The organism is Streptomyces sp. NPDC005483 (assembly GCF_040606035.1).
Classification (GTDB): domain Bacteria; phylum Actinomycetota; class Actinomycetes; order Streptomycetales; family Streptomycetaceae; genus Streptomyces.
Genome location: NZ_JBEXEA010000052.1, coordinates 1 through 44,793 on the forward strand (window position 1 = coordinate 1; position 44,793 = coordinate 44,793).

Below are 44,793 nucleotides of genomic sequence, written 5' to 3' on the forward strand. Positions count from 1 at the left end.
GCGCTACCGCAAGGGCGAACGCAAGCACCCGCCCAAGGCGATCGCCGAACGGATCGACGCGGCCGTACGGCAGCGGTGGCAGCCCCAGGTCCGCAAGCGCCGCCAGAAGCAGGCCGCCACCACTGGTGGGATCACGGTGGAGACACGGGCCCGGTTCGGGTACACCGCACCCGTCGGGACGACCGACGACGCACGCTTCCGCCGCCTGACCGTCCACCTTCCCCCCGCCTACGCACAGCGCCTGTTCAACGCCCGCGACACCGGTGCCAGCGACCAGGAGATGCGCCAGATCATCGCCGAAGGACTCAAAGAGACCTACTTCCAAGACGGCGGAAACCGCGCCATGGGACTCACCGACGTCACCCTCAACGACATCGACTACCTCGACCTCGACTACTGAACTTCCTGTCCTGCCACGAGCCGGTATTGCCGCGCACTATTGCTCTCTATGCCCAGGCGGCATTGTGCGGGTCCCAGGTTCCCTGGGCGGTCTGGTCGAGCATGGGGTTGATGAATGTGGTGGCGGCTTGCGCTGCTTCGGCGTAGGTGCCACAGCCCTGTAGGCCGACGACGAGCGCGGCCTGCTGGGGGTAGCCGTCGGGCCAGTCGGCGCCCGGCGCCTCGAAGGCAGCGGGAAGCACGAGGGAGATGCCGTTCTTGCGTCGGCGTTCGGCTTCGCGGTGCAGGGCCTGGGTGACAGCCGGACCGCGGACGGTTTCCTGCTGGCTGATCAGCAGCAGGTCGGCCAGGTCGCGGTAGCGGTTGGAACCTGACTCCCCGTCTGTGCCGTGGCGTTCGTACATGGCACAGATCTTGTCGGCGATGTGGTCGATGACGGGGTACAGGCGGACGTCGGGCCAGTCGACGGGCCACTCAAGGTCGACAGCGGACTTCAGGGTGCGGGTCTCGGGAATGCCGGAGAGAGTACGGCCGACGACGAGGTCGACCTTGACGGTGTCGACCAAAGTCGTGCCGAGGAAAACTTTGAAGTGCTGGGCACCGCCGCGGCCTTCGTCACTGTGGTTGTCGTACCTGGTCGGGGTGTAGCGCAGGTAGTCGTCTAGCTCCAGTGAGGCGGCCTCGATGACCAGCTGCCGTGCTTCCTCAGCGCTGCGCTCGGGGTGGGTGCTTTGCAGGTCGATGTCCTGGCTGAGGCGGGCGGCACCGCGGTAGCGGACCAGCAGGGCCTGACCGCCCTTGATGAGCCAGCCGTCTGGTTCCCTGGTGAAGACCCGGGCCGCGAGCCGGTTGAAGTAGAAGATCTTCATGAGGTCGGAGACACTCATGCCGGTCTGCTTGGACATGTTCTTCGCGGCCTGCTTCAAGGCCGCCCGAAATGCGGACGGACTCGCGTAGGTCTTGCCCATGGATCGCCCCCCCCTGGCGTGCTGGTTCAAGTCTGCTGACTCTACGCCCAGGTTGATCACGCTTCTGCTCTTCAGACCAGGTCAGTCGCTCTCCTGCCCGTCTGAAGAGCTGGCGTCAGGATCGTCGGCCTTCTGTCTTCTCTTTGAGGCAGGAGGCGGGGTCGGCTGCTGGTGCGTGGCAGGATCGGCTGAGCTTTCCAGTGCTTTGCGGGTGACCGACGGCAGGACAATGGCGTTGCGGATGGCCTGCTTGAGGGCTGGGTTGGGTGGGGTCAACTTACCCAGGTTCTCAGTAAGGGTCGGGGTCGGCTGGGACAGCTTGCGGTTGATCTCCTGGAGCGTCTTGGACAACCCTGAGGGCGCGAGCCTGCGGTTGACGTCGCGGATGGCCTGCATGAGTGCCGGGTTGGGCTGGGAGAGCTTGCGGATGGCCTCCGTCAATGCCGGATTGGGCTGGGACAGCTTGCGGTTGATCTCCTGGAACGTCTTGTTGAGGCCGGGCTGCGCGACTGCTTGGTTCATCTCCCAGATGGTCTTGGCCAGACCCGTGAGTTCCGCGGCGTGCGGGTAGTTGGCCAGGGTGGCGGAGAGGCGAGACGGCGAAGGGGAGAACAGGTGCGCGACGAAGGCCAGCTGTTCTTCCTGTTTCGCACGCTCTTCTTCGCGCAGATGGCTGACGAGGTAGGGGGCCATGTCGGGGTGTTCGGCCAGGAGGCGGACAGCTGCCTCGAAGCCCTCCTTGCTGGCACGCGCGACTTCCTGTCGCTGCAGGCGCTCGCCTGCCTGCTCGACAAGGTGGTTAATCAGGGCGTGTCCGGTGGCGGTGGCTTTGAGGCCGTACTTGCTGGCGTAGGGCTGCAGGCGGTCGGCGAGCTCGTCGAGGTCGATCAGGTCGCGGCGGTGGGCTTCCGCGATGACGCCACCGATGTGGCCGCCGTCGGCCTTGGCCCGGAGCAGATCCGTAATGGTGCGGGAGGTGGTGGTCACGGGCAGGCCGTCGACAACCGTGATCTCTTCCCGGTCCAGCAGGGCGGTACGCAGGCGGACAAACGGTTCCGTGGTCGTCCGTCTGCGCGGCACGGTGATCTCCACGTCGGGGGCGGGGATGTCGCCCAGTTCGTGGAGCTGGCAGGCCGAGGCGTGGGAGATGACGCCGGAGTCCGGGTGGCCTGCGGGACGGTCCCAGGCGAACGTCTTGGGCTGCAGGCGCAGCCAGGCCGCCTTGATCTCCACGTGGCGGGGCATGCCGCCGGCAGTCAGGAGGTAGACGCCGCGGCTGACGTTCTCCAGCAGGCCGGCCTCGGTCAGGCGCAGCAACTGCACGGCGTTCAGGCCGAGCTCTTTGGCCTGTGCGGTGGTGACCAGGCCCCACTGGTCCGCCGCGGCCCCGGAGAGCGCAGCCAGCTGTTCAGCACGGTCCATACAGAGATAGTTGCATAGTTTGGCAGAGATAGTTACTCCTAAGCGTAACTATCTCTGCGTCGATCTAGGAATTTAGTGTAATTAAATCTGTCTGGCCGCTTCGAGAGAGCTTCTGCAGGTGCGGTGTGGGCACCTGCTGGGCCGCCGCGGGCGGAAGCGGGCCGGGCAGCAGCGACGTCATAACCAGTAATCCACGAGGCCCTGCGGGGGTTCGGCCAGGCAGCATTCACCGAGCACTGCGCACCGGGGCGGTACCGGGCACCGGTGACGCTCGTTCGCCGGGTACCGGTGTCAGCGGGCCGGCGCCCCTGTGCGTGCTGCGGGGCACCGTCCGGTCGGGGGCGAGCGGGAGGCGGGTTCGGTGGAGGCAGTCCTGCGTGTGGTGCCGGTGGTGGGCGAGACGACGTGGTCGTTCCTCCATCGGGTGGCGGCCGCGTACGGGCTGGAGGCGGCAGATCTGGCCGGAGGGTGGCGGTCGGCGAGCCAGATACATCGCAAAGACCGGGGACGGGCGGACGGTGAGGTGCTGCTCGACACGGTGGCGCAGGAGCAGTTGGCCCACTGGTGCCGTGTGCCGGCGGGGCATCTGGCGCGGGCGCTGCCGTCGTGGGCGGCCGGGCCGCCGGCGCTGGCCGGCAGGGACAGGGATGGGCGGGGGTGGGTGCGGTGGCGTACGGGAGTGCTGGAGTGGGGGCCGGTGGTGTTCGGGTGCGGGCTGTGTGCGGCCCGGCGCGGGGATGGCGGGGGGCGGGTGTGGGTGTACGGGCCGCAGTGGCGGCGGGTGTGTGTGCGCCATGGCCGGTGGCTGCTGGAGCCGGGTGGGGGTCATCCCCTGCGGTGGGTCGAGGTCGCCTCTGTGGCTGGGGAGTTGGGGCGGGCGCAGCGTCGGTGGGCTCGGGTGGCGCGGGCCGCGCGGGAGGGCGGTGCGGCGCCGCGGGAGGTGTTCGCGCTGGCGCGGGCGGTGGTGTGCTGGTGGTGGGAGCGGGAGGAGTTGTGGGCCCGGGAGGCGGTGTGGGGGCCGCGTCTTGAACGGGTGAGGGCGGCTACCGTCCGGCGGGCTGGAGAGGTGGCGGGCTGGGGTCTTGAGCAGTGGCGGCTGCTGGTGCGGGACGCGGTCATCTTCCCGGAGGTCGTCGCGGCGGCCCGGGCCCTGGTCGACCCGCGGCTGCAGGAACGGGCCGGGGGTGGGGCGGGGCTGTTGCGCGATGGGGCGGGCGGGGGGCCGTTCGCGGCCGCGCTGGGCGTGCCGTTGGGGCGGCCCTGGCTGGCCGAGGTGGAAGAGGCCGGTCCCGGAGGGCCGTTGACGCTGTGGGTGTCGGCGATGGTCCGCCGGCGGCGCGGGGCGCCGCTGCGGGGGCGGGGGGTGTGGTGGGTGCATGGTCCGCACCGGCCGGTGGAGGCCGGAGCGGGCCTGCGTCTTCTCGTCGGCGCATCGGACACCGGCACGGGCAGGGCGGCAGGGGTGCAGGCGGCGGAGCTGGCGGTGCGGGCCGGGCACGGCGCGGGGCTGGCGCGGTGGCGTACGCAGTTGTTCGAGGAGGGCCTGGAGCATGCCCGCCGTCATGTGGAGCGGTTCGGGCATCTGGCCGTTCCGCACACCACCGCCGGGGTCAGGGAGGGGTTCGATCTGGGGCGGTGGCTGGCTTACCGGCGCGCCGGAGCCGCGCTGCTGAGCGCGGAGCAGGCGGCGCGGCTGGTGCAGTTGGATGCGTGGTGGAATCCGCCGTGGCCCGTGGACTGGCAGCGTGCCTGGTATCGGGCCCGTGACTTCGTGCACGAGCACGGGCCGGTTCACTGCGGGGACAACCTGGACGGGCTGCCGCGCTGGCTCGGCCTCTGGCTGCGCCAGCAGATCAGCAACTACCGGCAGCTGCACGAGGGCCAGCAGCGTCTGCTGGCCGAACTCGGCCTGGGTGAGAGCGAGATCAAGCGTTTTTACGCCTGGCCCGGTCGGCGCCATCCCCTCGGTGAGGCCCTGGCCGTCGCAGGCGCCTTCGCCGCCCGGCACGCTCACCTGGCGGTGTCCCGGCCCACCACCGTCGACGGGTTCGCGCTGGGCTCCTGGCTGGCCGCTGCCCGCCTGCGTCAGCGCCAGGCGGGCCGGCCCACCCGCCTGGGAGTGCGCCTGGCTGACCTGGATGCCTGGTGGAACCCGCCCTGGCCGATCGCCTGGCAGCGCATGTGGTGGGCCGCCCGCCACCACCTGAGCGGACTGCCTGACGGCGTGCAGTGGTGGCCCGACGCTCCCACCGCCGATCATGCCGCCGCCTGGCTGGGCCAGCAGGCCGCCCGCCGGCACCTGCTCCAGCCCGCCCAGCAGAACCTCGTGGACGAGCTCATCGTTCTGGCCGGCCAGGTGCCCCAGTGGCGGCCGCGGATCTCCGACGATGCCTGGCAGATCCTGTCCGCCCTGCTGCCGCCGCTCCCCCACCACGGCGGCCGCCGCCGCAGCCAACGCCAACTCCTCGAGGCCATCGTCCACATCGCCTGCACCGGCCAGCCCTGGACACAGCTCCCCCAGGCCCTGGGCCCCTTCCAGACCTGCCTGCGCCGCCATCAGCAGTGGCTGAGCGACGGCACCCTGGCCCGGATCGCCGGGGTGCGGCTACCCGGTCCCGACACCGCCTGGCAGCAACGCCTGGCCGCCCACATCACCTTGACCGCCGACCGAAGGTGATGGCCCGTCCCCGGGCCGGCACGTCACCCGCTCACTGTGGCTGCCGCACCCAGCTGCCTCACCGACACCTCGGAGGGACATGATCAACACTGCCGACACTGCCCCTTCCGACGGTGGTCGCCACTTTGGGGTGTTCCGCATCGCTCCACTGGGCGGGGAAACGACCTCCTCGCTGATCTGCCGCATCGCGAGCCGCTACGGGCTGGAACCCAGGGCATTGCGGTCGTGCTGGCAGTGGCGCAACACCCCGCCCCCGCTCAAGCGCGGCGGGGTGCGGGCCGATGCCGAGGTGCTGCTGAACAGGGCCGGACAAGAGCTCCTGGCCACGCTGTGCGGGGTCGGGCAGGACGTGCTGGCACGGGCGTTGCCGTCCTGGGGTTGCAGGGACGCCAAGCTGGCCGGGCAGCGGCAGACGCCGGCGGCGGTCTGGCGGATCGCCGGCGCGGTGGTCGGCCCGGTGGCGTTCGGCTGCCGCCTGTGCACCGCCCGGCGCACTGGAACGGCGGTGCGGATGGTGCGCTACGCGGCGCGGTCATCCCGGGTGTGCGCACGGCACGGGCGGTGGCTCCTGGACGCGGACGCCGACCAGGAGCTGGAGCACCTCGATCTGCGCGGTGTGCCGGAAGCGGTCGCGGCGCAGCAGCGGTGGACGGCGGTGGCGCGGCGCGCGGTGCAGGCCGGGGCCGAGCCGGAGCGGGTGTTCGCGCTGGCGCAGGCGGTGGTGGCCCGGTGGTGGGAGCAGGCCCTTGTCTGGGAGCGGGAGACGATCTGGCCACGGCGCCTGGATCAGGTGGCAGGCGGCAACGCTGGGGCGGACCTTGCGCGTTGGCGGATCGTGGGGCGCGACACGGTCGTCCTGCCCGAGGTGGTGGCCGTCGCCGAGATGCTGCTGGATCCGGCCGTGGCTGAGCTGGTGTGGCGAGAGAGCGTCGGGCAGCCGCCGCCGCTGCCCGATGCGATGCTCTGGCGCCGGCTCGGCGAGCGGGTCGGGCGCCCGTGGCTGGGGCGCCTGGCCGCGAGCGACTACAACAGCCCGTTGACCTCCTGGATGACCGCCGTCATCCGGCGGCGCCGCGGCCAGAGCGGACCCTACGGCAACGACCCCTGGCGGGTGCACCATGACCACCGGCCCGCAACCCTGGCCACCCGACTGCAGGATGTGGGCAAGGAGACCAAGGCGCCCAGCCCGGGCAGAATGTGGCGGGCCGTGGTGCATCCCGAGCAGCGGGCACGGATCTCGAGCGCCATCGACCATGCCGCGGAACAACTGCTGCAGCTACGCGGCCTGCAGGACGGGCCGGCCGCCGACGTCGCCCAGCAACTGGTGCACACCCTGCGCCACAGCACCACCCTGATCGACGACGCCGTAACGCGGACCACCCTGGCAGCTGCGAACGCCGGCATGCCCCTGGACGAGATCGCCCCATGGACAGGCATGCCCGCCGACGCTTTGCAGACCATGGGCAACGGCGGCCAGGCGGCCGTCCGCCTCGGCGAGACGGCGAGCAGCGAGGCGTCGCCGGGAAGGACGGCTGGCTGATGAGGCTCGGTGCTGGGGCGGAACCCCAGCACCCTCCAACGCAAACCATCCAATGAGCGCTCTTTCTCTACCTCAAAAATGGCAAAAAAAGAAACCGAGCGAGGCTCGGCATAGCATGACGGGAAAATCTTAATTACTTCTTGAATTCCTCCTTCGCGTGCGCAGTGAACACATTTGATTGCACCATATTGTAGTAATAGTTGTTAACGACCACCCTGGGTGCTTCTCGGCCAGTCTTCACATCGCCAGGGGAAGTGAAACCGAAAGCAGGAAGAGCACAAATAATTCCGGATATAATTGCCGCAACGAGTCTCATTCGTGCTTCCATCAAACTGGTTCGGGCGGTGCGCTCTTCGAGTGTATCGACCGTCGTATACGCCGACCGTGGCCAACCGACGCCTCTTCTCGCCTCAGAAAACCGCAGCTCATCACTGATACTTGGGCTGCCCTCCTCTCTGCCTCCCTGAGGCTTGCACTTCTTCTTGTACATGCTGACATTCTTCATCAATTTCTCCTTAATTTGGGTAAACTAAAGCCTGGGTCGAGTCTCTGCTCGCCCAGGCGGATACATGCCGGACTATGGGCGCCATATGCGCCGTCACTGCTTGCTTGTTACTCTCTTAGTGTAGCAGAAAGGCCCGCCCCACAGCAAGATAGCGGGGCGCTGTAAGGTGCGCCACTTGGTGGTGGATCCATGGGCTCAATTGATGCCATGCGTCATAGCGACATTCTACCGCGCTTTCGCAGAACGTCAAGCCTTCCGTCTGGCCGTCCGGGCCGGTCGGAGAAAATCCGAGACATTGAAATTAGCTCCTCTCGAATTCCCCCAGGACATTACCGGTAGGCGGCCTGCATACCCGCTAGGCGCGGATGCGGCACCGCGCCTGCCGACCATGGCGCCCGCTGCCGGCCGACGGTGCGAGCTCTGGACGACGTCGACGCGGGGCAGAGCAGCTCGGTGGCTCGCTGGACGCCCCCCCCCTCCCGACGTACTGCCGACGGGAAGGGGGCCGGCGTCATCCGACCGGGCGTGGCGTCCCAGCCTCTTGAAGACCGGCCTGCCGTCTCCGGCGCATGAGTCGACGTTCTTCAACGGTGTGCACGATGCGTGCATCCTTCGGTTATGCGTCACCTTCGTCAGCGCTGCGCCGCTTGGGAACTCGCACCACCAGACGGCGGGGGATGATGGCCGCGGTCTCCGACAGCCGCTCCATCCGCAAGAAGTGCACATTGCGCATGTAGAGGGCTTCCGCCTGGAAGTCGGTCTCGTTGACCGGGCGCCGCTTGGTGGTGACGAGTCCTGCGTCTGCCAGCTCCCGTAGTCCCTTGCTTCGGGTGTCCTCGCTCAGTGCGAAACGGCCCTCGGCCTCGCGGGGGCTGAACCACAGGGGGAGATCTTCCCCGAGCCCGCCGTTCTCGCACAGGAGCGCCAGGAACATGGCCACGGCGGCACCAGAAAGCACGGCGATGTGCCCGCAGGTCCAGAAGGTCTTGGGGATCTGGATGTAACGGTGCAGCAGAACGCCGAGGTCGGCGGGGTCGCTGGTCTCCTTCTCCTTCTTCGCCGCGGCGCCCGGGGCGACCCAGGGCTCTCCGCGGCCGTTCTCGTCCAGGACGGTGACGAGGTTGAGCCGGCCGGTCCGCCGCACTTCGATGAAGCGGTGCTCCTCCAGCCAGGCCTGGGCGTCGCTGATGCGGCGGGCCCCGGCCTTCTCCGGGTCGGGCAGGTCCAGCAGCGTGGCCCAGGCGCTGTGCCGGATGGCCAGTTCACGGGCGGCGTCCTCCTTCTGCAGCCACAGGTAGCTGAGGTAGAGCTTGAGCCGGACCTGTCCGCCTCGGCCGCCCCGGAGCATGCGCGCCATCGGCGGCGGCTCCTCGGTGTGGGTGAACCGTTCGACGAACGTGTACCGGACCTGGGCTCTGCGCCGTCCGAGCCGGCTGGCGCTCTCGGACATCCTCAGTGCGCGTACCGAGGGAGCCCTCGCCACTTCTGCCGTCCGATCCGCTTGCACCGGGTCACCGCCGTAATCCTAGTAGGAGAAGTCTCATTGAGTACTTTAGTGCCGGGTCGTAGGAACAAACCACCCCTAAGCAAGGGTTGTTATCCACCCATCGAACACGTCACTGGCACGGCACAAGGGTAGGCTGGTGAACTGGCGCCCCGCAGAAGTTTCTTGACGCCGTGTGAGACAGGTCTGTACCGTCGAAGACGCAGCAGGCCGGAAACGGGTCGCCGGAGGGGTTGTGCCCCCCAATCTCCGTGTGACCGACAAAGTCTGATGCAGGGTCACTCGGCAGTCTCCCAGCCAGTCGTCCGCATGGAGAAGCGGTTTCGGGCAGAGGCGCAGGACCAGGAGCAAGTGGGGTTGTGCCTCCCCACCCTGATCCGCCGAAGAGCCCCCGAGCGGCCCCGGGACCCGTCCCGGGGCCGCTCGCCGCGCCCGCTCACGCCGGAGGACGTCGGCAGAGGCCACGGCCTCACAGCTCCCGAGCCGCCCTCACCCCCACCGACAGGCCCGAGGCTCATGGTCACCGTTCTCGGCCCGGCCCCCCTCAACGACCCCGGCGACGCCGGTGTGTTCCGCCTCCCGCCGGTGTCCGGGGAGACCACCGCATCGTTGGTCTGCCGTCTGGCTGCGCGCTACGGGCTGGAGGCGAAGACGCTCCGTTCCAACTGGCAGTGGCGCAACTCCCCGCCTCGCCACGAAAGCGGTGACGCGCGCGCCGATGCCGAGGTGCTGCTGAACGCGGCGGGGCGACGACTCCTGGCCCTGCTGTGTGGCGTCGAACAGGACGTGCTGGCACGGGCGTTGCCGTCCTGGGGGCAACAGGACGCCAAGCTACCGGCCGCACCGGACGCGGAACCGGCGGCCGCGTGGCGGATCGGCGGCGCACTCGCCGGGCCGGTGGCGTTCGGCTGCCGCCTGTGCACCGCCCGGCGCACCGGGACGGCGGCGCGGGTGGTGCGGTATGCGGCGCGCTGGCAGCGGGTGTGTGTCCGGCACGGGCGGTGGCTGCTGGACGCGGACGCCGACCAGCCTTTGGAACATCTTGATCTGCGCGGGCTGGCGGAGGTGACCGCGGCGCAGCGGCGGTGGACGCGGGTGGCGCGGCGGGCGGTGCGGGCCGGGGGCGAGCCGGAGCGGGTGTTCGCGCTGGCGCACGCGGTGGTGGCCCGGTGGTGGGAACAGGCCCTGCACTGGGAGAGCGAGACCATCTGGCCGCGGCGGCTGCACCAGGTCACGGGCGGCAACGCCGGGACGGAGCTGGAGCGGTGGCGGATCGTGGGCCGGGACGCGGTCGTCTTCCCCGAGGTGGTGGCCGTCGCGGACGCGTTGCTGGACCCGGCCATGGCCGAGCTTGCCTGGCGCGACAGCGGTGCCGGGCGGCCGCGGCCGCTGCCCGCCGACGGGGCGTTCTGCCGCCGGCTCGGCGAGCGGGTCGGGCGGGGGTGGCTGGGGCCGCTGGCCGCGACCGACTACGGCGGACCGCTGACCTCCTGGATGGGCAGCGTCATCCGTATCCGCCGCGGGGCCAGCGGCCCGCCCGGATACGACAACGACCCCTGGTGGCTGCGCCAGGAGCACCAGCCGACGACGATGGCCGGGCAACTGCGCGTGCTGGGCAAGGAGAAGAAGACGCCGGGCTCGGGCCGGACGTGGCGGGCGGCGGTGCCTCCCGAGCAGCGCATGCTGATCACCCGGGCGGTCGAGGACGCCGAGGAGCAGCTGATTCAGCTGCGCGGTGCGCAGTACGGCAAGACCGCCGAGGTTGCCCAGCAGTTGCTGAGCACGCTCGGCCATGCCGCCACGCTGATCGACCAGGCCGTGCGGGAGAGCGCCGCGGCAGCCCTCACTGCCGGGATGGCACTGGAGGATGTGGCGCGCTGGGCCCGCCTGCCCGCCGATGTCCTGGCGGATGTGCTCGTGGACGATGACGGCGAGCGGCCGGCAGCACAGTGGTGGGTGTGACCGGGAGGGTGGCGGGTGCGCGCCGCGCAATCGCATGAGCTCGATACCCGGCGCTGTGTGATCAATATGGGTGAAGCCGCCCGCGCCCCGGGCAGGACGGACTTGACTGGGCGGGTGGACAGCAAGGACGCAGCGGCCGCGGGTGGCCTTACACCGCACGGGCAGACAGATACCGATACCGGGTTCGGGTGGGAGGCGGTCTTCCTCGACCCGCTCGGGCAAGTGGTGCAGCAGCGGTGGGCGGACGCGGTCCTCACGGTGGCCTTCGAGGAGTTGGAGCCGACCTCGGCGTTCCCGGTGGTGCCCGGGCGGCGGTGGGGGCCGGGTCTGTGGTGGTCGGCCACCACCGGCCGGCACGTGGCATGCGGGTCGGCCGCGATGCGGGCGCAGCTGATGGTGCTGGACCGCGACCCCGACGTGGTCGGCCTGGCCGGGCGGCCGGTGCAGGTGCTGTGGCGCACCGGTCGCGGCCAGGTGCGCTCGTGGACGCCGCAGCTCTTCGCCCGCTACCGCGACGGCACCGCCCTGCTGGCCGACTGCCCCAGCCGCCCGGAGGCCGGCGGACAGCGGGCCTGGAAGGCCGCCACCGTTCTCCAGGCGGCGTGCGCGCAGGCCGCCTGGACCTACCGGCGCCTTAAGCCGCTGGAGGACATCCTGGCCGCCAACCTGAAATGGCTGGCCGGCTACCGCCACCCCCGCAACGCCGGCCGCCTGGGCCTCATGCCCGCTGTCCTCGAAGCGTTCACGCGGCCGCGGCCGCTGATCGAGGGCGCCGAAACCGTCGGCGACCCGATCGAGGTCCTGCCCGCCGTCTTCCATGCCCTGTGGCACGGGCAGTTGACCACCCCCTTGGACGTGCCGCTGCAGGAGCGGGCCCTCGTCAGCCTCACCACCCGCAGGGCGCAACATCCACCCAGCCCCAGCCCCAGCCCCAGCGGCAGCGGCAGCGGCGGCAGCCTCGCCTCGAGCAGCGTGTCGGCGGGTGAGCGCACCGCGGCGAAGGGCGCCGGTGGCGCGGCGCGCGCAAACGGCCGCCGCCGCGGGGGCGGCCAGTGAGCGGGCCGCGCCCCGGCAGGCCAGTGCTCGAGGTCGGCGCGCACGTCCGCTTCCGGGAGTCCCCCTGGCAGGTCGTCGCTGTGGCCGGGCAGCTCATCCACCTGGCGGGTGAGAGCGCGGACGAGAGCGTGCTGGCCGGGCACCTGTTCGCCGACGCGTCCTTCTGCATCGTCGGCGCCCAGACGCCGCAGGCGGTGACGCAGTGGGGTCTGTTCGAGACCGCGCCCCAGGACGCGCGGCGCCGGGCGCTGGCCTGGCAGCGGCACATCCGCGAGGTGGAGTCCGGCCTGCCCGAAGGGCCAGGCACCGGCCAGGTGCCGCGGGCCGCATACGACCCCGGCCGATTCACGCTCGCCCAGCGCGAGCAGGCCAAGGCGGCGGAGCTGACCGCAAGCGGCTTCGGGACCATCTCCCGTACGACGGTGCAGCGGATGCGGCTGGCCTACCGCAAACAGGGCCTGTGGGGGCTGGTCGACCACCGCACCACCCGCCGGCCCAGCCCCGCCGGACGCGCCGACGCACGCGTCATCGCCGCGATCGAGGAAGCCCTGCGCCGCCAGCGCGGACGCTCCAAGGGCACCGTCAAAGGCCTGATGCCCCTGGTCGCGCAGATCCTTGCCGACCGGCACGGCAACGGCACGGTGCCGCTGCCCTCCCAGGCCACCTTCTACCGCCTCGTTCACCAGCTCGCCGACCCCGCCGACCACCCCCACCGGCCCACCCCCACGGGCAACTCCCCGGCCGGCCGGCGGGCGTTCACCCCGACCGTGGCGCTGCGGCCAGGCGAACAAGTACAGGTCGACACCACCCGGCTGGACGTGATGGCCGTCTTCGATGACGCCACCACCGGCCGGCCCGAACTCACCATCGCCGTCGACGTCGCCACCCGCGCCATCCTCGCCGCCGTCCTGCGCCCGGCCGCCACCCAGGCCGTCGACGCCGCCCTGCTGCTCGCCGAGATGGCCGTCCCGCACCCCGCCCGCCCCACCTGGCCCGACGCCCTGCGCCTGGCCCACAGCCCGCTCCCCCAGCTGAAGCGGCTGCTCAGCCTGGACGAACGCCTTCACGGCGCGGCGGCCCGGCCGGTCGTGGTGCCCGAGACGATCGTCGTCGACCGGGGCAAGATCTACCTGTCCGCGGCGTTCACCGCCGCCTGCGAAACCCTCGGCATCAGCGTCCAGCCCACCCCGCCGCATGCCCCCGCCGCCAAAGGCATCGTCGAACGCACCTTCGGCACCATCAACGCACTCCTGTGCCAGCACCTGCCCGGCTACACCGGATCCGACGTCACCCGCCGCGGACCCGACGCCGAAACCGAGGCCCGCTACAGCGTCGCCCAACTGCAGGACCTCCTCGACGAATGGCTCATCCACTACCACCACCGCCCCCACGAAGGGCTGCGCCACCCCACCCTGCCGAAAAAAGCCCTCACCCCCAACCAGATGTGGGCCGCCCTCATCGCCGTCACCGGCCACGTCCCCCTCCCCCTGACCGGCACCGACTACCTCGAACTGCTCCCGGTGCGCTGGCAGGCCATCACCGCCCGCGGCATCCGCCTCGACCACCGCACCTACGACCACGACTGCCTGACCCCCTACCGAGGCCAGCCCTCACCTCTTGCCTCCCGCGGCGGCAAATGGGAGATCCACACCAACCCCCACGACGCCCGCCAGATCTACCTCCGCCTGCCCGACGGCCACCTCACCGAAATCCCCTGGATCCACCGCGACCACATCCATGCCCCCTTCAACAACGCCACCTGGCAGCACATCAAAACCACCACCACCCGCAGGAGCGGCGACCGCGACACCCACGAAGCCGACCTCGCCGACGCCCTCGACCAGCTCATGCGCCGCGCCCACACCCACACCGCCACGCCCGGCGAACAACGCCTGATCACCCGCACCGCCCCCCTGAAAACACCCCCCACCACCACCGGCACCCCACCCGCCCACACCCCCCAGCCCGAGCAGACCGACGGCCCCCGCCCGCTCACCGACGGCCGGCACAACGACGGCCGCCACGACCCGCCCGATGACACCGAGCAGGCCCACGGCGAGGACGAACCAGGCGACGACGCCGACGCCCCCGTCCCCTACACCGGACTCGGCCTCTACGACCCCGCCCAGGAAGCCCTCAACTGGTGACCACCCACCCACACACCACCACCGCCGCCAGCCACACCCCCAGCCCGGCAGGCCCGCCTGCCCGCACCGCCACCGAAGCGCCTTGGCCGCACGCCCACGAGGCCGAACCGCAGTGGCCGATCACCACCTGGCAGGGCTGGCAGCACTTCGCCACCACCCCGCCCCTGACCCCGCCCCAGCCCGGCGACCCACCCCGCAGCCTTGAGGAACGTCTCGCCTACCACTCCCGGTTCGTCACCGTCCGCACCCCCGCCCTCAACACCCTCGCCACCCAGGTCCGCACCCTGATGCTGCTCGGCCACCACCAGCAGACCACCGCCCGGCCCTCACTGATCGTCACCGGCCCCGCCACCGCCGGGAAAACGACCGCGCTCCTCGAAGTCGGGCGCACCTGCCACCTCGCCCACACCCGCAAACACCCGGCCCCGCCCGGGCGCGCCCACCAGCAGGCACCGGTCGCGTACCTGCTGGTGCCGCCCGGCGCCACCGCCAAGACCCTCGCCACCGAATTCGCCCGCTACCTCGGCATCCCCGTCACCACCCGCATGACCCAGACCCAGATCACCGAAGCCGTCTGCCACACCTACACCGCCGCCGGTGTCCGCCTGATCCTCATCGACGAGATCCACCGCCTCAACCCCCGCACCACCACCGGCGCCGAAGCCACCGACCTGCTCAAAGACCTCACCGAGCGCATCAAAGCGACCTTCGTCTACACCGGCATCGACGTCACCTCAACCCCCCTGTTCACCGGCGTCCGCGGCGCCCAACTCGCCGGCCGCGCCAGCCTCATCCCCTGCGGCCCCCTGCCCGCCCGCCACGGAAACACCCACCCCTTCACCGATCTCATCACCGACATGGAAAACGCCCTCGACCTCACCCACCACACCCCCGGCACCCTCCCCCGCCACGCCACCTACCTCCACCAGCGCACCGCCGGCCGCATCGGAAGCCTCGCCCGCCTCATCCGCCAAGCCGCCATCACCGCCATCTGCGACGGCACCGAACGCATCACCAAAAAGACCCTCGACGCCATCCCCCTCGACCACCTCGCCGAAGAAACAAGCCGCCCCCGCACCCGCCCAAGCGCCAGAACAGGAAAACCCCGCACGTGACACACCACCCCGACGGGCCCGCAGCCGAAGAATCAGCCACCCTCTGCAAAAGAGTGTGGGACGTCCTGGTCCCCGCCCGCGCCGACTACCTGGCAGGCGTCTCACCCCACTACGACGAGGTCTTCCACGACATCGCCCAGCGAACCGAACACACCGGCAGCCTCGGCAAGACGGACATCGCCGCCCTGACCGTCTGGAAACGGCTCTCCGCACAAACCCGCTGGGTCACAGCACTGATGTCCCTGCCCGACACCCAGGTACGAGCCGTCACCGAACGGGCCGTCACCGCCGTCCGCGACACCACCCTCACCCGCAGCGAGGCCGCCCGCGCAGGGCGCGGCATCATCTGGGAACTGCCCGGCTTCCGCACCGGCGACGCCCTCGCCTCAGCCGTCCTGACCGCGGCAGCACCCCAGCGGATGGCCATCTACGACCGCCGCGTCCAACACGCCCTCGACACCCTCGGCCTCACCCTCACCCCCACACCCGGCCGCTACGGCCGCTACCTCCAACTCCTCGACCACCTCCTCCACCACCGCCCCCCACACGCCGGCGACTGGACCGCACGCGACCTCGACACCGCCCTGTACTGGACCGGTGCAGGCCCACCCGCACCAGCCCTGACCACCCAACAACACGCTGACCAGCACAAACACACGCCAGCCCTTTAGACACCAGACGCCATCCCTGACAGCACCACACCGTTATCAGAACCCCGACAACCCCAGGTCAGACAACCCGCACCACCACCGAAACCTCAAGAAGAGCGCCCCCTCCCTTCTCATAAAACCCCCAACACCCCAGCTCACACCCACCCACCCACACCAACTACCGCACTCTCAATCACAGAGCCGCTGACCAGTACGGAGTCCGCGTATGGGCCACGAGGAGCCGCCGCAGCACGAGGTCGTCGCCAACGACCTGCGCCGTCGACTCGACAGCGGTGAATGGGGTGTTGGAGAAAGGCTGCCCTCCCGGGCCCGCCTGGCCGAGGAGTACGGAGTCGGCGCCAACGTCATGCAGAAGGCCCAGGAGAGGCTCATCGCCGAGGGCCGACTGCAGGGCCGCGCCGGATCCGGCACCTTCGTCGCCGAGCTCCGCGAACGCCGCCGCATGATCCGCTCCCGGCACCGCGAGCGCCGCCGCGGCAGTCCCTTCCGCGCGGACATGGCCGAACTCGGCCGCGAGGGAACCTGGGAGGCGCACTCCGAGGCCCGCACACCCGCCCCGCACGACATCGCCCAGAGACTGGGCATCGAGCCCGGCGACCCCTGCGTCCGCACCAGCTACGAGTTCCTCGCCGACGCCCAGCCCGCCCAGCTCTCCGTGTCCTGGGAACCGATGGCCATCACAGGCGACACCCCCATCCTGCTGCCCGAAATGGGCCCGCTCGCCGGCAAAGGCGTCGTCGAGCGGATGCACTCCATCGGCGTCCACATCGTCACCGCGCTCGAAGTCCCCCGCCCAGGACGTGCCACCCGAGAGCAGGCCAACCTGCTCGGGATCGGCCGCGGGGACCAGGTCCTCGTCATCGAGCGGACCTACTACGACTGCGACGGCCGCGCCGTGGAGACCGCCGACATCACCGTCCCGGACGCCCGCTGGGAAGTCGCCTACGAGTTCGGAGTGGACGCCGCCCGGTAGCACCGCAGAGGCCGCCCCCATCTCACCACCCCCTGCCACGAGGGGCCCGGTCTCCCCCGGCTGGCGCAGTGCGCGCACGGCACGGAACCCACAACTCGCGCATCGAATCGGCAGGTTGAGCCCGCCCGGGCCATCGCCGCACCGCGTCCCTCACCGTCGCGCGTAGCGCGGCCACGGACGTCAGGCCCTGCGATCGCTCGATCAGCCAGTAGGCACCAGGCGGTTCCTGCGTGCCATCCGCGGGCAACACCGCGTCCGAGCAGGATGCGCGAGCGCCCAGGTGGGACGGCAGCCAGTGGAAGGGGTCAGCGGGGACGAGAAAGGACAAGGTGGCAGCGCCCGGCAACGGATTCACACTGACCGCGCCCGGCGCAGTCAGTTGCTCCAGCGCCTGCAGCGCAAGGCACCGGAAGACCGTGATGACGTTGACCTGGTCGGCCGTAGCCGCGTCACATCCGCTCGCCCAAGCGATCCCGTCGCAGCCCATGCGGTTGCCTCCTCCACCCGCGGATCACGTGACGGTAGAGCCGGGCAGGGGCAGGGTGCTGTGGGCGAACTGGAAGTTCGCAATATCTGGGGCCCCCTCTCCTTCTCTATGGGCATCGGTGATGGCTGGTTGGTTCACTGAGTGACACGGAGCACGGCGATGCCCGCAGCCCGCCCCAAACTGTGTGACTCACACGGTTTAAGGCGTCCATCGTCATGGCCGGTGAGCCGATTAGCAACGGCCCGTCTACTGGGCGCAGTGTCACTGCGAACGCGCGATCCGCATCGAGAATGCGGCGCCTCGAGTCGCAGTCTGGCCTCAGTGGACCGTCTCGCTCTCGGCAGAGCCCGGGCCGAGATGGGCTCAGCCGATGAAAGCGGCGTACGTTCCGACAGTGAGCCCCGAGAACGTCAGCAGCTGGCGCGGCTTCAGGCAGGTGAACGCGACGTGCATCCCGATGCCCATGGCGATGGCGTACGGGGTGGTGGCCGAGATCAGCAGCAGGACGGGTAGGGCGATCTCGGCGGTGATGACGGTGACCGCGACGAGCCGCCACAGGTGGATGTCGCGAGTGGTGAGGTTGCCGGTGCGGCGGTGCACGGCGGCGGGGACTGCGTGCTGGCGGCGGTAGGGGACGCGGTCCTTGAGCTGGGTGTATGCATGCATCCACTGGGCCAGGAAGAGGCCGCTGCGGAACTGGCGGGAGCGCCACTTCTGCACGGCGCTGTTCCAGTAGAGATCGGTGGTGACGAGCACTAGGAGCGCTTGGGCCCAGGTGTTGGCCGTGCTGGGGTGGTGGTCGATGGTCAGGCCGTGGCCCAGGTCTCCGGCGGCCATCAGGCACGCTCCGGTCAGGAGGGTGAACCGTACGGCGCTGGGGCTCTTGAGGTAGAGCAGCTCCATGGCGGCCCCGGCCAGCACCAGCAGCAGAGACAACCGCGGCGTGAGGCCGGCGGCCAGCGCGAGGGCGGCCGCCGTGCGCACGATGAGCAGGGGCCGGTAGGCGTCTGCGAGGAGCCGTCCGCGGCGGGGGCCGAACCGCTGGAGTGCGAGGTGGAGGCTGAGTGATTCGGGGGCGAACCGCCTCCAGCCGCCTTGGCCGAAGGAGAGCGTGAACCGTACGGCCAGGACGGTGCCGTAGACGATGCGGAACATCTGGAGCCGTCCCGGGTCGGTCGGGCTGCGAAAGCCGGAAGTCACGGCGTCATAGAGCCACACGGCTGTCCCTCACCTCGATCGGCTGCTCACCCTTGACAGACAGGCACCTGCCCCGCCCTTCGATCCGGTCGTAGCGGCCGGTGCGGATCAGGTGATCGACGACCGCCTGGAGCTGGGGCGGGGGCAGCAGGAACGTGCCCGGGGAGAGGAAGGCGTAGGGATTGACGGGCTCGGTGTGGCCGTCCTTGGTGCCGGTGAGTTCGATGATCACGAAGGTGGCCCGGGAGAAGACGGGATAGCGCATCCAACGGCCGGGCCTGAGGGTGAAACCGGTGATCATCCATGCCACCAGGGTCGCGGTCACGGTGAGTTGGACAGCAGTCTGTAAGGCTGCGGGCATGACGGAAAACCTCCGGGTGGGGAGGGGCGAAGGTGGTGGGGCCGCTTACTCGGGCTTGGGGGGCCGTTGCATCAGGGCGGTGACGGCTTCGTCGAGGGTGGCCTTGCCGTTCAGCAGGGTGGTGACCACGGTCGTGATCGGCATGTCGACACCGTGGGTGCGGGCGAGGTCGAGGATCGCCTCCGCGCTCTTGACGCCCTCGGTGGTCTGCTTCGTCGCGGCGGCGGCTTCGTCGACGCTCAGGCCCGCGCCGAGGTAGGTGCCGAAGGTGCGGTTGCGCGAGAGCGGGGAGGAGCAGGTGGCGACCAGGTCGCCCATGCCGGACAGTCCGGCGAGGGTGGCGGGCTGGGCGCCCATCGCGGTGGCCAGCCGGATGCTCTCCGCCAGCCCCCTCGTCATGATCAGCGCCGTGGCGTTGTCGCCGAGGCCCAGGCCGGAGGCGATGCCGACGGCCAGGGCGATGACGTTCTTGAGCGCGCCGCCCATCTCGCAGCCGATCACGTCGGTGGAGGTGTAGGGCCGGAAGTACGGGGTGTGGCAGGCGGCCTGGAACCGGCGGGCGGCGTCTTCGTCGGCGCAGGCGATGGTGGCGGCCGCGGGCTGGCGGGCCATGATCTCCCGCGCCAGATTCGGTCCGGACAGCACCGCGACCCGCTCGGCACCGACGCCGGTCACCTCACGGATGATCTCGCTGGCCCGCAGATGACTGTGGGTCTCGATGCCCTTCATCAGGGAGACGATCACCGTCTGGGGCCCGATGTGGGGCGTCCATGCGGTCAGGCACTGGCGCAGGGACTGCGCGGGCACGGACAGGACGAGGTAGTCGGCGCCCTCCAGCGCGGCCGCCGGATTGGTCGTGGCGGTCAGCGAGGCGGGCAGCTCAACGTCCGGGAAGTAGTCCGGGTTGCGGTGGCCGGTGTTGATCGCGTCGGCGATCGTGGCGCGGCGGGCGTGCAGGACGACGCTGGTGCCGGCGTCCGCGAGGATCGTCCCCGCGGCGGTGCCCCAGGAGCCGGCGGAGAACACCGCCGCACGGGCGGGCTGCTGGCTCACTGCTGGGTCCTCTCGTCCAGGCGCCCGCCGTGAGGGTGGCCGGGCCTGGTCATCGTATCGGCCGTGAGGCCTGTCACCGGGCGGCGCAGGGTCAGCAGGACCGCGCGCCGTCCGGGCAAGGTGGGGAGCCGTTGGTTCGCGGTGGCCAGCATGTTCTGCGCCTCCGCCTCACCGAGCTCGCGGGTGAGGGTGTCCGCGTGACGGATCCACAGCCGGAACAACCGCTCCCAGGTGGCGGGTTCCTCGGGGCGCTCGTCGACGTGCTCCAGGACGAACCCGACCGCCCCGGCGTGCGCCTCGAAGTCCGGTTCGGCGTCGCGCCGTACCGCGCGGGTGAGGGCGAGGCGGCCGCCGGGGGCAAGAACGCGGCCGAATTCCCGCAGCGCGGCCGTCCGGTCGGCGGCGAAGGACAGGGCGTCCACGCACACCATGGCGGCCGCGCAGCCGTCGGGCAGGCCGCTGTCCTCCAGGCGGGCGACGCGGAAGAGCGCACGGTCGGCGGCAACGAAGCCAGTGGCGCGGGCGGTTGCCTGGGTGATGGCGGCCTGCGCCTGGTCGATGCCGGTCACGCGGACCGACAGGGCTCGGGCCAGCCACAGGCCAACCCCGCCGGTTCCGCACCCCGCGTCAACCAGGAGCTGGCCGGGCGTCATCTGCAGGCGGGCGACCAGCAGCCCCAGCAGCGGCCAGTCCAGCGAGCTGTTCGCGGCGACCTCGTGCGGGTAGCGCTCCCCCATTGCCTCGGCGTACAGGCGGGCGACCAGCGATCCACCGCGGGCCCGGACGGAGTGCCAGGCGTCGAACGCGGCCGCCGACGTCGGCGCTGCGGCGGGGGCTTTTTGTGGGAGGGGTTGGTGGGTCATCGCGGCATCGTCCTCGTGATGCGTGAGCGGGTGCCCGGAGCCACGACCTGCACCACGTGAACCGGGGCGGCCGAATCGGACAGGTCCAGGGCGAGCGGTTCGTGACGGGTGACGCGCTGGATGCGGCGGGCGAGCTCGGCGACCTGGTCGGCGAAGCTGCCGCACACCGGGGTGTAGTGCGCGGCGGCGTGCTGCCAGTCGGCCAGGCCGGTGCGCTGAGCGGGGCGGAAGGCGGGGATGTGGTCGGCGCCGGCCGGTTCGCTGGGCAGGTCGTCCCGGGTCCCGGAGATCACGGTGAGACGGGACTGCGCAGCCTCGGTCAGCGCCCTGGTGAGTGCGATGGCGGCACTGGGATGGCAGCCGCCGCCGGCGAACACCATCGGCAGGTCCTCCGACCACACGTAGGCCAGGGCGACGGGCAGCCCGTACGGTCCGTCGACCAGCGCGATCTCCAGCGCCATCTGCGCCGCCGTCAGGCGGCCGATGATCTCGCGAGCGTACGGATCGTCCACCGTGACGGGGTCGATGAGCGTGCGGCGCTGTCCTCCGGACTGGCCGTCGCGGTAGAGGACATCCCTCTCGATGACCTCGCACAAGGCGTGCACGAGCGCCTCGTCGCGACTGTTCCCGCAGGCCAGGCCGGTGCTGGTGGCTCGCACCAGGTCCGGACTCCACTCCGGGCGCTGAACTCGCCGACGCACCACGTCCACGGGCACCAGCACTTTGTCCCCGCTGACCAGGGCGCTGCCCGTCGTCCAGTCCCACACCATCCGAGCCAGCACGCTTGCGGTGTAGGGGACGGTCAGTGGCAGCGCGGTCAGCGGGCAGTGCCCACCGACCTCGTTCGCGGGGCCGTGGGCCGTGACGGGCAGCGGCTGCTCGACGTGCCACAGCTCGATCGCCTCGCACACCGCCGACAGCTTGGCCAGCAGGTCGGTGGCGCCCTTGCCCTGCGAGGTGCTCAGGGTGCGGGAGGCGGGGCGGATCGCCGTCCACACCGGCAGGCCGATGCAGTCGAGGCGGGTCAGGTCGGCGACCCGCGTGATTCCGTACTCCCCAAGCCGCCCCTCCAGCAGCTCCCACGTGTCCTGCGGGCTCCGGGCACGCACCGTGCCCGCCAGTTCCACCAGGCCGTCACTGCCCACCACGGGCCCCCTCTGTCGTCTCGGTTGCTTCTCTCTGCTCGGCGAGGAAGCCGGGCACCAGCCGCTTGACCGCCTCGACGGCGTGGGCGCCGCTGACCAGGCCGCGTGCGGACGCCTCCGCGTCGAGCGCCTTCGGGCGGCAGCGCCACACCAGGAGCAGGACCCGACGGGCAAGGTCGTCAGACACGTCCGTCGCCCCGGCCCGCTCGCGGCGCCAGGCGGCGCGGACATCGGTGTAGCGGGCGATCGCGTCGCGATCCTCGCGGGTCTCGCCCACCAGCAGCAGCGCCAGGGTCGCCTCATCGCGCAGGTCGAGCGCCGGGTGGAAGACCCGGTGCGCGGGCAGCACGCCACCGGTCGCCTGCTGGAGCCGTTCGGACAGCGGGAGGCCCTGGCCACAGGCTGGATGCCGGGAGCGGTGGGCGAGGACGTCAGCCCACCGCTCCCGGAAGTCCTTGTCGAACACCTGCTGGTAGACGACCCGGTCCCGGGCCGACAGCTCGGTGCCGTCCACGGTGTGGCGGGCGAAGTGGTTGGACCAGCCCCGGAAATACACGTTGTCCCACGTCACGGCGTCCGGCACCGGTCCGGCCGGGATCCGGCCGCCCAGGGCGGTGCGGACGGCGGCGAGGGCATCGAGGCGCTTGAGGTCGCCGAAGTACCGGTCGCCCTCGCGTCGTTCGTCCAGCCACCCCGCGAACTCCGCCTCCCCCTGATGCCGGCAGACGGCCCGAACGGCGGCCGTGGTGCGTTGCGGGTAATAGACGGCGCGCAGTGCGGCCAGCAGGCGCTGCGAGCGTGCCTCGTCGAGGATCCCGTCCGCCCGGGCCAGGGCCAAGATGTGCCGCAGGTTCACCAGGGGCCAGGTCAGCGCCTGCCCCTCGCCGTCCGGGGCCTGGCCGACCGCGACCTCATCGTCGCCGCTGATCTCCCGCTGGGCGTAGGCGGTGTAGACGGCGCCGATGCCCAGCATCCCGAACGTGTCGAGCTCGGCGGCCCGCAGGGCGCCGATGCTGGCCGCCCCGATCACTCGCACGCCCCGGCCCATCGCGGCCAGGATCTCCTTGTGCCGCAGCGACGGCGCCTGGTGATACACCCCGTCGATGATCACAACCGTGTCGCCCTGGCGGACGTCGGCGTCGAACAGGTCACCGTGCCTGACCGGCGGCAGCACCCGCACACCGGGCTCCGACAGCACCGGCTCGGTCCGCGCGAGCGTCGGCCCGACATACACGTGGTGCACGAACTCCTCCTCCATCACACGGGAGGGTGTCCCTCCCCGTCCCGTACGGGCGCGAGGAGGAACACCCCGGTGGAATAGCTGCGGATCAGGTCAGGGCACGTACGGGTCGTCGTTCTCGACGTCCTCGGCGACGACCAGGACCTCGACCGGGCACTCTTCCGACGACGTCGTGGTGTTGGCGGCCGCGGCTGCGGACTTGGACATGACCCCTCCTCGGGACCGGAGTTCAGCGGCCGGGAACCCCCGGCACGGCTGCGGACACCCACCAGCAAACCGACCCCGGCCAAGACCCGTAAGACCCACCATGGGGACCCCGTCGTGGGGGTATCGTCGGCGCTGACGCTCCGTCACCCTGCCCGCGCTGAGGGGAATTCGTGGTGGACGACTTACCGCCGTCACCGGCCCAGGTACCGCCCCGCCTGCTGCACGACCCGGCCTTCCTCACAGCCGCCCGCAAGCGGGACTTCGCCACCCTCTTCGCGATGGCCCATCGCCACGGCGTCAGCTACTACCGGATCAGCGAAGCCAGCGGCATCAAGCCCGACCGCATCTCCCGGATCGCGCAAGGCCAAGGGACCGTGACGGCACTGGACACAATCATCCGGGTTGCGGACGCACTTCGGATTCCGGGTGCCCAACTCGGGCTCGCTGCGCGACCCTGGGAGAACAGCACCCCCCAGCCTCGTCTGGAGTCCGACGATGACGGAGACGACCCCATGAACCGCCGCCAGATGCTGCGCGGCGCGCTCGCAGCCGGTCTCACCGGGACCGCCCTCACTGCCTTGGCCGACACCCGCCAGTCCCTCGACCTGGCACTCGCCGCCGACACCGAACCTGCCGACCTCACCGACCTGGAGGCGGCCGCCGAAACCTACGGCTACGGCTACCACGGACAGCCGCCCCGCCAGGTCCTGGCCGACCTCGTCACCGACTTCGCCGAACTCAAGCCCCTGCTGAGCACTCCTCAGCCGGTCGCCACCCGCATCCGGGCGTGCCGCACGGCCGGGCAGATGGCCGGGATGACGGCGATCGTCCTGCACGATCTCGGCGCCCGAAAAGCCTCCCGGGAGTGGTTCACCACCGCCGCAAAGGCGGCCCGGGAATCCGGCGACATGCAACTGCTCGCCTGGATCTGGGGACGCGAGGCCATGGTCCCGCTCAACTACGGTGCCCCCCAGGCCGCATCCATCCTCGCCGAGCGAGCACGGCGGGCCGCCGGCGACCGGCCGACCGCCGCGGCCACCCTCGCGGCCGCCGTCGCCGCCCGCGCCTACGCCCTCAGCCACCAGGACGAACAGGCCCGCGACGCCCTCAAGGCCGCCGACGCCTACATGGAGCGGCTCGACGCCGGCGCCCGGGCCGACACCTGGTTCACCCACGGAGAGCAGAAACACCACGTGCACCTCTCCCACGCGCTCACCGCGCTCGGCGACACCGCCCGGGCCCGCGAGAGCCAGGCCCGCGCGCTGGAACTGTCCGCGCCGACCTCCACCATGACTCGCTCCCTGCTCCTCGTCGACGCGGCCGCCTGCACCCACCACGACGGCGACACCGAAGAAGCGTGCAGGCGGACGACCGCCGTAATAGCTGGCCTCCCCGACGCCTACCGCACCGGCCTCGTCCACCGCCGCGCCCTCGACCTGTACCGCGCCATTCCCGCCCAGCACCACCATGAGGCCGCTGTACGCGAACTCCGCGACGTGCTCACGGCCTGAGTCAGTCGCGGCGAGAGGAATCCATGCCGCCGCCGCGCGACGGGATCTGCGCTCAGGGACCGATGAAGCACGGGCGCGGCTATCGGATCCGGGAACGCGTCCTCCTAGCTGTGCCGTCTCATGAGATTGGTGCCAGGGGACCCTGGTTGGCGAAGTCGTGGTCTCCTTCAGGAAGACCAACAACGAAGACCCCGGATTCAGGAGGGTCCTCCACGGATGCTCTACGGATACGAGCTGTCCACTCAGGGGTGGGCCATTGTGTGTCGGTGTCCCAGCGGACCCCTGCGAGGTTGATCCCAACAAGATTCATAGTGGCTAGGTCGGCGCCACGGAAGCTACTTGCTGCATCAGCCAGGTTGTCATGAGCTTCGAAGAAGTCATCGGCAAGACCACTAACGGTGCCATCTGCGATTTCGATGTTGCGCTTGAGATCGTGGGCGAGGGTTCGGTCGCGAGCGAGTTCGAGGCCGAGTTCGCGGGCGAGACCGAGAGCGCGGTCGAGGCCGTCGCCGCGGTCGAAGTCGCGGGCGTAGGCGAGGACATCGTCGAGTTCGCGGTCAACGGCGAGGGCTTTGCCGAGGCCGAGGCCGAGTTCGCGGGCGAGGGCGAGGGCGCTGGTACGGCACTTGGCGAGTTTGCGGGCGAGGGCACGGCCATTGGCGAGGTTGCGGGCATCGCCGAAGTCGCGGGCGAGGGCGCGGACAAGGTTGCGGGCATCGCCGACGTCGCGGACGAAGTCGAGATGGAGATCGCGGTCAAGGATCTCGAGGAAGTCGAGAGAGCGAAGGATTTCATCGCCGACGTCGCGGACCAAGTTGAGAGCGCGGTCTAGGTCGACGTCGGGGTCGCGGTCTAGGCCGAGAGCGTGGGCATGGTCGAGGCGGTGGGCGAGGCGGTGGGCGAGGCTGCGGGCTCGGTCGAGATCCAACCGTTGGGCAGCAGTCCCCAGGAAATCCGCAGCTGCCAGAAGTTCGTCGCGACGCCGAAGCCGCTTTTGTGGAGACACGAACTTCCAACTAGCTGTTGCGTCAGCCAGGCCCAATCCCCTCTTGCCCTCCTGGGCTGGGCCAGCCTGAGGCGTCTCGCGAGAGCGGGCGGCTTCCCGAACTGAAGGAAGAGATGCGGCCGAACTATCCAACGCAGGCATGAGGCCGGACGGCTTCACCGGAGGCCGGAGGCCAGGTGAGCGACGTGAAAACGCTGCTAGGACACGGCCTGTGAAGGACTCAGCAGCAATGGTCACGCCACACCTCCTTCGCCGGTCGGATCCTGCTGCACGACAACACTCGTGTCCGTCTGTGGATCATTTATTGAAGGATGACCCACCTGGGACCCCAGCAGAGCATCAGTCGACTGTCCAGGGCCAGGCTGTTGTCTGTCTTGTTGGAGGGTCTGCGCTTGCTGCTGAGCCTCGCCCACTACGCCGCTCAGAGCGGCGCGCCCTGCGCTCTTGACCATCAGCGGCACCAGTGTGGTGGCCTCCTGGACAGCCGACAGCGCGCCCAGCCCGATGAAAAACGCCACCGCCGGACTCGTGATCTGCGGGTAGGTGGCTGCCATGGCGCCGGTCAGGGTTCCGCTCACGAACAGCCGCAACACCCCGGCGAGCGAGTACGCCTTCCAGCCAGGGGCGGGCAGGTGCTCCTCGCCAGGCCGCACATCAGCTCTGCGCTTAGGCGGATCAATCGTGTCCGACTGGACGTTCCATGGCATCTGACGGTGCCACCTGATGGCCTTGATGAAGTCGACGGACTCCATGACGGCGCCCCCGGACGCTCCCACCGCCGCCGCCATGAACCAATCCATGGTTCGAGGCTAGAGGGAATCCCTCAGCAGGGAAGTAGTTCTGCGCCACCAACGTGCCGAGCCAATACACGTAGTCCGAAGGGCTGAGGCCGGAAAAGCGGTCAACGGTCAGTTCTCAAGGACGGCCACAACCTCGCCTACCAGGCCGCCTGGCGCCGCAACCACACCACCGCCGCCAACATCCTCCACTACGCCCTGACCCGCGTGCAGAATCCCGCCGCCCGCTGCCTGCTCCAACTGCGCCTGGCCCCCACCCTCGCCGCACGCGGCGACCGCAGTGAACGCGGCGCCGTGCTGCGAGCCCTCGCCGCCGCCGAGCACCACCTCAACGACGCCGGCACTGACCGGCCCGCATGGTGTGCCTGGGTGTCCGAGGCCGACCTCGCCGTCGACTCTGGACAAGCTCTCCTGGACCTCGGTGACACCAGTCGCGCCACCAGCTCATCATGGAAGGCGAACACCTGCTGCCGCCTGTCCGGGACAAGACGAAGGGCGTCTTCCTCGCTTACCGCGCCGCGAGCTACCTCGACTTGCAGGAACCCGAACCGGCCCTGCTCCCCCGCTTTGCGCCCTATGCCCGCGCGCAGGGCGTACCGGAGCTCTTCCACCTCGCCGCCGCGTAGACCGAGATCCAATCCGGGTTCGTACGGTCACAGGGTGCGGGAACCCAAAAGGATCCCGACGAACGCCCCGGCCAGCAGAGACGGGCCGAAAGGGATGGCCGTCTTCCGCCCGGCCCGCCGCGCGAGGATGAGGCCGAGGCCGTGCAGCGCGCCCAACAGGAACCCGGCGAAGGTGCCGATCAGCAAAATTCCCCACCCGTACCAGCCCAGGACGGTCCCGAGCGCAGGTGCGAGTTTCACATCGCCGAAGCCGAAGCCACGGGGGTTGATCAGGAACAGCACGCCGTAGCAGGCGCCGAGCGTGAGAGAGCCGAGTAGCGCGGTGCGCCAACTGCCGCCGGCGCCGGGCAACAGCGAGGCCCCTGCGAGCCCGGCGAGCGCGGCCGCCGTGAGCGGCAGGACCACTACGTCGGGAAGCCGGTGCACCGCGAAGTCGACCGCGGCGAGCAGCACGGCGATCGGGGCGAGCAGCAGCCACACCAGCAACTCGGGACGGCCGCCGGTGGCCACCGCCAGCGCGGCGCAGACCACGGTCATCACCAGGGCGATGACGGGTGTGCTCGGGCCGAACGTATCCCCGTCGGTGCAGCGGGCTCGCCCAAGCCACCCGCTGCTGTCGAGGGAGTGCCCTGCCGGGCAAGCCGTCCGCCACGGTTCTTCCGGCGGTACGGAGAGTCGGTACGCGGCGCGCGGGATGAACAGGCCGGTGCCGGCGCCCCACAGGGCCGCTGCGACGGTGATCCAGAACAACACCCAACGGAGCCTAAAGTCAGCTCGGTTCGGATGACCATCAAACCGAGGTAGCCGCTGACGGGGACGAATGGCTCCAGCTTCTGGGCGAGACGTCAGCCGCCGGTGGACCAGACGCGCAGTTGCGCAGCGACCTCCTGGACGCGGGCGCCCTTGTGTTTGGTGCGCATGACGAGTGCGAGGGCTTCCTCCGGCTGGTAGTCCAGCGTGACACCGTTGGTGTTGAGGAACGTCTCAGCGACCAGCCAGGCGAAGAACTCGTTCTTCGCCTCCAGCGGCTCGTGCAGCGCAATGGTCTCCATCATGGCACCGGCCTTGAGCCAATCACTCGCATACACGTCGCGGCCCATGTAGTGGGCCCGGGCCCGGGCGCAGGCGGCATCCAGCACGCCAAGGTCGAGACAGGCCGGGTCGCCCGGAAGGGTCTGCGCGATCTGCAGGAGCTCTTGTGGGGTGAGGAAGCGGGTCACGCCGCGTGACCGTGCCCGTGGGCCTCGTGCAGGTCACGGCTGCCCATGGGCGCCGGGTCGGGCCAAGCGGCCGAGCTGGTGTCGGCGGCGTGAGTGTCTTGGGCCGCGAAGGCCTCAGCGAGCTGCGGGACGCGGTCCCGGGTCCGGCCGAGGGCCTTGAGAAACGGGTCGTCGGCCGCCTTGAGCGCAGCGTCGCGGACGAAGTCTTCCGGGGACTTGCCGACGATGTCGGCGGCCGCCGCGACGCGCGCGTACTCCTCCGGCTCGAAGGGCGGCACCTGGGATCCGTTCTGGTCCATACGAGCGACGGTACCAGCGGAGCTGGCTCCCACCGAAGGCGTTCGAGTAAGAAGACAGGGGCCGGATTCAGGGCGCCGACCCTGTTGATGCCGCGGCCTGGACAGCGAAGACGTCGATTTCCCCGTTCGCGGCCGTGTACCGGCAGACGTTGTTCTGCGCCCCTGAGATCCGTCTACCGTTTCGCCCCATGACCACTTTGATCATCGGTGGCAGTGGCTTCCTGGGCGCCGAGCTGATTCGGCAGGCGACCGCAGCCGGGCAGGCCACGGCAGCGACGTACGCCACCAGGCCCGGCGACTCCGTCCAGGCCGTCTGGTACCCGCTCGATCTGCGGGACGCCGGCCGCCTGGGCGCCGTCATGAGCGAGGTGAGCCCGCAGGTCATCATCAACGCATCGAGCGGCGGGGCCGATTGGGCCGTGACGGCACAGGCCCCCATCCGGCTCGCCATGACTGCGGCCCGACACGGTGTCCGCCTCGTACACGTTTCCAGTGATGCCGTCTTCTCCGGGGCCCGGGTCCACTACGACGAGTCCAGCCTGCCTGACCCCATTACCCCCTACGGAGCGGCGAAGGCGGCGGCGGAGACGGGGATCCTCGCGGTGTATCCGGAAGCTGTCGTCGCCCGCACGTCGCTGATCATCGGCGACGGTGGATCAGCCCATGAGCGCCTCGTACACGAACTTGCCGTCGGCACCCGAGACGGCGTCCTGTTCACTGACGACATCCGCTGTCCGGTGCACGTCGCTGACCTGGCCGCTGCCCTTCTGGAGCTGGCTTCGGGCGACAGCTCCGGCGTCCACCACGTTGCCGGGCCCGATGCGGTGAGCCGCCACGAACTCGGCGTCCTCATCGCCAGGCGGGACGGCCTCGACGCCTCCAGCCTCCCGACCGGCCGTCGAATCGACAGCCCGCTGCCCGGCGCCTTGGACGTGCGCCTCGACAGCCGGGCCACCCAGCGTAAACTCAGCACGACGCTGCGCGGCGCTCGGGCGGTATTGCACGGCCCCGCTGCATTCGAAGAGGGCGGCTCCGCTTGAGGTGCTCTACAGCGAGTGTCGGCCGCTGTTGAGGGGTAACGGTGGGATCGCTGTCGTGTAGCAGCTGCTGAGTCAGCAGTCGCGTTGCCTGTCACCACCGGGATGGTGCATCATCGCCCGCGAGAGGTGTTCCGGCGCCTGCTCCCTCCCCACGTCAGTGGGGGTGACTTTCCAGGGATCCGACCATCGGGTCTCCTGATGACGCACCCCCTTTTGCGGGAGGAATATCCATGGATCTGAACCAGCTACCCACACCTGTCCGGGCGACGGTGGAACGACTGCTCGAGGCCCGAGTGATATCCGGCTATGGCGAAGAGTCGCCACGGGTATGGGGGGTGGGCTTCACCAACGGCTATCACGCGTGGATCTCTTGCCCTGATCCAGCAGGCGCGTGGTATGACCGGCAGGCGACCGGATGGTGGGTGTCCCAAGGGGCACATGCGCTCTGGGAGAGCTACGTCCCGGCCTTTCCTTCGACCATCGGGATCCCGGCGGGGCACGATACCCCCGACAGCGTTGCGGCAGCCCTGGAGACGGTGGCGGCCTATCGGCCGCACCTGGGCGCAAGAGTCTGGCAACTCTCACCCCTGGAAGGGTGAAACGCCGGTGCCGCCTGCAGAACTTGAGGGATTGGGAACGGCAACCGCGCGGTGTCCCTGCTCCATTGCGGATCGATGAGCGTGGCTCATCCGAGTCCTAGCGCAGCGGGGTGGATGGCGCCGGGTCCTCGCGCTGCTCCCAACTTCCGCCAGGTGGTTCCCAGAAGCCGTTGTTCTCGTCGTAGCGCACGAACAGAACTCGCAGGTCGGTCTTGGGAACGATGGCTGGGCCGCCTCCCGGATGTGCGGAGTGTTCGTTGATTCCCCGGCCGTCTCAGGCCGCGATCGTGGTCGGGCGGGCGGCGGCCAGATCTCGCGCCCGGCTGCGGACGTCCTCCACGGCGGGAAAATCGCACCGGCGGGCGGCGTCCAAGAGGGTGTTGAGGCGGGCGGCAACGAGGGTGGAGTCGACATGGGCGGCGTCATCGAGGGCCTGGTGGGCGGCGGTGACTCCCTTCTCCGGCTCGCCTTCCTCGAACAGTGCTGCCGCCAGACCGATCTGGTCCATCACCTTCACCCGGTCGAATCCCGGCTCACGTAGCCGCAGCGCATCTTGGAAGTGGATGCTGGCCCGGCTGTGCCCGACGCCGGCTTCGGCGAGGTCGCGGGCGGCGACTGCGCGGGCGCCGGCGTGCTCGGCTGGATCGAAGTACGCCACCCACTCGGGCACGTCGTCCAGGCCGTCCGCCAGCAGCTGGTCTGCCTGGACAAGGTGCTGGTCGGCTTTTCGGGCATCACCGAGCGCGGCATGCACCCGTCCGGTCTGGGACGCGACCAGCGCCTTCGTCGCGGGCATGGCCGCCCTCTTCCGGGCGACCTCAAGGAGTCCGAGGGCGTCCTGCGGGTGGCCGAGGTAGATCATCTGGTGGGACATCCGGGTGACGATCTCCACGCCTCTGTCGGGCTGTCCTGCCTCTCCGGCGGCGTACACGCCGTAGCTCCAGTACCGCTGTGCCTGCGGGTACCTTCCGCTGTCGTGGCTGACCCATCCCGCGAGGGCCGCAAGGTCGGCGGTTGCCGCGAAGACCCGGGCTTTCAGAGAGGACGGGACACCGTCTTTGATGCGGTCGGCTACCTCGGCGAGCTGGGCGACGATCGCTTTGCGGTACAGACCGCCGCCCTTGGAGGCGTCCGCGGTGGTGAAGAAGCGGGTGACTTCCTCGAGCGCGGTGACGGTCTCCGGGTCGAAGCCTTTCGTTTCGCGGCTGAGCGCGCGGCTGGTGCCGGCGAGCATCCGCTCGGCGGCAAGGATCAGCGGGGCCCCGAGGGCGAGTTTGAGGGTGTCACGGCGATTCACGAACAGGTCCATCTGTGTCCATCCGGCCAGGGCCTGGGCAGCTGCTTCGGTCAGCAGCGGAAGCTGGATGCCTTCCACTACTACCCCCGTACCCGCCAGGCCGAGGTCACCCGGCGTGAGCGGCTGGCCGGTCGCCGCAGAGAGGACTTCCGCCAGTACGGCGGGTACTGGCGGGCGGGGCCTTTCCCCGTCAACCCAGCGGCGGATGCGGGTGGTATCGGGGGCGACCTGGTTGTGACCTTGGGTCTTGGCTGTTGATGCAACGCGGCGGGCGATCTCGCCGTGGGGCAGACCGGACACGTCGATCCACAGAGCTAAGTGCGGGTTGCCGGATCGGTTAGGCATAGCCGTCTCCCCCAGTCACGCAGAGTGGCATCTTCGCCACCTTTCGCGACCCCTACGGTACTGGTCAGGGCCGGTTCGCTGGGCGGATTCTTCCCAGGCGGCCAGTTCTGGGGCTCGGGGTCCTTGGCGGCCGGTACGGTCTGGGCCCCACGGCCCGGGACCGCACCGGCGTCCGCGTCCCAGAACAGCCCTGCGTAGGGCACCCAACAGGAGGTTTCGTTGCTCAACCAACCGCAGACTCCCGCAGTTGAACTCCCCGGTGTCCGCCGGCTGCTGTTGCTGGAGACAGAGCCGCCCCGGCTGACGGACGAGCAGACCGCAGCCATGACGCGCAGGTGGGACGAGGCTGTCGCCGCCAATCCGGCGCTGTTCGACGGACCGACAGTGGTGTGTGCGGGGGTGGAGTGGAAGGACTCGGACACTCTGCTGCTGACCTGGTACCGGGCGGCGTACCGCCTGTACCTCCTGCGGCTGGACCCGGTCCACGCAGTGTCCGCGCCGTCGGTGTTCGTGACCGTCGCCCAGCCCACGGATGACGGCCGGCTGCTGGTGGGGCGTATGGCCTCGTCCACGGCGGCTCCCGGCCGCTGGCAGCTGCCCGGCGGGACGATCGAGCCCCCTGAGAGCGGCGCTGCCCTGGACATGGGGGCACTGCGCGGGCACGCCGCGCGCGAGCTCGCCGAGGAGGTCGGGCGCGATGTCCCCTCCAGCGAGCTGGAGTTGTGGGCGGTGACCCGAGGCGACAAGGGCAACGTGGGCGTGCACTTCCGTGCACCGGCCTGCCCGGCCGATGCGCTGGCCGAGCACTACTCGCAGCTCGTTGCGGCCGAGAGCGCACAGGGCCGTACCCCGGAGCTGGACCGCATCACGTTCATCCGGTCGGACGCCGACGTCGCGGGCCTCGGCGGCCCCAGCGCCGACTTCCTGCCGGTACTGGCCGCCCGTCATGCCGCGAGCGGGCCAACCGATCAGCCCGACGTGCGGAGGTAGCAGATGACGGCCAGGTCCAGGAGTGCCCACCAGCGTCCGGCCGGACGCATGAGCGGCCCCGGGGTGAACGAGGAGGTTCTCGCAGACCTGGCCCTGGAGCTGGCCGGAGCCGCCCGTACCCGTGTCCCCGTCCGATTACTGTCCGAGCGCTACCCGAGCCTGACCCTGCCGGACGCCTACAGGATCCAGCAGATCAACGTGCAGGAACGGGTGGCGGCGGGGGCCCGGGTCGCCGGTCACAAGATCGGTCTCACCTCGGCGGCCATGCAGGAGCAGATGGGCATTCACGAGCCCGACTCCGGAGTCGTCTTCCACGACGTGGTCGCACCCAGCGGGGCCCGGCTGCGGGCGGCCGACTTCATGAACCCGAGGATCGAAACGGAGATCGCTGTCCGGCTCGGCCGGGACATCGTGCAGCCCTGCGGCCTGGACAGCGTCCGCTCGGCCGTAGCGGAGGTCTTCCTGGCGTTCGAAGTCCTGGACACCCACTTCCCCAGCTGGGACATCACGCTCGTCGACAGCATCGCCGACAACGCCGCCTGCGCGGGCGTCCTCACCGGCCATCCCGTCCCCTTCACCTCATCGTGGGATCTTGCCGGGGAGCAGATCACGCTGGAGGCGCACGGCACTGCGGTCGCAACCGGGGAAGGGCGCGACATCCTCGGCAACCCGCTTGAGGCTCTGGCCTGGCTGACGCACCGCCTGCCCGTCCTGGGCACCACCTTGCGCGCCGGAGACGTCGTCCTGGCCGGCTCCGTACACGCGAGTCTCCCGCTCACCCCTGGCACCACCTTCCGGGCCACATCCACCCGGCTCCCCGCCGTCGATCTGCGGGTCGTCTGACCAACCGCCCACAAGGGGGCACACATGCCATCGCACACGTTGAACGCGGCCGTCCTCGGCTCCGGCTTACTCGGGCTCGACCTGGTCGAGCGCATGCAGCGTTCCCCGCACCTGAACTGCGGGCTCGTCGTCGGCCGCACCAGCGGCAGCCGCGGACTGGAGCAGGCCGCCGAACTGGGCTGCGCCACCGCAGGGGGCGGCGTCGCCGCTCTGCTCGGTGCGGACCAGTCCTTCGACATCGTCTTCGACGCCACCAACGCCTTCGAGCACCCGGAACACTGGGTCCAGCTCGCCAGCACCGGGGCGGTACTGATCGACCTGACCCCCACGCGGGGCAGCACGCTGATCGTGCCGGCCGTGAACGGCGACCAGGCCGCCAAGCACCAGCACATCGGCCTCATCTCCTGCGGCGGGCAGGCCTCGATCCCCGTCCTGCACGCCCTTGCCCAGCACTACCGGCCCAGTTACGTGGAGATGGTGGCCACGGCCGCCAGCGTCAGTGTGGGCCGAGCCAGCCGCCTCAACCTCGACGAGTACGTGGGGACGACCCAGGGCGCCATCCGCCAGTTCACGCGGACCGTCGAGGTCAAGGCGATGCTGAACATTTCCGCAGCCGCGCCACCGCCGCCGTTCCGCATCGCGATGACGATGGTGGCCCCGGGCGTGGAGCAGGGCCCGGTCAGCACCGTCGTGGAAGCGGCCGCGGCCGCCATGCAGGAGGTCGTGCCCGGCTACCGCGTGACCTCGTGCACCGTCACCGGCGACACCGTCCGTGTGATCGCGGAGGTGAGCGCCACCCGCAGCCGTATGCCGGTGCACGCCGGGAACCTCGAAGTGATCAGCGCCGCCGCCATCTACGCGGCCGAGCAGCACGCCCTCGCCACGGCCCCCGCGCTGAAGGAGCTCACCCGATGACCGCCCAGCCCCCCGTGACCGTGCACGACCCCACGCTGCGCGACGGCCAGCACGCAGTTCGGCATCAGCTGGACCGCGAGCAGATCCGCGCCTACGCCGCCGCGGTCGACGCGGCCGGTGTGCCGGTGGTCGAAGTCGGCCACGGCAACGGGATCGGCGCATCCTCCGTGCAGGTCGGCCGCAGCAAGCTCAGCGACGACGAGATGCTCGCCACCGCCCGCGAAGCCCTCACCCGCGCCCGGCTGGCCACCCTCATGCTGCCCGGCTGGGCAACCACCGCCGATCTGCGCAACGCCGTCCACCACGGCGTGGACGTGGTGCGGGTGGCCGCACACTGCACCGAGGCCACCGTCACCGAACGCCACCTGGGCGTCATCCGCGACCTCGGCGCCGAGGCCCAAGGCGTGCTGCTGATGAGCCACATGGCCGACGCCGGCGACCTGGCCGAGCAGTGCGCGCTGATGGTCAGCTACGGCGCGCAGGCGGTGTGCATCTTCGACAGCGCCGGCTACTACCTTCCCGCCGATGTCACCGACCGGATCGCCGCTATCACCGCCGCGGTGGACGTGCCGGTCGCGTTCCACGGGCACAACAACCTTGGGATGGCCGTGGCCAACTCGGTGGCGGCCGTCCAGGCCGGTGCCCGCACGATCGACGCGTGCGCGCGGGGGTTCGGCGCGGGCGCGGGCAACACCCAGCTCGAAGTCCTCGTGGCGGTGCTGGAGCGCTACGGCCACCAGACCGGGATCGACCTGCGGCGCCTGGCCGAGGCCGCTGATCTCGCCGAGAAGACGCTGATGCCCGCACCGCCGACGATCGACTCCACCAGCCTGGTCTCCGGACTGGCCGGGGTGTTCTCCGGCTTCAAAAAACCCGTTTTGGCCGCCGCCGAGCAGGAGGGCGTGCGCCCCTGGGACCTCTTCGTCGAGCTCGGCCGACGCCGGGCCATCGCCGGTCAGGAGGACCTGATCCCCGACGCGGCCCGCGGCCTGGCCGCGCAAGGGGCGAGCCGATGACGCAGCCACCTGCCCTGGCCGGGGCGTGGTTCATCACGCCCGGCCACAGCCCCGCCCGCTTCCCCGCCGCGCTCGGCAGCGGCGCGGACGTCGCCCTGGTCGACCTGGAGGACTCCGTGCCTGCCGCGGTCAAGGCGCAGGCCCGCCAGGACGCCACCGCGTTCTTCACTTCCGCCGCGGGCACTCGCCCCGTGCGCGGGGTCCGGATCAGCTCTCCCACCACCCGCGACGGCATCCTCGACCTGGCGGCCATCGCCGACTACCCGGTCCGGCCAGACCTGGTGCTGATCCCCAAGGCCGAGTCGGCCCGGGACTTCGAGATCACTGCCGGGGCCCTCGATGCGCCCGGCTACACGCCGCACCTGTACGCGCTGATCGAGACCCCGCGCGCAGTGGAGGAACTGCCGTCGATCGTGCGGGCCGACCGCATCGCCGGCGTGGCGTTCGGAACGGCCGACTACGCGACCGCCACCGGCTGCTCCAAGGATTGGGAGGCCCTGCTGCACGCCCGGTCCGCGCTCGTCACCAGCGCCGCCGCCGCAGGCATCCACGCCATCGACGCGCCGTTCTTCGACCTGGACGATCTCGTGGCGCTGCGGCACGAATCCGAACGAGCCAGGGACCTGGGCTTCGCCGGGAAGTGCTGCGTGCACCCCCGCCAGCTCCCCATCGTCACCGACGTGTTCACCCCGACGAGCGAGCAGATCGCCGCCGCCCGCGCCATCGTGGCGGCCGCCGACGAAGCCGGGGGCCGCATCGTGCGCGTAGGGGAACAGATGGTCGGCCCGCCCATGGTCAAAGCCGCTCAAGCTCTGCTGGCCCGTGTGGCGGCCCGCACACCGAGCGGGGTGAGCGCGTGACCGGCGGCGTCCCCGCGCCCGCGGGGTACCGGCAGATCGCCGAGGGCCGCTACCGGGAAGTGGTCGGCCTCGGCTACCACGAGCTGCACGAAGGCCTCGTCATCGAGCACCGGCCCGGGCGCACCCTCACCGACGCCGACAACGTCCTGATGACCACGCTCGGCGGCAACGCCGCCCCGATCCACACCGACGCCCACTACAGCAGCCTCACCGAGTGGGGCCGACCCGTGGTGTGCAGCAGCATCACGCTCCACATCGTCGGCGGGATGACCGTACGCAGCACCAGTGGCCTGACCACCGCCAACCTCGGCTTGGGCGACATTCGCTTCACCCACCCGGTGTTCGTGGGCGACACCCTCTACGCGGAGTCGGAAATCACCGGCCGTCGTCTGTCCCACAGCCGCCCGGACACCGGCATCGTCACCTGTCGCACCACCGGCCACAACCAGAACGGCACGGCCATCATGACCTTCAGCCGCACGTTCTTCGTCCCGGTCGACGCCGACCCGGTCCGCGACCGCACCAACTACTAGAAGAGGGAGGCGACATGCCTGAAGCGATGCACATCGTGAAGGCCGACGACGAACTGTGGCAGCAATACGACGACCTCGCCACCCGCAGCTACGGCCATCCCGTCGGCGACATCATGCGCCTGCGCCCGCACGCCGACATCCGCGTCGCCCTCCGCGACGGGCGGGTCATCGCCGGCGGCCTCGGCCTCCTGGTCCCGCAGTTCTTCGGCGGCGCACCCGTGCCCTCCGCCTTGCTCAGCGCCGGGTGCGTCGCCCCCGAGGAACGCGGCGCCCACCTCTCCATCGACATGCTCGCCGAACGGCTCCGCCACCTCCGCGACCAGGGCGCGGTGATCTCAACGCTGTGGACGACCTCCGGCGGGTACGTCCGCCGACTCGGCTGGGAGGCACCCACCCCGGTGTTCGCCTGGTCCATCGCCACCGACGACCTCAAACGCGCCTACAGCCGCTCGACGCTGCCCGTCCAGCACGGCCGGACACCGGAAGCCGACGAGCTCCAGCGCCGCCTGGCCCGGCACTGGAACGGGCCCGTGCTGCGCCCGGACTGGTGGCCAGCCTGGATGGACAGCAAGCAGCAGCTGACCACTTACCAGGTCGGCCCGGCAAAGGCCCCGACGGGGCTGCTGTCCTTCGCCATGAAACGCAGCGAGCGGCACGGCATGGAACTGACCGTGCACGACTACTGGGCCGCCGACGAGGAAAGCGTCACCGCCATGATGGCGTTCCTCGCCAGCCACCACACCCGCGCCCCGATCATCCACTTCCGGCGGTCCGCGCTCCCTCCGTACCCAACGCTGCTGCACAACCTCCACCGGTACCGGCCGACGGCAGAAGCGTGGCACCCGTGGATGCTCCGCATCCTCGACCTCCACGAAGCGGTGCGGCTACGCGGATGGCCCCTCAACGACGAGCTCGCCATGCCCCTGGAGGTCGAAGGCGAGAACGGCGACACCTGGGAGCCGTACCTGCTCGAAGTGAAAGACGGAGTTGGACAACTCACCAAGACGCACGGTGCAGGCGAGGTCCGGCTCACCCGGCGGCAACTGGCCGTCTGGTATGCCGGCGGCTACCGCACAGCAGCGTCAGCGCTCCTCACGGGAGTCGCCACCAGGTCTGACGAAGCACTCACCAGACTGATCCGCACCACTGCGGCCCATGAGCCCTGGTTGCCCGACCACTTCTAGGGACTGGCCAGTACATGTCCGTCGGGTCTTTGACCCCGAGGACGCCGTCCTCGGGGGGGGGGCCTTGCAACCGCTGAGCGTCGGCAAGGGTCTTGACGGGGTATGGGAACACCTTCGCCCCGGCGCCGGAGCGAGCGGCGCGGGCTGCGGCTGTGGCCGGTCGGCCTCGTCCTGGCACTGACGTTCACCGCCGCGGTCTTCTACACCGGGTGGGATCTACTGGATGCCCGGGGTCTCAAGCCCGAGCGCCAGATCGGCTCGGTAGTCCTGAGCGGTGAGATAAACGCTTGACCGACACTGAGAGTGTTGGCCGCACCACCTGTCGCTCTATGGTGGGTTGGCCTGGGGCGATTGGGGGTCGTCGTGGTGCGGGACACGCGGCTGGTGCAGACAGCGGTGATCGGGGACGAGCACTCGGACGTGCCGATCGTGCTGCCGACCGAGGCGATCGAACTGGACGGATTTCGCCGGGTCCATGCGCACGACACGTTCTGGTGCGGTGTGCTGCTGGGCGGCTGCGGGGCTCAGCTTGCCCACAAGCTGTACGTCGACCGGCAGTGCCATTTCCAGCATTTTCCGCAGCCCGACGGTGCTCCGCACGCCTGCCGCCGGCCGCGGGTCGGTGAATCCAGCGCCGACCACCTGTATGTGAAGTCGGCGATGGCCCGGTCCCTGCTGGAGTATGGCCGGGCCGGTTCCTTCGCCTTCCCGCCCCCGATCGGCTCGCTGGTGGACGTGGACCTGGAGGGCGACGTTCTCCTTCGCGTCCACATGGACGGCGCGGTGTCCCCCGACTGGACCGGCGGCCGCATTCCCGTTCTCGGGCCCGGCGTGGTGCCCGAGCCCGGTGTGCTTTCTCGCTGCCCGTACGTGTACCGGGTCCGGTGCGAGAGCGACGGCGCCAGCCGCCGGGTGTGGATCGGCACGCAGAGCCTGGCCCGCCCCACCGAGTGGGTCCCCCTCGCCGAGTGCTCCTGGACCAACGACGGTCTGATCACCCCGGCCGCCTCCGAGATCCTGCAACATCAGCCCTCGGCCTTCGACTCCCCGGCGGCCGGGACGGAGGCGGCCCGTACGGGAGTCCTTCCGGAGCACGTCATCCGGTTCGTCCGCGGCCTGGAAGCGGCCCAGCGATCCGGGACCGTCGAGCACGTCCGCCGCCTGTACGCCGGCAGCGGCCCCTTCCTGGACACCCTGACCGGCCCGGCCCGGGCCGAAGCACAGCAAGCCGTCGACGACGCCCGCGAATGGCTCACCGGACACGAGGACTACCAGCAACGCGTCTTCGCCGACCTCGAAAAGGCTGTCGATGAGAGGCGGGCCTGGGACGTCCGCTCCCAGCTGCAGACCGCAGCGGCCCTTACCCGCCGGGGCGCCAGCACGTCCGAACAGCGAGTGCTGGCAGCGGCCCGAGCCTTCCTCCGCCAACAAGACCACCTGCCCGCCGCCAACGCGGGCCGGGCCGCCCTCTACCCCCCTCCCCTGAGCTCCCGCCGCAAACGCAACCGGCCCGGCCCACCGCGCGAGGCCCCCAAGCCGCAGCCACCGCGCAGGCAGCAATCGGCGAAGGAAAGACTGGAACAAGTCCTGGAAGGCGAACGCCAGGAGCGCCGGCAACGCCGAGCAGCGTTGCAGCAAGTCCGAAGCATCCTCCGCCGACTCGGCGCAGCCGAGATATCCGTCGCCGAGGAACGCCGCCTGATCACACAGCTGACGGCAGCTGCCAGCGCTGCCGGCAGCTCGCTCTCAGGCAACGATCGGCGCAATGCCAAGGTCTGGATCGAAAAACAGCCGCCTCAGCCCCACGAGAACTCCCCCCGCGCGCAGAAAAAGGCCCCCGCCCCGAAGCGCCCGACACGGCGTGAACTTCCCCCCGACGTACTGGAATCCGCCGCCGCTGCCGTCCGCGGAGCCCTCAAGAAGGCCGCCCGCGCGCAGACCACAACCGGCTGGGCCCGGCTCAAGCAGCAACTCGGCTCCGCACTCCCCCACATGACGCTCGCCGACCGCGTCCAGGTCCTCACCCTCGTCGACCAGACCACCCCCGCCGACCAGGCCCTGCTGTCCACGCTGGTCGCCGCGGGCGACCCGGACATGATGACGTCCTACCGCGAGGTCGCCGCCGCACTGGGCCTGGACGTGCCCGCGGACGACCACGACCTACGCGACGTCCTCGAAGCCGACGTGCAGCAAGTCCACACCTACTGGCACCACAAGTAGCTGCTTCAACGGCGCGTACCGGACCGAGGAGCGCCGGCACCGCAACCTCGCCCACGCCGGTCTCATCCCGGACGGTGAGCGCGCGATCGACGTGCCCGTCGCCAACCTCCTGGACATCCCGCGCGGCCAGGCGGTCGCCTCGGCGATCCTGCTGGTGGTCCTGGTCGCCGCCGTACTCATGCGCTGACCCGGCACGGCCCGCTCACCCGGGCACAGCAGAGGGCCGCCCTCCCCGTGGAGGGCGGCCCTCACGCTGTCCTGCGGCTGCGTCAGCAGTGCCCAACGCTGGTCTGGTTGGAGACCTGGGTGGCGATCATGTAGCCCTGCCCGTACGTCGAGTTGACCTTGAACCAGCGGTTGGTGCCGTTCCACCACTGGTTATCGGTCCAACAGAGCATGGTGACCGGTGTGTTGCGGGGCATCTCAAAGTAGATGCCCCCGGTGCTCGGGGAGTTGGACAGGCTGCACGTGGAGCTGTTGCAGTAGGACGGTCCGAAAGCCGAGGCGGTCGGCGCGGCGGCCAGCAGTGTGGCGCCTCCGATCGCACCCACGGCAAGGAGCGACCGGATGAGCCGCTTCAATCCCATTTCACCCTCCCTGGTCTGCTGGGGCGCCCACGAGGGAGCGCACAGAACAGGTCGAACCGTACTGACCGCGCAGGGACGTGTCAGGGAGTTCGGGACAAGTGGGTCGTTCTCATCATTTCTGGCCGGAACGCTCCGGCGTCGGACTGCACCCAGCGTCCTCCGGGCCAGCTGAGCGCCACCGGGCGACGTTCAGCGGCGCCGGACCACCTGACATTGCTGCCGGTCAGCGATGGACAACGTCCCGGCCCATGTCACGGTGGGCCAGTTGCACGATCAGTCCCCGCTCGGCGAACGCCTTCGCCGCATCAGTCAGCCCGTACACGGCGGCCTCCTCGACGTCACCGGCAACGACGGCGTGGAGCGCCATGGCCGTGACCGCGGCACGGTGCCGTCCGCCGGCGCACTGGGTGACCACGGTGACCGGCGCCTTCGACGGTCCGGCCAGGTACGCCAGGATCTGGAGCGCGGTGGCCGCGAGGAGCTCGCGCACGCCCGGGGTGCCCATCACCGTGTCGCGCACCACCTGGTCGTGCGCGGTCAGCTCCCGCAGGTCCGCACTGATGTGCGGGTCCCGGAAGTGAAAGCGGAGGTCCACCGCGATCGTGGCGCGCGCCAGGATGTCGGCGTACTCGGACTCCTTCGCGTCGTGCAGGCGCCCGGTGGACACGATCGTCACGTCGGGGGCGGGCGGCTGGGTGATGACGCGGTCGCACTCGTCATCCCACGCCGTGCAGTGGGTGTCCTCGCGGCCGTCGGCCCACCGGATCGAGATCTCCCACGGTCCCCAGCTGTCCGGCTGGTCATCGATCCTGAGAACCTCGTACTCCTGGCCCCAGTACCCGTTGTAGTACCGGCCGCCGACCTGCTGGGGCCCGATCTGACGGGCTATCCATTCGGCGTCCTCACCGTCGGTGGCCGTCGTGTCGATGTGGCTGCTCACTTCGGTGTCCCCTTCCTCGTCGGTGTGATTCTTGGCCCGCCGCCGCGGCAGGGCTGAGGTCGTGGTGCGGGGTGTGGTCAGTCGGTGCCGCCCGTGGGCAGGGCGGGTTGGTGGCACCGGCGGGCTCGGCGGCCTGGTCCACCGGTGAGCAGACCGTGGGCGTCGACGCCGACAGCCACGGCTTCCGCCTCATGCCACAGCATCGACGGCATCAGGTCGGGCCATCCGGCACGCCGTGCTCCACGACAAGCCGGAGAGTGTCCGGAAGGCCCCGTCAGGCAGGCCTCCCGCCGCCCGGCGAGCCTGCCGCGCATCATCTTCTTGACGCCGACGGCGCGCCCGCCCAGGGCGGCGGCCGTGCTTATGCCGCGGCCTGGACGGTGACAACGTCGATGGTCCTGGTCCCGGTGGGCAGCATCGGCTCCTGCTCCGCATAGCCGCGCACCAGCACCGTGTCGCCGGCCCGCAGCGGGCGCCCGAGGACCTGGTCGGCCACGGCGCAGCGGTCGTCGCGGATCCGGGCGTGCGCCGCCTGCCCCGCCTCGTCCTGCAGCAGCAGGCGCACGTACCCGCTGGCCTGCCGGATCGAGGCGATCGACACAGTGACCTCGACGCGTTCTCCCTCCGGTACGCGCGACAGCGGCCTCTGCGCAACGCCCAGGGAAGCGTGGTGCTCGACGGGCAGGTTCCCGACCATCGGCAGCGTCCGAACGGGCACGATCTCCCCCGTCTGGTAGGCCTCGGCCAGGTGGTCGAGGTATGACGGCCGGTATCCGTCGGGCAGGTAGAGCAGGGCGCAGGCCTGGTCGAGCCGGGCGTACAGGTCGTTGAGCTCGCCATCAGCGGCCCACAGGACCCGCCATTGCGCGGTGCTGAGCTCGTTGCCCGGGATGCTCCCCAGGAGGGTGCTGGTCTGCTTCACCTCCAGGTAGCGGCGGATCGCCGCCTCCACCTCGAGGCGGGGCAGGTAGCGGGTCGCGTTCTCCCGGGCGTGCTGCTCGTCGTACCACGCGGGCAGACGGTATGACGCGGGCTCGCTGGTTCCCGCCGGGACCCGGGCGGCCGGCTGGCCGGTCATGGTCGACGAGGTTGCGGTGCTCATCAGAGTGCCTCCGTGAAGGGGAAGGAATCGGAGCCCTTGCGCAGCAGGGCGGATGACGCCGGATCGCCCGGGAGGGGACCCGACGTCCGCCCGCGTCGTCGCTCGAACTTCGGGGATCCGCGCTAGGAGCCGGGGGTGACGTCGTCGACGCTGAACTCTCCGGTGACTCCGGTCTCGCAGAACAGCGCGTCGTCGTGCCGCACGCCCGTCGGCCAGAGCCTCACGCCGGGGCGCTCATCGATGACGACGCATCCGCCCTCGTTGAGGAAGTAGGTGAACCAGGCGAAGGGCCGCTCGCCGCGGTCCATGTCGGGATCGACCACGCCCGGGATGGCGCTGTAGGGGTAGATCGCCATGGAGCCCGGGACCGTCTCACCCTCCTGGTCGACGCCCGGGCCGAACGTTCCCATGCTCACGTCGATGCGCATGCAGGCGGCGCAGTAGCAGTGCGGACGGACGAGGTCTCCCCGGTGGCCCTGCACCGACCACAGGGGCCAGTGACTGGTCCGGGGCATCCAGCCGAGGCGCTTCTGCTGACGCACCGTCCTGGTGCAGGCCTGGCAGTTCGTCGGGATCCGTCCGTGGGCGGCGATCATCCGCTCGTAGGCGGCCCGGGTATCGGGCATCCAGAAGTCGGCGAGGTCGCCCCCGAACCCGGAACCCCAGTGGGGCTTGCCCTTGTGGGTGAGGGGCAGCATGGCCGGTGTTTCGGAGGCCTCCAGGGCGAGCGGCAGCAGCGCCGCCGTGTCGGTGTCGGCAGTCCAGAGCCCGCTGGGCAGGCTGGCCACGATGCGCGCCGCAGCCGAAGCCGCGTCCGGGAGGGTCAGGTACTGGAAGCGGCTCGCACGGTGCCCGTCGGGCGTGGAGATGGTCCAGCACTGGACGCCCGCGTAGGCGGGGTGCTGGCTGCGTTCGTTCGGTGCGCCGTCCAGGGGGCGGGACCAGCCGGTGTGCACGACCAGGCCGCCCGGCTGGAGGTAGCCGATGCCCGTCTTCACCTTCAGGTCGTCTGGGAACGCCGGCGCGAACTCGATCTCTCGCTCACCGGGGGCCAGGCCGGTGCCTGCGCTCACGCCGACTCCTCAATGGGCTGCGGCACCATCACAACCGGGCGACCGTCGTGGTCGAAGACGACCAGCGGACGGAGCTCGCTGGCGGCGTCGAACACCGCCTGCCCGATGTCGTTGCCGCCGACGACGGCGTTCGGGCTGTCGGTGACGTCCATGAAGTCGACCGGGCTCTCCAGGGCGTAGCGCACGGCCGCGCGCGATTCGGTGAGCGCCGGGGGCCGCAGGCCCGCCCCGGTGGCGGCCTGGTCGAGGTCGGCGTCGGATGCGTCGTGGCCGATGCCCGACCGGAGCGCCGCGCTCA

General features: G+C 70.4%; 44 protein-coding genes. 23 read left to right on the plus strand and 21 right to left on the minus strand.

The genetic code is table 11. The annotated features are described in order from the left end of the window. A partial coding sequence (locus tag ABZT06_RS45715) for an XRE family transcriptional regulator (RefSeq protein WP_355754741.1) occupies positions 1-400 on the plus strand: 400 nt, incomplete at its 5' end. 46 nt (positions 401-446) lie between these two features. Here the strand turns inward: ABZT06_RS45715 and ABZT06_RS45720 are convergent. After that, a complete protein-coding gene (locus tag ABZT06_RS45720; protein WP_355754744.1) occupies positions 447-1,367 on the minus strand; it encodes a nucleotidyl transferase AbiEii/AbiGii toxin family protein in 921 nt (306 codons plus the stop codon). A gap of 81 nt (positions 1,368-1,448) precedes the next feature. Further along, positions 1,449-2,789 (minus strand): type IV toxin-antitoxin system AbiEi family antitoxin domain-containing protein, encoded by a 1,341-nt coding sequence (locus ABZT06_RS45725; protein ID WP_355754746.1) that lies wholly within the window; start codon positions 2,787-2,789, stop codon positions 1,449-1,451. A 361-nt stretch (positions 2,790-3,150) separates the two neighbouring features. Between ABZT06_RS45725 and ABZT06_RS45730 the strand changes: the two genes are divergently transcribed. After that, positions 3,151-5,466, plus strand: coding sequence for a Helicase associated domain protein (locus tag ABZT06_RS45730; RefSeq protein WP_355754748.1), 2,316 nt, complete (start codon positions 3,151-3,153; stop codon positions 5,464-5,466). Positions 5,467-5,596: 130 nt separating this feature from the next. Beyond that, positions 5,597-7,006 (plus strand): DNA-binding protein, encoded by a 1,410-nt coding sequence (locus tag ABZT06_RS45735; protein ID WP_355754750.1) that lies wholly within the window; start codon positions 5,597-5,599, stop codon positions 7,004-7,006. Between the two features lie 133 nt (positions 7,007-7,139). Here the strand turns inward: ABZT06_RS45735 and ABZT06_RS45740 are convergent, their stop codons facing one another. Then, entirely contained in the window at positions 7,140-7,511 is a 372-nt protein-coding gene (locus ABZT06_RS45740) for a hypothetical protein (RefSeq protein ID WP_355754752.1), read from the minus strand. A 616-nt stretch (positions 7,512-8,127) separates the two neighbouring features. Further along, positions 8,128-8,961, minus strand: a complete 834-nt coding sequence (locus ABZT06_RS45745; protein ID WP_355754753.1) for a hypothetical protein — start codon at positions 8,959-8,961, stop codon at positions 8,128-8,130. A gap of 570 nt (positions 8,962-9,531) precedes the next feature. Here ABZT06_RS45745 and ABZT06_RS45750 point away from each other — a divergent pair. The 6 genes from ABZT06_RS45750 (at position 9,532) to ABZT06_RS45775 (ending at position 16,939) form a co-directional block, all read left to right on the plus strand. Then, positions 9,532-10,977, plus strand: a complete 1,446-nt coding sequence (locus tag ABZT06_RS45750; protein WP_355754756.1) for a TniQ family protein — start codon at positions 9,532-9,534, stop codon at positions 10,975-10,977. A 222-nt stretch (positions 10,978-11,199) separates the two neighbouring features. Beyond that, positions 11,200-12,033: a TnsA-like heteromeric transposase endonuclease subunit gene (locus ABZT06_RS45755; protein ID WP_355754832.1), complete on the plus strand. Its 834-nt coding sequence runs from the start codon at positions 11,200-11,202 to the stop codon at positions 12,031-12,033. Then, the gene (locus ABZT06_RS45760; RefSeq protein WP_355754759.1) at positions 12,030-14,180 is read left to right on the plus strand and encodes a transposase; all 2,151 of its coding nucleotides are present in this window, start codon (positions 12,030-12,032) and stop codon (positions 14,178-14,180) included. Before ABZT06_RS45755 ends, ABZT06_RS45760 begins: the two co-directional genes overlap by 4 nt. Before the next feature lie 119 nt (positions 14,181-14,299). Continuing rightward, the gene (locus ABZT06_RS45765; RefSeq protein WP_355754834.1) at positions 14,300-15,295 is read left to right on the plus strand and encodes an ATP-binding protein; all 996 of its coding nucleotides are present in this window, start codon (positions 14,300-14,302) and stop codon (positions 15,293-15,295) included. Then, positions 15,292-15,966 (plus strand): hypothetical protein, encoded by a 675-nt coding sequence (locus tag ABZT06_RS45770; RefSeq protein ID WP_355754762.1) that lies wholly within the window; start codon positions 15,292-15,294, stop codon positions 15,964-15,966. Before ABZT06_RS45765 ends, ABZT06_RS45770 begins: the two co-directional genes overlap by 4 nt. A 205-nt stretch (positions 15,967-16,171) precedes the next feature. Continuing rightward, positions 16,172-16,939 carry a GntR family transcriptional regulator gene (locus tag ABZT06_RS45775; RefSeq protein ID WP_355754764.1) on the plus strand — a complete coding sequence of 256 codons (768 nt, stop codon included), beginning with the start codon at positions 16,172-16,174 and terminating at the stop codon, positions 16,937-16,939. Between the two features lie 850 nt (positions 16,940-17,789). On the opposite strand, the gene ABZT06_RS45780 is transcribed toward ABZT06_RS45775, so the two are convergent. From ABZT06_RS45780 to ABZT06_RS45805, 6 genes are read right to left on the minus strand one after another with little or no spacing between them, the layout of a single operon-like run. Continuing rightward, complete coding sequence (locus tag ABZT06_RS45780; RefSeq protein ID WP_355754767.1) at positions 17,790-18,626, minus strand: hypothetical protein; 837 nt, start codon at positions 18,624-18,626, stop codon at positions 17,790-17,792. Positions 18,627-18,630: 4 nt separating this feature from the next. Then, positions 18,631-18,984 carry a hypothetical protein gene (locus tag ABZT06_RS45785; RefSeq protein ID WP_355754770.1) on the minus strand — a complete coding sequence of 118 codons (354 nt, stop codon included), beginning with the start codon at positions 18,982-18,984 and terminating at the stop codon, positions 18,631-18,633. Positions 18,985-19,029: 45 nt separating this feature from the next. Further along, positions 19,030-20,037 carry an NAD(P)H-dependent glycerol-3-phosphate dehydrogenase gene (locus tag ABZT06_RS45790; RefSeq protein ID WP_355754772.1) on the minus strand — a complete coding sequence of 336 codons (1,008 nt, stop codon included), beginning with the start codon at positions 20,035-20,037 and terminating at the stop codon, positions 19,030-19,032. Continuing rightward, entirely contained in the window at positions 20,034-20,900 is an 867-nt protein-coding gene (locus ABZT06_RS45795; protein WP_355754774.1) for a class I SAM-dependent methyltransferase, read from the minus strand. Before ABZT06_RS45795 ends, ABZT06_RS45790 begins: the two co-directional genes overlap by 4 nt. Continuing rightward, entirely contained in the window at positions 20,897-22,048 is a 1,152-nt protein-coding gene (locus ABZT06_RS45800) for a YcaO-like family protein (protein WP_355754776.1), read from the minus strand. The genes ABZT06_RS45795 and ABZT06_RS45800 overlap by 4 nt, the downstream gene beginning before the upstream one ends. Beyond that, entirely contained in the window at positions 22,035-23,288 is a 1,254-nt protein-coding gene (locus ABZT06_RS45805) for a TfuA-like protein (protein WP_355754779.1), read from the minus strand. The genes ABZT06_RS45800 and ABZT06_RS45805 overlap by 14 nt, the downstream gene beginning before the upstream one ends. Positions 23,289-23,662: 374 nt before the next feature. Between ABZT06_RS45805 and ABZT06_RS45810 the strand changes: the two genes are divergently transcribed. After that, positions 23,663-25,003, plus strand: coding sequence for a helix-turn-helix transcriptional regulator (locus tag ABZT06_RS45810; RefSeq protein ID WP_355754781.1), 1,341 nt, complete (start codon positions 23,663-23,665; stop codon positions 25,001-25,003). Positions 25,004-25,364: 361 nt separating this feature from the next. Then, positions 25,365-25,835 carry a hypothetical protein gene (locus tag ABZT06_RS45815; RefSeq protein ID WP_355754783.1) on the plus strand — a complete coding sequence of 157 codons (471 nt, stop codon included), beginning with the start codon at positions 25,365-25,367 and terminating at the stop codon, positions 25,833-25,835. Positions 25,836-26,242: 407 nt separating this feature from the next. Here ABZT06_RS45815 and ABZT06_RS45820 read toward each other — a convergent pair whose 3' ends face one another. Both ABZT06_RS45820 and ABZT06_RS45825 read right to left on the minus strand, forming a co-directional pair. After that, positions 26,243-26,809: a hypothetical protein gene (locus tag ABZT06_RS45820; RefSeq protein WP_355754785.1), complete on the minus strand. Its 567-nt coding sequence runs from the start codon at positions 26,807-26,809 to the stop codon at positions 26,243-26,245. A 108-nt stretch (positions 26,810-26,917) separates the two neighbouring features. Then, a complete protein-coding gene (locus tag ABZT06_RS45825; protein ID WP_355754787.1) occupies positions 26,918-27,211 on the minus strand; it encodes a hypothetical protein in 294 nt (97 codons plus the stop codon). Positions 27,212-27,255: 44 nt separating this feature from the next. Between ABZT06_RS45825 and ABZT06_RS45830 the strand changes: the two genes are divergently transcribed. After that, entirely contained in the window at positions 27,256-27,432 is a 177-nt protein-coding gene (locus ABZT06_RS45830; RefSeq protein WP_355754790.1) for a hypothetical protein, read from the plus strand. 27 nt (positions 27,433-27,459) lie between these two features. Here ABZT06_RS45830 and ABZT06_RS45835 read toward each other — a convergent pair whose 3' ends face one another. The 3 genes from ABZT06_RS45835 to ABZT06_RS45845 form a co-directional block, all read right to left on the minus strand. Then, on the minus strand, positions 27,460-28,185 hold the full coding sequence (locus tag ABZT06_RS45835) for an A24 family peptidase (RefSeq protein WP_355754792.1): 726 nt from the start codon (positions 28,183-28,185) through the stop codon (positions 27,460-27,462). A gap of 92 nt (positions 28,186-28,277) precedes the next feature. Then, positions 28,278-28,652 carry a fic family toxin-antitoxin system, toxin component gene (locus ABZT06_RS45840; protein ID WP_355754793.1) on the minus strand — a complete coding sequence of 125 codons (375 nt, stop codon included), beginning with the start codon at positions 28,650-28,652 and terminating at the stop codon, positions 28,278-28,280. Then, positions 28,649-28,951, minus strand: coding sequence for a hypothetical protein (locus ABZT06_RS45845; protein ID WP_355754795.1), 303 nt, complete (start codon positions 28,949-28,951; stop codon positions 28,649-28,651). The genes ABZT06_RS45840 and ABZT06_RS45845 overlap by 4 nt, the downstream gene beginning before the upstream one ends. A gap of 188 nt (positions 28,952-29,139) precedes the next feature. On the opposite strand from ABZT06_RS45845, the gene ABZT06_RS45850 reads away from it, so the two are divergent. Together ABZT06_RS45850 and ABZT06_RS45855 are read left to right on the plus strand one after the other, a co-directional pair. Next, a complete protein-coding gene (locus tag ABZT06_RS45850) occupies positions 29,140-29,991 on the plus strand; it encodes a sugar nucleotide-binding protein (RefSeq protein WP_355754836.1) in 852 nt (283 codons plus the stop codon). Positions 29,992-30,221: 230 nt separating this feature from the next. Beyond that, positions 30,222-30,590 carry a hypothetical protein gene (locus tag ABZT06_RS45855; protein WP_355754798.1) on the plus strand — a complete coding sequence of 123 codons (369 nt, stop codon included), beginning with the start codon at positions 30,222-30,224 and terminating at the stop codon, positions 30,588-30,590. A 274-nt stretch (positions 30,591-30,864) separates the two neighbouring features. Here ABZT06_RS45855 and ABZT06_RS45860 read toward each other — a convergent pair whose 3' ends face one another. Beyond that, on the minus strand, positions 30,865-32,232 hold the full coding sequence (locus ABZT06_RS45860) for a Tat pathway signal protein (RefSeq protein ID WP_355754800.1): 1,368 nt from the start codon (positions 32,230-32,232) through the stop codon (positions 30,865-30,867). A 219-nt stretch (positions 32,233-32,451) separates the two neighbouring features. On the opposite strand from ABZT06_RS45860, the gene ABZT06_RS45865 reads away from it, so the two are divergent. The 9 genes from ABZT06_RS45865 (at position 32,452) to ABZT06_RS45905 (ending at position 40,793) form a co-directional block, all read left to right on the plus strand. Then, entirely contained in the window at positions 32,452-33,222 is a 771-nt protein-coding gene (locus ABZT06_RS45865) for an NUDIX hydrolase (protein ID WP_355754801.1), read from the plus strand. Positions 33,223-33,225: 3 nt separating this feature from the next. Beyond that, positions 33,226-34,065 carry a fumarylacetoacetate hydrolase family protein gene (locus ABZT06_RS45870; RefSeq protein WP_355754803.1) on the plus strand — a complete coding sequence of 280 codons (840 nt, stop codon included), beginning with the start codon at positions 33,226-33,228 and terminating at the stop codon, positions 34,063-34,065. A 24-nt stretch (positions 34,066-34,089) separates the two neighbouring features. Beyond that, on the plus strand, positions 34,090-34,980 hold the full coding sequence (locus ABZT06_RS45875; protein WP_355754805.1) for an acetylating acetaldehyde dehydrogenase: 891 nt from the start codon (positions 34,090-34,092) through the stop codon (positions 34,978-34,980). After that, positions 34,977-35,996: a 4-hydroxy-2-oxovalerate aldolase gene (dmpG, locus tag ABZT06_RS45880; RefSeq protein ID WP_355754807.1), complete on the plus strand. Its 1,020-nt coding sequence runs from the start codon at positions 34,977-34,979 to the stop codon at positions 35,994-35,996. Before ABZT06_RS45875 ends, dmpG begins: the two co-directional genes overlap by 4 nt. Next, complete coding sequence (locus ABZT06_RS45885; protein WP_355754811.1) at positions 35,993-36,856, plus strand: CoA ester lyase; 864 nt, start codon at positions 35,993-35,995, stop codon at positions 36,854-36,856. The genes dmpG and ABZT06_RS45885 overlap by 4 nt, the downstream gene beginning before the upstream one ends. After that, a complete protein-coding gene (locus ABZT06_RS45890) occupies positions 36,853-37,389 on the plus strand; it encodes a MaoC family dehydratase (protein WP_355754813.1) in 537 nt (178 codons plus the stop codon). The genes ABZT06_RS45885 and ABZT06_RS45890 overlap by 4 nt, the downstream gene beginning before the upstream one ends. Positions 37,390-37,403: 14 nt before the next feature. Further along, a complete protein-coding gene (locus ABZT06_RS45895; protein WP_355754815.1) occupies positions 37,404-38,573 on the plus strand; it encodes a GNAT family N-acetyltransferase in 1,170 nt (389 codons plus the stop codon). A 102-nt stretch (positions 38,574-38,675) separates the two neighbouring features. Beyond that, the gene (locus ABZT06_RS45900; RefSeq protein WP_355754817.1) at positions 38,676-38,864 is read left to right on the plus strand and encodes a hypothetical protein; all 189 of its coding nucleotides are present in this window, start codon (positions 38,676-38,678) and stop codon (positions 38,862-38,864) included. Between the two features lie 72 nt (positions 38,865-38,936). Further along, positions 38,937-40,793: a hypothetical protein gene (locus ABZT06_RS45905; protein WP_355754819.1), complete on the plus strand. Its 1,857-nt coding sequence runs from the start codon at positions 38,937-38,939 to the stop codon at positions 40,791-40,793. A gap of 269 nt (positions 40,794-41,062) precedes the next feature. Here ABZT06_RS45905 and ABZT06_RS45910 read toward each other — a convergent pair whose 3' ends face one another. The 5 genes from ABZT06_RS45910 to ABZT06_RS45930 form a co-directional block, all read right to left on the minus strand. Further along, positions 41,063-41,380 carry a hypothetical protein gene (locus ABZT06_RS45910; RefSeq protein WP_355754821.1) on the minus strand — a complete coding sequence of 106 codons (318 nt, stop codon included), beginning with the start codon at positions 41,378-41,380 and terminating at the stop codon, positions 41,063-41,065. Between the two features lie 223 nt (positions 41,381-41,603). Next, entirely contained in the window at positions 41,604-42,320 is a 717-nt protein-coding gene (locus ABZT06_RS45915; RefSeq protein ID WP_355754823.1) for an RNase adapter RapZ, read from the minus strand. Between the two features lie 361 nt (positions 42,321-42,681). Next, positions 42,682-43,422, minus strand: a complete 741-nt coding sequence (locus tag ABZT06_RS45920; protein WP_355754826.1) for a hypothetical protein — start codon at positions 43,420-43,422, stop codon at positions 42,682-42,684. 122 nt (positions 43,423-43,544) lie between these two features. Then, on the minus strand, positions 43,545-44,495 hold the full coding sequence (locus tag ABZT06_RS45925) for a hypothetical protein (protein ID WP_355754828.1): 951 nt from the start codon (positions 44,493-44,495) through the stop codon (positions 43,545-43,547). Next, positions 44,492-44,793, minus strand: a 302-nt coding sequence (locus ABZT06_RS45930; protein ID WP_355754829.1) for a hypothetical protein, incomplete at its 5' end; no start/stop codon positions are given. The genes ABZT06_RS45925 and ABZT06_RS45930, both read right to left, overlap by 4 nt.

What these genes read in the sequence shown, in the direction of transcription:
- ABZT06_RS45720 (WP_355754744.1), bottom strand. Translation starts at nt 1,367, where the DNA reads ATGGGCAAGACCTACGCGAGTCCGTCCGCATTTCGGGCGGCCTTGAAG.
- ABZT06_RS45725 (WP_355754746.1), bottom strand. Translation starts at nt 2,789, where the DNA reads ATGGACCGTGCTGAACAGCTGGCTGCGCTCTCCGGGGCCGCGGCGGAC.
- ABZT06_RS45740 (WP_355754752.1), bottom strand. Translation starts at nt 7,511, where the DNA reads ATGAAGAATGTCAGCATGTACAAGAAGAAGTGCAAGCCTCAGGGAGGC.
- ABZT06_RS45745 (WP_355754753.1), bottom strand. Translation starts at nt 8,961, where the DNA reads ATGTCCGAGAGCGCCAGCCGGCTCGGACGGCGCAGAGCCCAGGTCCGG.
- ABZT06_RS45750 (WP_355754756.1), top strand. Translation starts at nt 9,532, where the DNA reads ATGGTCACCGTTCTCGGCCCGGCCCCCCTCAACGACCCCGGCGACGCC.
- ABZT06_RS45775 (WP_355754764.1), top strand. Translation starts at nt 16,172, where the DNA reads ATGGGCCACGAGGAGCCGCCGCAGCACGAGGTCGTCGCCAACGACCTG.
- ABZT06_RS45785 (WP_355754770.1), bottom strand. Translation starts at nt 18,984, where the DNA reads ATGCCCGCAGCCTTACAGACTGCTGTCCAACTCACCGTGACCGCGACC.
- ABZT06_RS45795 (WP_355754774.1), bottom strand. Translation starts at nt 20,900, where the DNA reads ATGACCCACCAACCCCTCCCACAAAAAGCCCCCGCCGCAGCGCCGACG.
- ABZT06_RS45815 (WP_355754783.1), top strand. Translation starts at nt 25,365, where the DNA reads ATGAGCTTCGAAGAAGTCATCGGCAAGACCACTAACGGTGCCATCTGC.
- ABZT06_RS45820 (WP_355754785.1), bottom strand. Translation starts at nt 26,809, where the DNA reads ATGGATTGGTTCATGGCGGCGGCGGTGGGAGCGTCCGGGGGCGCCGTC.
- ABZT06_RS45830 (WP_355754790.1), top strand. Translation starts at nt 27,256, where the DNA reads ATGGAAGGCGAACACCTGCTGCCGCCTGTCCGGGACAAGACGAAGGGC.
- ABZT06_RS45845 (WP_355754795.1), bottom strand. Translation starts at nt 28,951, where the DNA reads ATGGACCAGAACGGATCCCAGGTGCCGCCCTTCGAGCCGGAGGAGTAC.
- ABZT06_RS45850 (WP_355754836.1), top strand. Translation starts at nt 29,140, where the DNA reads ATGACCACTTTGATCATCGGTGGCAGTGGCTTCCTGGGCGCCGAGCTG.
- ABZT06_RS45855 (WP_355754798.1), top strand. Translation starts at nt 30,222, where the DNA reads ATGGATCTGAACCAGCTACCCACACCTGTCCGGGCGACGGTGGAACGA.
- ABZT06_RS45860 (WP_355754800.1), bottom strand. Translation starts at nt 32,232, where the DNA reads ATGCCTAACCGATCCGGCAACCCGCACTTAGCTCTGTGGATCGACGTG.
- ABZT06_RS45870 (WP_355754803.1), top strand. Translation starts at nt 33,226, where the DNA reads ATGACGGCCAGGTCCAGGAGTGCCCACCAGCGTCCGGCCGGACGCATG.
- ABZT06_RS45875 (WP_355754805.1), top strand. Translation starts at nt 34,090, where the DNA reads ATGCCATCGCACACGTTGAACGCGGCCGTCCTCGGCTCCGGCTTACTC.
- dmpG (WP_355754807.1), top strand. Translation starts at nt 34,977, where the DNA reads ATGACCGCCCAGCCCCCCGTGACCGTGCACGACCCCACGCTGCGCGAC.
- ABZT06_RS45885 (WP_355754811.1), top strand. Translation starts at nt 35,993, where the DNA reads ATGACGCAGCCACCTGCCCTGGCCGGGGCGTGGTTCATCACGCCCGGC.
- ABZT06_RS45895 (WP_355754815.1), top strand. Translation starts at nt 37,404, where the DNA reads ATGCCTGAAGCGATGCACATCGTGAAGGCCGACGACGAACTGTGGCAG.
- ABZT06_RS45900 (WP_355754817.1), top strand. Translation starts at nt 38,676, where the DNA reads ATGGGAACACCTTCGCCCCGGCGCCGGAGCGAGCGGCGCGGGCTGCGG.
- ABZT06_RS45910 (WP_355754821.1), bottom strand. Translation starts at nt 41,380, where the DNA reads ATGGGATTGAAGCGGCTCATCCGGTCGCTCCTTGCCGTGGGTGCGATC.
- ABZT06_RS45920 (WP_355754826.1), bottom strand. Translation starts at nt 43,422, where the DNA reads ATGAGCACCGCAACCTCGTCGACCATGACCGGCCAGCCGGCCGCCCGG.